This is a genomic window from Collinsella sp. AF02-46-1 (assembly GCF_003465825.1).
GTDB lineage: Bacteria > Actinomycetota > Coriobacteriia > Coriobacteriales > Coriobacteriaceae > Collinsella.
On record NZ_QSBV01000006.1, the window covers coordinates 1 to 57671 of the forward strand.

The following is a 57671-nucleotide window of genomic DNA, read 5'->3' on the forward strand; positions in this document are numbered from 1 at the left end:
ATATGTCTCAGGCCCGCCCCCTCCGCCGCACACTGGGAACGCCACGTTGATGTCTGCTAAACCTTGCTCGCTCAGGCTAATGACTTTGTTGGGGGTCCACTATTTGCTGGAGGGTGAACTTACATTGATGAGGCTCGCCTTCTGCTTGTAGCTTTGCCTCATCGAAATTGAAGATCATGATGGCGCAGTTGGGGAGTTTTGTTGGGAGTTCGAAGTCCTCTGGGGCTGCAGCCTTGATGAATTGGCGGCTGGCGCTGCCATGGCTTACTGCTAGAAGGGTTTCGATACCATCGACGTCCATGATATTGGTGAGGGTGTCTATCATGCGCCCTTGCAGTGCCTGGCTTCCTTCTCCTCCGAATGGGATTAAGTCCTCGCCTGGATCCCAGACGTCGGTGGGTAGCGCGTCGTGCGGGCCCTCTTCGAAGGTGCCGTAGCAGCGCTCGATAATGCCTTCGCAGGGCTCAACGTCAGCGTCTGCGCCGAGAAGCTCGGTTGCGACGAGCTGAGCTGTGTCCATGGCTCGGTCTAGAGGCGAAGAGACCACTTTATCGGGGACGACGCCGTGGCCCTTGAGCCATGCGGCTGCCATTCCCGCTTGTTTGCGGCCCAGGTCGGTCAACGGTGAATCGCAGCGGCCCTGGACCAGCTTTTTGACGTTGAACTCCGTCTGACCGTGGCGGAGTAGGTATAGGCGCTTCATGCTCTCCCCTTCTGCATCAGTTGCTTTATCGGCTCGGCCCTACTCGTGGGTATGGCCGACATAGTCTTCGTCGATCGTGATCTTGGCAATCGACTTGGGATATTCGGATTCGACACGTTTCGCCAACGCGTGCTTTAGGTCCTCGGCGCTCATCGCCAAATCCGAGGGACGTACGCAGTCAAAGATCACGTTGGTATGCGTGGGACCCGGAACACAGCGCAGGTCGTGAATCGAAAGGCGGCTATCGATCTCTTGAGCCATAGCGTTGATGCGCAGACGCATGCTCGCCACTTTGGGGTCGTCGGTCACGATGGGATCGTAATGGAGCGTGACGATCATTCCGTCTTCGTTTCTAAACGACTGCTCGATGTTATCGAGCGTGTCGTGACATTCCAGCGGGCTGGCCTCGGCTGCCATCTCGGCATGCGCGCTTGCGAACTTCCTGCCCGGGCCGTAGTCGTGAACCATCAGGTCGTGGACGCCCAAAACGCCGGGGTAGCTCATGATCTTGTCTCGAATGTGCTTGACCAGCTTAGGATCGGGCGCCTGGCCCAAAAGCGGGCTCACCGTATCCTGGATGAGTTCAAAGCCGCTCCAGCCAATATAGGCGCCAACGGCAAGGCCGACCCATGCATCAAGATTGATGTGCGTCACCTGCGAAACAATTGCGCACGCCAGCACAGCACCCGTGGCTAGGACATCGTTCTTTGAGTCCTGAGCGGTCGCATGCAGCGTCTCGGACTCAATACGATCGCCGAGCTTTTGGTTGAGGGCCGCCATCCACAGCTTAACGACCATCGAAAGCACAAGGACTGCCACCAGGGCAAGCGAGAACTCGACAGGTTCGGGGTGGATGATGCGCTCCACCGAGGACTTTACCAGTTCGAGGCCAATGAGCAGCACGAGCGCCGCCACGACTAGACCAGAGAGGTACTCGTAGCGACCGTGGCCGTAAGGATGCTCGGGGTCGGCGGGCTTACTCGCCAGCTTAAAGCCCAGCACGCTCACGATGTTTGAGCTTGCGTCGGATAAGTTGTTCATAGCGTCCGCCACGATCGAAACCAATCCCGACAGCACGCCAATTGCACCCTTCGCAGCACATAGCGCCACATTGGCGAGAATACACACCACGCCCGTCAACGTGCCCACGCGCGCACGGTCGCCCTGCGCACGCTTAACAATCCACTCGACCATCTATATCCGCCCCCACGGTACTACCTATATATCTATTGCTCAAACGGATTGTAGTGTAGCCACTTTGTCCTCCAGATACAAAAAGGCCGCAGCCCACACGGACCACGGCCTTGGAATGTGGCAAAGGAATCGTCCTTGTGTCGCACAGGTTTATGCGTTTGCCTCGGCCACGCTCTTCGAGGTTTCGGGCAAATCGGCTCCGTCCCCCGTCACCTGCTCCTTCGCCGGCACCACGCCAAAGCAGTAGCTCAGCGCCGCAGACACCGCAAATGCCGTGCCACCGGCAGCGCAGCACCACAGCAGGTTCGAAATGCCGCCCGTGGCAAAGCCAATGACCATAAGGACATTCGTCATGCCGATGGTATAGGCCGTAACGTAGCCCACGGCCGCAACAAGGCCTCCGACGGCGCCGCCAATGGCCATGCATGTCAGACACCTGCCATATTTAAAGCCGCAGCCGTACAGCGCCGGCTCGCTTACGCCGCCAAGCACGCCCGAGATCGAATAGCCCAGCATGAGCGCCTTCTCGTCCTTATCCGCAACGCGGAGCGACGCGCCAAAGGGCATACCCCAAACGGCGAACGTTGCCATCGTCGCGGCGATCAGGATGCACGAATCCGTTCCCACACTCATAAACTGCGCATAGGCGAGCGATAGGACAACGTTGCTGACACCCGCGATCTTAAGAAACTCCCAGCCCGCGGCAAGCCCCATGAGCGTGAGCAGCGACACGATGCCACCGGAATTGCCAAGCATAAACATAAGCTGTCCCAACAGCATGCCCAGATAGCTGCCTGCCGGCGCCGTAACACACAGCGACACCGGAACCATGACAAGCATGGTTGCAAACGGTACAAAAGAAAACGCCACAGCCTGAGGGATAGTGCGCTTAAAGAAACGCTCCACCTGCCATAGCACGGGCACCGAGATGAGAACCGGAATAACAGTCGTCGTGTAATCGTTGACCGGCGCGGGAAGTAGACCATACACGAAAGTCATCGATGCCCCCGTCGTCGATGCGGCATCAACGAGCTTAAGCAGATCGGGCACAATCAATACGCCGCCCAGCATCATGCCCAGCTGCTCCGAGCAACCGAGCTGGCGGGCAGCGGCCCAACCAAGATAGATGGGCAAAAAGTAATAGCCGGCGTTATACAGCCAGCTGTAAAACAGGCGATAGATTTCGGAATCGGCAGGCCATAGACCAAGCATGCCTTCGCCCATAATGACGGCAACGGTGCGGAACAGCGCCGCGCAGACAATAAACGGCAACGCCGACATCATGCTTTTGGACAGATAGTCCACCACGGCCATGGCGTTTGATGAAACCGTCGTTGTAAACGAGGTGTTAGAAACTTGTGACATGGAACGCCTTTCCCAATGTGACATGCGGACTGTCCCTTTGTCACATCGTGCGGTACTGACCGATTGCGCGGTACTTTTCGTAGCGGAGGTTTGTGAGGGTCGCGGCGTCGAGCTGCCCAAGCGTATCGAAGGCATCAAATGCCGAGGACATGACGACACCGGCGATCTCCTCATGCGACAGGCCCCTATCGTCAACAATGCCGTCGATGATGCCGAGCGCCAACAGATCGGGGGCCGTGAGCTTAAGCGCCTCAGCGGCCTCATTCGCGCGCTCGGTATCCTTCCACAGGATCGACGCACAGGCCTCGGGGCTCACGACCGAATAGGCCGAGCTCGAGAGCATCAGGATGCGGTCGGCCACGGACAGCGCCAGCGCGCCACCAGAGCCGCCCTCGCCTGTCACCACCGAGACAATCGGCGTCTTAAGGCCGCTCATCTCCATGAGATTCTGGGCAATCGCCTCGCCCTGGCCGCGCTCCTCGGCACCGATGCCGCAAAACGCGCCCGAAGTATCAACCAGGCACAGAACCGGCCGACCAAATTTCTCGGCTTGGTGCATCAGGCGACGTGCCTTGCGGTAGCCCTCGGGATGTGCCATACCAAAGTTGCGACGCATGCGCTCTTTGGTCGTGGTACCGCGCTCGATGGCGATAACCGTCACGGGTCGCCCGTCTTTCCAGCCGATGCCGCCCACCACGGCAGCATCGTCGCCAAAGTAGCGGTCGCCGTGCAGCTCTACGAATCCGTCGAGACCCAACGAGATCATCTCGCCTGCCGTGGCGCGGTTCGCCGAGCGAGTCTGTTTGACGATTTCGAGCGCGCTTTTTGGTGCGGCCGAGCGCTTAAACAAGTGTCCCAGCTTTTTGTCGCGACGACCCGTATGCACGATCTCATGCGGTGCCCCCAGGCCGGGCGCGTGCCCTTCGTGCAGCGCCAGCAGCTCGCCTACCGTGAGCGCAATCTCACCACGCGGAACAACGGCATCGCAAAAGCCGTGCTCCAGCAAAAACTCGGAACGCTGGAATCCCTTGGGCAGACGCTTGTGCATGTTCTGCTCGATCACGCGCGGGCCGGCAAATGCTGTCAGGGCATCGGGCTCGGCCAGGATAATGTCGCCCTCCATGGCAAAGCTCGCGGTTACGCCTCCGGTCGTGGGGTCGGTGAGCACCGTGATGTACAGGCCGCCCGCCTCGCTGTGGCGCCTAACCGCCGCAGAAATCTTGGCCATCTGCATGAGCGAGGTCACGCCCTCCTGCATGCGGGCGCCGCCCGATACGGTAAAGCCAACGACCGGCAGCCCCAACTCGGCCGCGCGCTCAAAGACACGACAGATCTTCTCGCCCACCACGGAGCCCATTGAGCCCATCATAAAGTTGGCATCCATAAAGAAGAGCGCGGTATCGCAGCCGCAGATTTTGCCCCTGCCGCACACAACGGCATCGCGCTCGCCCGAACGCTCGCTCACGCTCTTAAGCTTGTCGGCATAACCGGGAAACGAGAGGAAGTCCTTCGACGCCAGATTGGCATCCCATTCCTCAAAGGTACCCGCGTCGACCGTCATGCGCATGCGCGCGCGACCGCTCACGCGAAAGTGTTTGCCGCAACGAGGGCAGACCTCGAGGTTGTCGTGCAGGCGCGCCTCATCGATCACACGGCGGCACTCCGGGCATTTGACAAACACGTGGCGCGCGGGGAACTCGGCGCACGACTCGGTTATCGGCCCCTCAAGGACATTGACCGTCTTCGCTTTTCTATTCATCAGCATAGAGATGCCCCATCAGATCGGTGTGATACATGCCCGACAAAAACTCGTCGTTTGCCAGCACGTCGAGCTGAAGCTCGCTATTTTCGCTCACGCCCTCAATCACGAGCTCGCCCAGGGCCGAGCGCATCTTGCGAATGGCACCGTCACGCGTGGGCGCGCACACGATGAGCTTGCCGAGCATGGAGTCGTAGTACGGCGGAACTTTCGCTCCGGTAAACATGGCGGAATCCCAGCGCACGCGCGGACCACCCGGCACACGCAACGCGGTGACCGTTCCACATGACGGTAGAAAGTCCGGCGTTTCGGCATTGATGCGGCACTCCATGGCGTGGTTGCGGACCGGTACGTCCTCCTGCTCAAAGGGCAGAGGCTGGCCGGCAGCCACGCGCAGCTGCCACTTAACCAGGTCGGTATCGGTCACAAACTCCGTAACCGGATGCTCCACCTGCAAGCGCGTGTTCATTTCCATAAAGTAGAAATTGCCGTCATCTGAGTACAAAAACTCGATGGTGCCAGCGCCCTCATAGCCAACGGCACGAGCCAGGTCGCGCGCGGCCTTGTGCATGCGCGCGCGAATATCATCGCGTCCGTCGAGGCACGGCGCGGGGCTCTCCTCGATCAGCTTTTGGTTGCGGCGCTGCACCGAGCACTCGCGCTCGCCGAGCGAAAACACATGGCCCTGCTTATCGGCCATAATCTGTACCTCAACGTGATGCGCCGGCGCAACGAACTTCTCCATGTAGCACTCGCCGTCGCCAAAAACGGCCTCACCCTCGGCACGCGCCTCGCTGAACGCCTTTGCCGCATCTTCCACGCGCTCGACCTTGCGAATACCGCGACCGCCGCCGCCCGCGCGCGCCTTAATAAGCACGGGGCAGCCGATGCGCTCGGCCTCGGCCGTTGCTTCCTCGGGGCTTTTGAGCAAATCGCAGCCCGGCACGATGGGCACGCCCGCAGCAGCGGCCGTTCGGCGTGCGGCGTCCTTGTCGCCCATGCTGTCGATCACCTCGGCCGAAGGACCGACAAACGCCAGACCGAACTTGTCGCAGTCGCGCACGAAGCTCGACTTCTCGGAAAAGAAGCCATAGCCGGGATGAATTGCCTTAGCTCCCGACTTTACGGCACAGGTGAGCACGGCATCGTCGTTGAGGTAGCTCTCGGCAAGACGCGGGCCGCCGATGCAATACGCCTCGTCGGCAAGCTGCACGTGTAGCGCGTCCGCATCGGCCGTGGAATAAACGGCGACGGTCTTGATGCCCATATCGCGGCACGCGCGGATAACACGGACCGCGACTTCGCCGCGGTTGGCGATGAGCACTTTGTCGAACATGGAGCCTTCCTTAACTTTCGTGCATGAGTGCAAAAGACATATCGGCGCGGCAGCAAACCTCACCGTTGACGCTCGCAGTACCCGTCGCAAAGCGGAACGGCCCGCGCGCACGCGTGATGGAGCACACTAGATCCACCGTGTCGCCCGGGCGCACCGGACGCTTAAAGCGCACCTTGTCCAGACTCGTGTAGAACGGCGTCGCGCCGCGCGCCTCCTCATCGCCCATCAGCAGTACGCAGCAGTTCTGGGCGAGCATCTCGCACTGAATCACGCCGGGAACGACCGGGTTTCCCGGAAAATGTCCCTGCAAAAAGTACTCGTCGCCTGTAATCGTGATCTTGCCGTGGGCCTCGTCGCCCACCAGCTCGGCTTCGTCGAGCAAAAGCATCGGCTCGCGATGCGGTAACAGCTTCTTGAGCTCTTCTTTGTTCATGGATATCACCTATCCGATCCTCATGAGGCAGCTGCCAAACTCCACGAGGTCGCCGTCGGCCACGCAGATCTCGAGCACCTCACCGTCTGCCTCGGCCGTCACCTCGTTGAGAACCTTCATGGCCTCGATGATGCAGAGGGTCTCGCCGGCCTTGACCTTGGAGCCCACGCGCACAAATGGCTCGTCGCCCGGCGCAGGGGCAGCATAGAAGACGCCCACCATGGGAGCAGTCACCTCGGTGCCCTTGGGCTCCGGCGCGGCGGCAGGTGTCTGCGTGGCGGGTTCCGGTGCGGCAGGCGCGACTGTGGGAGCTGCAACTTGAGCGGCCATGGCGCTCGGCATAGGCATGGGCACGGCAACCGGCTGCGCCACACTCGCGCGCTCGAGTTCGACCGCGGTGCCATCGGGCTCCTCAACACGTACGCGCGTGAGGCCGCGGTCCTCCATCACATCGGCTATCTCGGCAAGTCTTTTGGAATCCATGCTCTAGCTCCTCGTATATCTACGCAGCGCGATGGCGGCGTTGTGCCCGCCAAAGCCCAGGTTGGTCGAAAGCGCCCAGGTAAGGTCGGCGCGAACCGCTCGATTGGGCGTGTAATCAAGATCGCAGGCGGAATCGGGCGTGTGGTAGTTAATGGTCGGCGGCACCACGCCCTGCTCGAGTGCCATGGCGCAGGCCATGACCTCGATGGCCCCCGTGGCACCGATCATGTGCCCCGTCATCGACTTGGTCGACGAGACATGTGCGGCGCGCGCCGCGTCCTCGCCGAGCGCTCGCTTAATGCCCGCCGTCTCGGACGAATCATTAAGCTTGGTCGAGGTGCCGTGGGCATTGATGTAGAGGCCCTCGGAAGGCTTGACGTCGCCCTCGGCCACCGCCAGCGATATCGCGCGGGCAATGCCGGCAGCCTCGGGATCGGGACTCGTGATGTGATAAGCATCATCGGTGTTGCCGTAGCCCACGACCTCGGCATAAATGTGCGCACCGCGCGCCTGCGCATGTTCCATGCTCTCGAGTACCAGCACGCAAGCGCCCTCGCCCATCACAAAGCCGTCGCGGTCTGCATCGAACGGGCGGCAAGCCGTCGCAGGATCGGGGTTGGTGGTCAATGCGCGGCAGGACGTAAAGCCCGCAACGGCATCGGGGATAATTGCGGCCTCGGCGCCGCCCGCGAGGATCGCGTCGGCATAGCCGTGCTTGATGGCGCGGAACGCCTCACCCACCGCATGGGCAGAAGTCGCGCAGGCAGTCACGACGGGTAGGGTCGGGCCCTTTGCCTTATGGCGAATCGCGATGTTGCCCGAAGCCATGTTGGGAATCATCATCGCGATCATGTAAGGCGATGCGCGACGAGGCCCCCGATCGGCGATCGCGTGGACGTTGTCGACGAGTGTCTGCATGCCGCCCACACCCGAGCCCACGTAGACGCCCAGGCGCTCTCGATCGATGGCGCCTTCGACATCAAAGCCCGCATCGTGCATGGCCTCGTCCGAAGCCGCCATCGCAAACTGAACGCAGGGGTCGAGATGCTTGGCGTCGCGCTTGCCAAAGTACTCGTTGCCGTCAAAGCCCTTGACCTCGGCCGCCACCTTGACAGCAAACGCATCCGTATCGAAGTGCGTGATCGGGCCGATACCGCACGTGCCGGCGCACATAGCCGCCCAGGTGGCAAGCGCGGTGTTGCCGAGCGGCGATACGGCACCGATGCCGGTGATTGCAACTCTCTGTTCCATCATGGTCTCCTCATCCAAGCCGTTCTTCGGCCCTGATTTCTACATCGCCATTCCGCCGTCGACGCGTATGACTTCACCCGTAATGTAGGCAGCCGCATCGCTCGCCAAAAAGCGCACCACGCCGGCCACTTCCTCGGGGCGCGCCATGCGCTTAAGGGGAATCTGCTCCTCGGTTGCCGCGCGAACCTTCTCCGAGAGCTTTGACGTCATATCCGTCTCGACAAACCCCGGGGCGACCGCGTTCACTCGTACGCCGCGGGGTGCAAGCTCGCGCGCTACCGCCTTGGTCAGGCCAATCACGCCCGCCTTGGAGGCAGCGTAATTAGCCTGTCCGGCGTTGCCCATCAGGCCCACAACCGAGCTCATGTTGACGACGCAGCCGCCACGCTGGCGCATAAAGGTCTTAGTGAGCGCGCGCGTCATGTTAAACGTTCCTTTAAGATTGACATCGAGCACGCGATCGAAGGCGTCATCGCCCATGCGCATGAGCAGGCCATCGCGGGTGATGCCAGCGTTGTTGACAAGCGCCCAAATGGACCCAAAGTCGTTGAGGACCGCTTCCACGCACGCGTTGACGGCAGCGGGATCGGCCACGTCGCATTGATATGCGCGCACCGTGGCGCCAGACGCCTCGCAGGCTTCGCACGTCTCGCGCGCCGCATCGACGCTGCCGGCATAGACGACGGCGATATCAAAGCCGTCCTCCGCCAGACCGACAGCGCAGGCGCGGCCGATACCCCGCGAGCCGCCCGTGACCAGTGCCACGCGACGTGAGTCGTTGCGCTCGAGCGCGCCGTTGTTCAAGTTGCCCATGTCATTCCTTTCGGGTTTCAGCCCTATGGACTATGCGAGCTCGTCGGCAATAGCTGCGACCTGCTCGGCCGTTTCGCACGAATACACGCGAACGTCGCTCAGCGTACGCTTGACCAGGCCCGACAGCGTTTTGCCGGGGCCGACCTCAATAAACGTGTCGATGCCTTGATCCTGCAGAGCATGCAGCGCGTCGACCCAGCGCACGGCATGACTCACCTGGTTGGCCAGCACCTCCGATGCCGTCTGCGGGTCGGCCGGATAGGGCGCCGCCGTCATATTTGCCATGACCGGAATCAGCAAAGGGGACGGGGCGTGCCCGGCTTGGATATACGTCGCCAGTCCCTCAGTCGCCTCGGCCATATAGGGGCTATGGAATGCACCCGACACTGCGACCTTCATGGCGCGACCGCCAGCCTCTTTCACTAGAACGTCGAGCTCCTGCAGCGCCTCGGGCGCTCCGGCCACAACCGTCTGCTGGGGGCTGTTGTAGTTGACCGGCCAGCAGTCCTCGCCGGCCTGTTTTGCCAAGCCCTCGACCTGCGCCGCATCGAGTTTGATGACGGCGCGCATGCCGCCGGGGTGACGCTCGGCCGCCGTGGCCATCAATGCCGCGCGCTCACATACGAGCTCAAAACCCGCTCGCGTATCGAATGCCCCCGCAAAGGTGAGTGCAGCGACCTCGCCCAGCGAGAATCCCGCACAGGCGGCAGGCACCACGCCGCGCTCGCGCAGGGCGACGGCGACAGCCAAGTCGTGCACGAACACGCAAGGCTGCGTGTTCTCGGTCTGCGAGAGCTCCTCCTTGGAGGCGCTCCGGCACTGCTCGCTGGTCCCCGGGCGCACCTCGTCGGCAATGGCGAACACCTCGGCAGCCGCCGGCGATGCTTCGATGAGGTCGACGCCCATCGCGGGGTGCTGGGCACCCTGACCGGCAAACAGAAACGCTACGCTACCCATGCGGACGCACCCTTCAGGACATGCTCGGCGCCGCCGACCAGATCGTCGACGATTTCGCGAGCGCTCTGGCGCTCGTTGACCATGCCGGCAATCTGTCCGCACAAATACGAACCCTCTTCGTAATTACCGTCCTTTGCCGCCTTGCGAAGCGCACCCGTGCCCATGGCCCCGAGCTCCTCGGGACTTGCGCCCGCCGCCTCGTTCTTGGCATACGCGTTGGTGAAGGGGCTCTTGAGGGCACGAACCGGATGTCCCGTCGAGCGACCGGTCGCGCGCGTCGACGTGTCGCCTGCCTTGAGCACCAGCTCTTTGTACTGTTCGGATACGGTGCACTCGTTTGCGACCAGAAAGCGTGTTCCCACCTGGACGCCGGCAGCGCCGAGCATAAAGGCGGCCGCCACACCGCGGCCATCGGCGATACCGCCAGCCGCGACCACGGGAATATCGACCGCATCGACAACCTGCGGCACCAGTGCCATCGTCGAGGTCTCGCCAATATGGCCGCCTGATTCGGTGCCTTCGGCAACCACGGCGGTGGCCCCGCGACGCGCCACGAGACGCGCCAGCGCCACCGAGGCAACGACCGGGATGACCTTGATGCCCGCCTCGTTCCACGCCTTCATGTACTTGGTGGGATTGCCGGCGCCGGTCACCACAACGGGCACCCGTTCATCAATCACCACTTGTGCGACCTCGTCGACAAACGGGCTCATGAGCATAACGTTGACGCCAAAGGGCTTATCCGTCTTGGCGCGCAGCTCGTGAATCTGATCGCGCAGCCAGTTGGCATCGGCATTCATGGCCGCGATAATGCCTAAGCCGCCTGCCTCGGACACGGCCGATGCCAGCGAGGCGTCAGCAATCCAGGCCATGCCGCCCTGGAACACAGGCTTTTCGATGCCGAGCAGATCGCAGAGAGGAGACTTGAGCATCACTACTTCTCCAATGCCGCCTCGACCGTATCGACGAACTCGCCGACCGTCTTGGGGTTCTCCTCGGTATCGAGCTCAATGCCAAACTCGTCCTCGACGGCAACGAGGATCTCGACGGTACCCAGGCTGTCGAGGCCAATCTCCTCGAGCGTGGACTCGGGCTTCATCTCGACATCGTCAAGGCCGGCGGTCTCGCGGATAACGTCGCAAACGCGCTCGAAGGTCTTCTGATCTGCCATGGTAGTTCTCCTTTGTTTGTGCCCCAGGGGCGTTTTCATTTCCTATGTGCAGCTACTTCCAGCGAAGTAGATAGCCACCTACATCCAAGCCGGCGCCAAATCCAACGAGGGCGATGGTGTCGCCCGCATTCAGTGCGTTGGTGCGCGCCAGCCGATCAAGCGCAAAGGGAATGCAGGCGCTCGAAATATTGCCGGTTTCACGCAACGTTCGGACCACACAGTCGTCCGGCACACCTAAGCGCTTGACCGCCTGGCTCAGGATTCGTTCGTTAGCCTGATGGAATACAAAATGATCGATGTCTTCGACCGCAATGCTCGCATCGCTCGCAAGCTTATGGACCATGTCGCAGATGGCATTGACGCCGAACTTGAACACACGACGACCGTTCATGGACAGCACGCTTTCGCGGTCCTGCGCTGTCTTATACGGCGAGGAGCCCGCCAATCCGGGGACGCGCAGTGTTTCGGCGTCAGGCGACGTCGAAAGCTCAACGGCGAGGGGATTCTCTCCCCCAGCCTCTATGACCGCAGCACCCGCGCCATCACCAAAGAGCACGCACGTGGCACGGTCGGTCCAGTCGAGCGCGCGCGTCATCTGCTCGGCAGCAACGATAAGCACGCGCCTGGCACGACCGCGGGCGATATAGCCCTCGGCGACATCGAGCGCAAATACGAAGCCGGCACAAGCCGCCGAAACGTCGAAGGCAGGACATGTGGCACCCAGGCGCTCAGCAACGGCGCACGCTTCGGCGGGAACGAGATGATCGCCCGTCGTCGTCGAACAGACGATAAGATCCAGCTGACTCGCATCGACTCCGGACGTCTGGAGCGCTTGCTCGCTCGCTGCCACGGCAAGGTCGTCGAGCGACTCGGTGGTGCACACATGGCGGCTCTTGATGCCCGTGCGGGTAAAAATCCACTCATCCGAGGTATCGAGGAACTCGGACAGCTCGTCATTGGAAACTCTGCGCTTGGGAAGCGCCGAGCCTGTTCCAAGAATCGTGAAACCCATCACTAACCTCCTTTGAGTTGTTGACGTGTTTACATCGACCAAGAGAGGATAGCGCATTCTTCGCTTTGTTGACGTGTTAACATTAAATTGTCCAAATGCGACAAAGGCTTCACATTGTGTCTATCTCTCGACACCATTGCGTCATTCACTTATTCATTAAGGAGGTAGCAGCCGCTATGGATGCCCAATTAACGATAGTCGACGTAACCGGATCGACCAACGATGACCTGCTCGAGGCAGGAAAACAGGGAGCGCCGCACGGCACGGGGCTTGCCGCCCGCGCGCAAACGGCAGGACGCGGCCGACGCGGCCACAAGTGGGATTCAACCGCCGGCAACCTGTTGCTCTCGATTGTCCTACGTCCTCGTGTTAATCCCGCCAAGTACTCTGGCCTTGCCGCCGTCAGCGGCCTAGCGGTGCTCGAGGCGCTCGAGGCGCAAGGTCTTGCTAACGAGATCGGCCTCAAATGGCCCAACGACCTCGTCGCACGAGGACATAAGCTCGGCGGCATCTTGGTCGAGGCGGCTCGTGACAACGAGGGCAAGCCCTTTGCCGTCTGCGGCATTGGCGTCAATGTGAACTATGTGCCCTCGGAGGTTCCCGATGGCGGCCTGCCGGCAATCGGTCTGTCAGACCTCAACGAGAATGTTCCCACCGTCGATGTCCTACTCAAGGAGGTCTATCACACCGTCGTAAACGCTGTGGACGCGTGGGCAGATCTGCTCAACGCCATGGAAGAAGACGCTGGTCCGATCGCGCCCGTCCACGATGATTATGTCGCTCATCTCAATTGGATTGGGGAGCAAGTTATCGCCCGTTCCCCTGCCGGTGACGAGCTGGCACGTGGCATCTTTCAAACGGTCGATACCTTTGGTCGCGCGTGCATCGAGACGGAAGACGGCTTGCGATCCTTCCATTTTGAGGAGGCATCGCTGCGTTCCATGGGTAAATAAGGCGCCACAGCCACCCGCTCGACAGCATTACCCGGTCCCCCAAGGCCATCATGCAAAACAAAAGAGCCCCGCTACCGTAATGGCAGCGGGGCTCTGTAAGCTATGAGCGATATCGCTTAGAGCTTGATGTCGATGTCGACGCCAGCGGGGAGGTCGAGACGCATGAGCGAATCAACGGTGCCCGAGGTGGGGTCGAGGATGTCGATGAGGCGCTTGTGGGTGCGCATCTCGAACTGCTCACGGGAGTCCTTGTTCACGTGCGGCGAGCGGATAACCGTGTACAGGTTACGCTCGGTGGGCAGGGGGACAGGACCGGAAACGCGAGCACCGGTCTTCTGAGCGGTCTCGACGATGAGCTTCGCGGACTGATCGACGACCTCGTGATCATAGCCCTTGAGGCGAATGCGGATCTTCTGGGTAGCCAACTTAAACCTCCAAAGAGTGCGAGAGATGCTCTCGCGGATTACGTAACAGGGAGCTCGAACTTAGGCGTTCTTGCTCATGACCTCGTCCACGATGGACTTGGGCGCGGGCTCATAAGAGTCGAACTGCATCGTGTAGGATGCACGGCCCTGGGTCTGGGAGCGAAGGTCGGTAGCGTAACCGAACATCTCGCCCAGCGGCACCTTGGCACGGATGAGCTTGCTGTTCTTGCGATCCTCCATGCCCTCGATCTTGCCGCGGCGACCGGAGAGGTTGCCCATAACGTCGCCCATGTACTGCTCGGGGGTCTCGACCTCGACAGCCATGATCGGCTCGAGCAGCTGCGGATCGGACTTCTTGAGAGCGTCCTTGATAGCCATGGAACCGGCGATCTTGAAGGCGGCCTCGGAGGAGTCGACCTCGTGGTAAGAACCGTCGAACAGGGTGACCTTAACGTCGAGGACCGGGAAGCCGGCGATAACACCGGTGTTCAGGGCCTCCTGGATGCCCTTGTCGATGGACGGGATGTACTCCTTGGGCACGACGCCGCCGACGATAGCGTTGACGAACTCGTAGCCGAAGCCCTCCTCCATCTTCTCGAGCTTGATGACGGCGTGGCCGTACTGACCGCGACCGCCGGACTGACGGACGAACTTGCCCTCAGCCTTCTCGACGTCGTGACCGGCGGTCTCGCGGTAGGCAACCTGGGGCTTACCGACGTTAGCGTCAACCTTGAACTCGCGGAGCAGACGGTCGACGATGATCTCGAGGTGCAGCTCGCCCATGCCGGCGATGATGGTCTGGCCGGTCTCGTGGTTGGTGGACACCTGGAAGGTCGGGTCCTCCTCGGCGAGCTTGGTCAGAGCCAGGGACATCTTGTCCTGCTCGGCCTTGGTCTTGGGCTCGATGGCAACGTCAATAACGGGCTTAGCGAACTCAATCTTCTCGAGGACGATCTCCTTGCCCTCGGCGCACAGGGTGTCACCGGTGGTGGAGTTCTTGAAGCCGACGCAAGCGACGATGTCGCCGGCGGCAGCGTCGTCACGGTCGATACGCTCGGCGGCATTCATCTCGAGGATGCGGCCGAGGCGCTCGCGCTGACCGTTGGAAGCGTTGACAACGTAGGAGCCGGACTCGGCGCGGCCGGAGTAAACGCGGACGTAGGTGAGCTTACCGACGAACGGGTCGGTCATGATCTTGAAGACCAGGCCGGAGAAGGGCTCGTCGAAGGAAGGATGACGCTGGATCTCCTCGCCGGTGTCCGGATCGGTACCGGTGACGGCCTCAACGTCGAGCGGGCTGGGCAGGTAGTCGACGACAGCGTCGAGCAGCTCCTGAACGCCCTTGTTCTTGTAGGCGGAGCCCACGAAGACGAGGTTGAGCTCGTTGGCCAGAACGCCCTTGCGCAGAGCAGCCTTGAGCTCCTCGACGGTGAAGTCCTCCTCCATGAGGATCTTCTCCATGAGCTCGTCATCAAAGCTGGCAGCAGCGTCGAGGAGCTCCTCGCGCTTGGTGGCAGCGATGTCGGCAAACTCAGCCGGGATCTCGTCCATCGGCTCGGGGTAGGTCATGCCCTTCTCGTCGGCCTTGAAGTCCCATGCAGTCATGGTAACGAGGTCGATGACGCCCCAGAAGTTGTCCTCGGCGCCCATCGGGACCTGAGCGGCCACGGCGTTGGCGTCGAGACGATCCTTCATGGTCTCGATAGCGTTGAAGAAGTCAGCGCCCACGCGGTCATACTTGTTGATGAAGGCGATGCGGGGAACGTTGAAGGTAGAAGCCTGACGCCAAACGGTCTCAGACTGGGGCTGGACGCCGGCAACGGCGTCGAAGACGGCGACAGCGCCATCGAGGACGCGCAGGCAGCGCTCGACCTCGGCGGTGAAGTCAACGTGGCCCGGGGTGTCGATGATCTGGATGCGGTAGTCCTTACCGTCCTTGTTCCAGAAGCACGTAGTGGCAGCGGAGGTAATGGTTACGCCGCGCTCCTGCTCCTGAACCATCCAGTCCATGGTGGCAGCGCCCTCATGGACCTCACCGATCTTGTGGGTCTTACCGGTGTAGTAAAGAATACGCTCGGTCGTGGTGGTCTTACCGGCATCGATGTGAGCCATGATGCCGATGTTACGGGTATCGGAAAGCTTGTACTTAGGCTTAGCCATGTTAGTTCCTTACCTTAAACTTACCAACGATAGTGAGAGAACGCGCGGTTGGCCTCGGCCATCTTGAAGACGTCCTCACGCTTCTTGACGGAAGCGCCAAGACCGTTGGAGGCGTCGAGGATCTCGTTAGCGAGACGCTCGGCCATGGTCTTCTCCTTGCGAGCGCGGGAGAAGTTGACGATCCAGCGGATGCCCAGAGCGGTGGAACGACGGGAGTTGACCTCCATCGGGACCTGATAGGTAGCGCCACCGACACGCTTGGGCTTAACCTCGAGCGTGGGCTTGACGTTGTCCATAGCCTTCTTGAAGGTAGCGAGAGCGTCGCTACCCTCGGACTTCTCGGCAACGATCTCGAAAGCGGTGTAAACGATGCGCTCAGCGGTGGCCTTCTTGCCGTCAAGAAGGACCTTGTTGATGAGCTGAGTCACCAGGCGGTTGTTGTAAACGGCGTCAGGCTGAACCTCACGACGATTAGCTGCTGCACGACGCGGCATGTGAAATCTCCTTAAGTGTCAACCGTGCGGCGCTTAGGCGGCACACGGCGAAAGTATCAAAACGTTATCTGGCTTATTTGGCCTTGGGGCGCTTAGCACCGTACTTGGAGCGGGCCTGCATACGGTTCTGGACCGGAGCAGCGTCGTAGGCGCCACGGATGACGTGATAACGGACACCAGGGAGGTCACGGACACGACCGCCGCGGACGAGCACGATGGAGTGCTCCTGCAGGTTGTGGCCCTCACCCGGGATGTAAGCAGTAACTTCGATGCCGTTGACAAGGCGAACACGGGCAACCTTACGAAGAGCCGAGTTCGGCTTCTTGGGGCTCGTGGTGAAGACGCGGGTGCACACGCCGCGCTTCTGGGAGTTGTGCTGCAGAGCAGCGTTCTTGGACTTCTTGGGCACGGAACGACGGCCCTGGCGAACCAGCTGGTTAATAGTAGGCAAAGCGTACTCCTTCTCGAATGATTCCAGCTTTCTGTAAAGTGCAACGGCTTGAATCGAGGGGTCAGCATCCCCCTACGAAACACGCAGTTCGATAGGATACGTGCCGTTAGCTGTGCCGTCAACAGACCACGCCGCCGGGCGTATCCCAAAATAGCTATATTTCCGCAAAGCCTCCATAAAAGGAATCTCCTCCTGCGCATAAGGGCGGATTCCCGGGCCGGGCGGCCCTGGCTTAAGTTTGCTGCTCTACAGTCCTGGCTCGCACGGAGAGCACATTAAGTGCTCTCCGGCTCGTGCGGAACTCGCGACAAACTTAACCCCGCGCCGCCCGGGCCGGGGATCCGACGCGCTCGTCGGGGCAACGTTACCTGCCAAAACGGGACAGGTTTGTTTTGGCAGGTTTTATCTGGGAAAAGGCCGCTTCCCCTAGTGGGAAGCGGCCTCAAGCCTTACGAGTAGACGATGGTAAAGGGTTCTTCCGTTTGAGTCTCCCCTGTTGATGTGCACCTCGTTCCCTCAAGGGTTACCGATACAACCTGATCGACATTGATGAGCCTTGTCGGAACCCAGATGTTCTCTCCGCTATTGCGTGCCATCGAAACATAGAAGTTGTACGCCCCTGCGTCGTCATCTTCGATAATCTGCTCCGATCCATCCTTGTAGCTGACGGTCAGTTTATGATCAACTGCTTCATAGCCCAGATCATCGATGTGCGTCTGGATGGAAAACGGGCTGATCTCGAGAGGCGAGTCGTCGGAGCGGAGCTCCTTTGTATCGACGTGCGCTCCGACGTTAAACTCTGGCGTCGATACCTCGATCACCTTCGCATCCTCACCTTTGCCCTCCGTCCAACTGATATTCCAGGTGACCGCATGTCGTAAATCTCGATCGCGATTCCAAGATGCAAAGTACATCGTGCCGTTAATGACCGTGTCGCTTGATGTGTCTTTATCAATGGTGCAGCGTGTATCAGCCCATTCCTCGCCGAAGTTCATGCTGGGTGTACTGACGCCCCCTTCTTCTTCACCATAGAGAACAAGTTCGCCAAGCTCTGCCGCCGGCTTGTAGTAGTTAACGCCATTCGGATTGGACAATGTAAACGTCACAGCACCGCAACCGTTCTCGTCGATTGCCATCTCATGAATGTCGAGCGTATAGCCGTTGCCCTCGACGGACAGATTGACCTTCTGGACTGCACCCTCCAGGCTTTGGGGCGCGATACCATCACCAAACTCTCTGGTGTAGGTATATTTCGTCCCCGACGAGCCGCCATTTGTCCAGGTAACGGACTCTCCGTTGCCATGGTTTCCCCAGGCAGAGGCAAAATAACTGGAATTGACAACAGCGTAGGCGACCCCTCCGGTCGCCAGCACTCCGGCAAGGCATCCGATTACGGCAACATAGAGAGGCTTCGCGTGGCCCTTTCGATGAAGCGGCTCACCCGCAGCAGCATCAATAACACGGTCGGCAAGATCGCTATCGGCTTGGATGGACTCGAAGGCCTGCTTGATTTGATTGGATTTCACGGCCGCCCTCCTCTAGGATGAATTTGAGCTTCGATCTACCGCGAGCTAAACGCGTTCTAACGGTCGCGGCTGGCACATGCAATAACTCGGCAATCTCTGAAGTCGAGAAGCCCAGATAGTAATAGAGCACGATGGGGATACGGAATCGTTCCGGAAGCCGCATGACGTCCGACAGGACGGCCTTAGTCTCGTCCTGCGCCGCCAAGAGCGAATCGGTCAGATTCTCGATATCCTCCACGCGCCTCCACGGTTTTCGAAAGAGAGACTTGCATTCATTGATCGTGACCCGGATAAGCCAGCGGCGAAGATGTTCCCAACTTTCAAAGTGTCCATCGCTTTTAAGCAACTTAAGAAAGACATCTTGGGCAATATCGTCGGCATCGGCGCGATCGCGCAGGTACGTCAAGGCGATCCGAAACACGACATCACGGTGGTCTTCAACCGCCTGTCTAAAAGCTTGTTCTTCCATAATCACCTCCCGGTGACGCTGATGGTTCTTGATGAGGTCCTCACCATAGATACGCTTTGGCCGAACGAAATGTTTCAAATCCAAGCAGGAAAAACCTACCAAAATAAACCTGTCCCTTATTGGCAAAAGGAATCCCCTTCTGTGCGCGGGGGCGGATTCCCGGAACGGGCGGCCCGCTGTTTAAGTTTGCTGCTCTACAGTCCTGCACAAGACGGAAAGCACATTAAGTGCTTTCCTTTGCGTGCGGAACTCGCGACAAACTTTAACAGCGGGCCGCCCGTTCCGGGAATCCGACGTGCTCGTCGGGGCAACGTTCCTCACCAAAAAAGACCCGCTCCCCTGTTGGGAAGCGGGTCTTTGGAAGGGCGGTTAACGTACTAGGAAATTATTCCTCGTCGTTGTCCTTGGCCTCTTCGGCGTCGTCGGTGTCCACGAGCTGGTTGAGCAGCTCGTCGAGGGAAGCCATGTCCTCGTTGATCGCGCCGTTGGCGGGAGCCTTCTTGTCGTCGATCGGGGCGCCCAGGAGCTCCTCGTCGGCGTCGGCGTGATGCGTCGGAGCGGAGGTACCCAGCAGGATGTCGTCCGGACCGTCGGGGCTAAAGACCATCTGCAGCAGCTGCGAGAGGTCTTCCTCGTCGGCAACGTCGTCGTTGTTCTCGAGGATGTAGAGCAGGTCGTGGGCCTCGAGGCCGTCACGGAGCTCCTCGATCGCCTTGGCGCCGATGCCATCGATGCGCAGCAGATCCTCCTCGGACTTGCCAACCAGGTCGCCGACCGTCTCGATGCCAACCTCGCTGAACTTGTTGGTCCAGCGCTGCGACACGCCCAGGTCGTCGAACAGGTACAGACGAGCCTTCTCGGCGGAGATGGTGTGGCCGTTGCGGGTGAACGAACCGTCAGCACCACCGAACTCGTCGTAGCCGGCCCAGTCGAGCTGCTGCGGGAGCTGCTCGTCCAGGTCCTTGAGCTCCACAGGAGCCCACTCGGGCAGCGACTTGGCGTTGGGCGAAGCCGGGCCGTCGATGTCCACGTAGCCGTCGGCCGTGCGATACGTCAGCTTGGCGTTGGCGTACGGCTTGAGGCCGGTACCAGCCGGGATCTTCTTACCGACGATGACGTTGGACTTAAGGTCGAGCAGGTGGTCGACCTTGCCCTCGATGGCAGCCTCGGTAAGGACGCCAGCGGTACGGATGAACGAAGCGCTCGACAGCCAGGAGTCGATGTTGGACGCGACCTTGAGCGTACCCAGGATGACGGGCTCGGCCACAGGAGCCTGACCGCCCAGACGGGCAACGCGCTCGACCTCGTCGGCAAACTCGTAGCGGTCGACGTACTGACCAAGCAGGTACTTGGAGTCGCCGGGGTTGGTGATCTGAACGCGACGCAGCATCTGGCGTGCGAGCACCTCGATGTGCTTGTCGTTCAGGTCGACGCCCTGGCTGGTGTAGACGTCCTTGACGCTCTCGACGAAGGTGTGCATCGTCGACTCGATGTCGGTCAGCTTGCGCAGGTTGCGGAAGTTGACGAAGCCCTTGGTGATCTGGTCGCCAGCGCGAACCTCGCAGCCGTCCTCGATCTCGGGCATGAAGCGCACCGAAGCGGGGACGCGACGCTCGTCGAGGACACGGGTGTGATCCTCGGAGTCGGTGAGCGTCAGCACGTACTCGGACTTCTCGGGCTTAATCGAGAGGTGACCAGAGTACGGAGCCAGCTCGGCCTCGCGACCCAGGATCTTCTCGTTGACGTTGCCGACGATATCGAACATACGGCTGACCGTAGGCAGACCCTGCGTAATATCGTCGACGCCAGCGACGCCGCCGGAGTGAATGGTACGCATCGTAAGCTGCGTACCGGGCTCGCCGATGGACTGGGCGGCAATAATGCCGACCGCGGTACCGATGGCGACCGGACGACGGGTGGAAAGATCCCAGCCGTAGCACTTCTGGCACACGCCGTACTTGGAGCGGCAGGTGAGCAGCGCGCGAAGCTTTACCTTCTTAAGGCCGGCATCGACCATCTTCTGGATGTCAGCGACCTTCTCGATGTAGTCGTCCTGCTCAAAGAGCACGGTGCCATCGGGAGCCACGACGTCCTCAATGAAGCAACGGCCGACGAGGTCGGTGTTGAGGTCGGTGGTGCCGGGGATGATGAGGTTGTAGGTGACGCCCTCGTGCGTACCGCAGTCCTCCTCGCGGACGATGACGTCCTGGGCCACGTCGACCAGACGACGGGTCAGGTAACCAGAGTCCGAGGTGTGGGATGCGGTATCGACCAGGCCCTTACGGGCGCCGTAGGTCGAAATGAAGTACTCGAGCGGCAGCAGGCCCTCGCGGAAGTTCGCCTTAATGGGAAGGTCGATCGTCTCGCCGGACATGTCTGCCATCAGGCCACGCATGCCGCCGAGCTGACGCAGCTGGGTCTTAGAACCACGGGCGCCGGAGTCGGCCATCATGTAGAGCGGGTTCTCCTCGTCGAACAAGTCGAGCATGAGCGCTGCAACCTTATCGGTACAAGCGGTCCACTCGTTAACGACTTCGATGTGGCGCTCCGTCTCGTTGATGAAGCCCTCCTCGAAGTACTCGTTGATCTGGTCGACGTTGGCCTGGGCGCGATCGAGCAGCTCCTGCTTCTCGGCAGGGATGAGAGCGTCCCACACCGAGATGGTGAGGCCGGCGCGGGTAGCGTAGTGGAAGCCGGAGTACTTGATGGCGTCGAGGATCGGGCCGACCTTGGCCTCGGGATAGCGATCGCAGCAGTCCGCAACCAGCTTGGCCACGTCGCCCTTGACCATCTTGTAGTTCATGAACTCGTAGTCTTCGGGCAGGCACTGGCGGTTGAAGATGATGCGGCCGATAGAGGTCTCGAAGCGCGCGGTCTTGTTGCCGGTGACGTCGTAGTCGACAAACTCGTTCTTGCCGTTCTTGACGCGGAAGATACGGGTGCCGTCCTCGTTGATGACATTGGCGTCGGCAGCGGACACGCGGACCTGAATCTTGGCCTGCATGTCGACCTCGGAGCGGCAGTCATAGGCGTGCAGCGCGTCGTCGAAGCTGGCGAACACGTGGTTCTCGCCCGGCAGACCGTCGCGGACCTGGGTCAGGTAGTACACACCGATGATCATGTCCTGCGAGGGGATGTTAACCGGCTTGCCGGATGCCGGCGAGCGCAGGTTGTTCGCAGAGAGCATAAGCACGCGAGCCTCGGCCTGAGCCTGGCTGGACAGCGGCACGTGGACGGACATCTGGTCGCCGTCGAAGTCGGCGTTGAAGGGCGAGCAGACCAGCGGATGCAGGTGGATAGCCTTGCCCTCGACCAGCACCGGCTCAAAGGCCTGGATGGACAGACGGTGCAGGGTCGGTGCACGGTTGAGCAGCACGACGCGGCCGTCGATGACCTCTTCGAGGATATCCCACACAAAGGTGGCACCGCGGTCGATAGCGCGCTTGGCGCCCTTGATGTTCTCGACCTTGCCAAGCTCGACCAGGCGCTTCATGACGAAGGGCTTGAAGAGCTCCAGCGCCATGGTCTTGGGCAGACCGCACTGGTGCAGCAGCAGCTTGGGGTCGGTAACGATTACCGAACGGCCGGAGTAGTCGACACGCTTGCCCAGCAGGTTCTGACGGAAACGGCCCTGCTTGCCCTTGAGGGCCTCGGCGAGCGACTTGAGCGGGCGACCGCCACGGCCAGAGACCGGGCGACCACGACGGCCGTTGTCGAACAGGGCGTCCACGGACTCCTGGAGCATGCGCTTCTCGTTGTTCACGATGATCGCAGGGGCGTCCAGGTCGAGCAGGCGCTTGAGTCGGTTGTTACGGTTGATCACGCGACGATACAGATCGTTGAGGTCGGACGCGGCGAAGCGGCCGCCGTCGAGCTGGACCATCGGGCGCAGATCGGGCGGAATGACCGGGATGACGTCCAGGATCATGTTCGCGGGGCTGTTGCCGCCCTTCAGGAAGGCGTCAACGACCTCGAGGCGCTTGACGGCCTTCTCGCGCTTCTGCTTCTGGGAGTCCTCGTCGGCGATGATGGCCTTGAGCTTCTCGGCCTCGGAGGGAAGGTCGATGGCAGCGAGCAGGTCGCGGACGGCCTCGGCACCCATACCACCCTTGAAGTACATGGAGTAGTAACGGGTCATCTCACGGAACAGCGGCTCATCGGAGATGAGGTCGCGCTCGGTGAGCTTCATGAAGGCGTTGAAGGCGTCCGTGCGGAGCTGCTTCTCGTCCTTGCACTCTTCCTCGATGTCGACGATGCCAGAAGCGATCTCCTCGGGGGTCAGCGGCTCCTCGTCGGAGAACTCGTCAAAGTTCTCGGGGTTGCCCTGCTCCTTGAGGGACTCGATCTGGCGGGCGCACTCGGCATCGATCTCTTCCAGATCGGCGGCGAGCTCCTCGCGCAGGTCGTCAGCGTCGGCCTCGCGAGCCTCGTAGTCGACCTCGGTGATGATGTAGCTGGCAAAGTACAGAACCTTCTCGAGGTCCTTGGACTTGATGTCGAGCATACGGCTCATCGGGAAGCTCGTGGGGCTCTTGAAGTACCAGATGTGGGACACGGGAGCGGCGAGCTCGATGTGGCCCATGCGGTCGCGACGCACCTTGGCCGAGGTGACCTCGACGCCGCAGCGCTCGCAGACGATGCCCTTAAAGCGGATGCCCTTGTACTTGCCGCAGGAGCACTCCCAGTCCTTGGCGGGACCGAAGATCTTCTCGCAGAACAGGCCGTCCTTCTCGGGCTTGAGGGTACGGTAATTGATGGTCTCCGGCTTCTTGACCTCACCGTGCGACCAGGAACGGATCTGGTCGGCGGAGGCAAGGGAGATCTTTACCGAGTCAAAATCAGTAGCTTCGAAATCTGCCACAGTCAACTACTCCTTATCAGTGGTCGTGGCGGCGACAGCCTCGGGTGCCTCGGCGGTCTCGGCATCCTCGGCCTCGACGTCGGTGTCAACGCCGGCGAGCGCAGCCAGGTCGTCGAGAGCAGAGGTCTCCTCGGCGGTCACAGGGGCGGAGGCGTCCTCGTCGGCATCGTGCATGGGCTCGATGTCCAGCGCGAGGGAGCGGATCTCCTTGACGAGAACCTTGAAGGACTCGGGGATACCCGGGACAGGAACGTTCTCGCCCTTGACGATGGACTCGTAGGTCTTGACGCGGCCCACGGTATCGTCGGACTTGACGGTCAGGATCTCCTGCAGGACGTTGGAAGCACCGTATGCGTACAGTGCCCAAACTTCCATCTCGCCGAAGCGCTGGCCGCCGAACTGGGCCTTGCCGCCCAGAGGCTGCTGGGTAACCAGGCTGTAAGGGCCGGTCGAACGGGCGTGGATCTTGTCGTCGACCATGTGGCCGAGCTTGAGGATGTAGGACGTACCCACGGTAATGGGCTCGCGGAACTCCTCGCCGGTGCGGCCGTCGAACAGACGAGTCTTGCCGCGCTCGTCAAGCTGGGTGACGAACTCGGGGCGCATGTGATCGCCAAAGGCAGCGGTGGCCTTGTTGAGCATGTTCTTGTTGGCGCGACGGATGACCTCGGCGATCTCGTCCTCCTTGGCGCCGTCGAAGACGGGCGTGGCGGTGAAGAACGGACCGGGGACGTACTTGTCGGAGTCGGCCTGCTCGGTATCCCAACCGCAGGCAGCAGCCCAGCCAAGGTGGCACTCGAGCAGCTGGCCGACGTTCATACGCGAAGGAACGCCCAGCGGGTTGAGGATAACGTCGATCGGGGTACCGTCAGCCATGTAGGGCATGTCCTCGACCGGCAGAACGTTACAGATAACACCCTTGTTGCCGTGGCGGCCGGCGATCTTATCGCCCTGCTGGATCTTACGACGCTGGGCGACGTAGACGCGCACCTGCTCGTTGACGCCGGGGGCCAGGTCGTCGCCGTTCTCGCGGCTAAAGCGGACGACGTCGATGACGCGGCCGTAAGCGCCGTGAGGCATCTTAAGGGAGGTGTCGCGGACATCGTGGGCCTTGGCACCGAAGATGGCGCGCAGCAGGCGCTCCTCGGCGGTCAGAGCGCTCTCGCCCTTAGGCGTGACCTTACCGACCAGGATGTCGCCAGGGCCGACCTCGGCGCCGATGCGGATGATGCCGTCCTCGTCGAGGTTGGCAAGCATGTCCTCGGAGAGGTTCGGGATCTCGCGGGTGATCTCCTCGGGGCCGAGCTTGGTGTCGCGGGCGTCGATCTCGTGACGGGTGATGTTGATGGTCGTCAGCAGGTCCTCGGCCACCAGGCGCTCGGACACGACGATACCGTCCTCGTAGTTAAAGCCTTCCCACGGCATGTAGGCCACGGTGAGGTTCTGGCCCAGTGCGAGCTCGCCGTGATCGGTCGAAGGACCGTCAGCCAGAGGCTCGCCCTGCTCAACGGTGTCACCGACGCGCACGAGCGGACGGTGGTTGATGCAGGTGGACTGGTTGGAGCGCTGGTACTTGGCCAGGTGATACTCGTCCATGCCGCCGGCATGCTTGACGATGATCTTGGCGGCGTCGGCAAAGATGACCTCGCCGGCATTCTTGGCCAGGGTGACCTCGCCGGAGTCCAGAGCGGCGCGACGCTCCATGCCGGTACCGACATAGGGAGCGGCGGGGTGAACCAGCGGCACGGCCTGACGCTGCATGTTAGCGCCCATCAGCGTACGCTTGGCGTCGTCGTGCTCAAGGAACGGGATCAGCGTGGCTGCGACGGAGAGCATCTGGCGCGGCGAGACGTCCATGTAGTCGACGTCCTCGACAGGCACGTCGGCGGGAGCGCCGAAGGAGCCGTCGAAGTCGCGGGTACGGGCGATCACGGTGTGCGGACGGACGATCTTGCCCTCGGCATCGGTCGTGATGAACTCGTTGGTCTTGGGATCGAGCGGCGTGTTGGCCGGCGCGATGACGTGCTTCTCTTCCTCGTCAGCGGTCATCCAGTCGATCTGGTCGGTGGCAACGCCGTTCTCGACGCGACGGAACGGGGCCTCGATGAAGCCGTACTCGTTGACGCGGGCGTAGAGGGCGAGCGAGCCGATCAGGCCGATGTTGGGGCCTTCGGGGGTCTCGATCGGGCACATGCGGCTGTAGTGCGAGTTGTGAACGTCGCGGACGGCCGTCGGCACGTTGGTGCGGCGGCTGGAGCCCGACTTGTGGCCGGCAAGACCGCCAGGGCCGAGTGCGGACAGACGGCGCTTGTGGGTCAGACCGGTCAGGGGGTTCGCCTGGTCCATGAACTGCGAGAGCTGCGAGGAACCGAAGAACTCCTTGATGGAGGCCACGATCGGACGGATGTTGATAAGCGACTGCGGGGTGATCTCGTCGATGTCCTGGGAGCTCATGCGCTCACGGACGACGCGCTCCATACGGCTCATGCCGATACGGAACTGGTTGGCGACGAGCTCGCCGACGGTGCGGATGCGGCGGTTGCCAAAGTGGTCGATGTCGTCGACCTTGAAGCCCTGCTCGCCGGCAGCGAGGGACAGCAGGTAGCGCAGCGTCGCGACGATATCCTCGTCGGTGAGCACCGTGACCTCTTCCTCGGTGGTGAGGTTGAGCTTCTTGTTGACCTTGTAGCGACCGACGCGGGCCAGATCGTAGCGCTGCGGGTTGAAGAGCAGACCCTCGAGCAGGCTGCGGGAAGCGTCCACGGTGGGAGGCTCGCCCGGGCGCAGACGACGGTAGATCTCGATGAGAGCATCCTCGCGGGTAAGGGCGGTGTCGCGCTCCAGGGTGCGCTTGATCACATCGGAGTTGCCGAGCAGCTCGATGATGTCGTCGTTGGTGACGGCGATGCCAAGGGCGCGCAGGAACATCGTGGCGCTCTGCTTGCGCTTACGGTCGATGGAGACCATGAGCTGGTCGCGCTTGTCGACCTCAAACTCAAGCCAGGCACCGCGGGACGGGATAATCTGGGCCTTGTAGATCTGCTTGCCCGAATCCATCTCGGAGCTGTAGTACACGCCCGGGGAGCGGACGAGCTGCGAGACGACGATACGCTCGGTACCGTTGATGATGAAGGTACCCTGATCGGTCATCATGGGGAAGTCGCCCATGAAGACGAGCTGCTCCTTGATCTCGCCGGTCTCCTTGTTGGTGAGACGGACGTCGGTCAGAAGCGGAGCCTGATAGGTCATATCCTTCTCGCGGCACTCCTCGACGGTGTGCGCGGGGTCGCCGAACTGATGCTCGCCGAAGGTAACCTCGAGAACATGGTTCTGGCTCTGGATGGGGCTGGATTCCTTGAACGCCTCACGAAGGCCCTCGTCCTTAAAACGCTCAAAGGATTCCCTTTGAACAGAGATAAGGTTGGGGAGCTCCATGGCCTCCGGGATTTTCCCGAAGCTGACGCGCTTGCGCTCAGTGGCAGTGTATGCGTAGGTCACCAGGTTTTTCCTCCTTCACGGAAATGCTCGGTGGGTTGGCGAGGCATAGCTTCGCCAGTTATCGCAACCTAATAGTTTATCAGGTACCGACCGTTGAGCAAGAAAAGCCTTGACGCGATTGAGTTTTTGGAGTAGCAAAGTTTTTCGACAGAAAAGATGCAGGTAGATAGGTATGTATCGAACACCTGTTCATATATTTTATGTGAACGAGACCGCTGGTGCGAGCCGCTGAACGGCGAAATGACGGCGAGGGTTGGTCAGGCGGAAAGTGCGTCCCGTTTTGAGGCCTCAAACTGGGTCGCAGTTTCCGGTTGAGCACTGTTTGGGAAAGCATATCCCGTTCTGAGCCGAAATTCCGGGTCGCAGTTTCCGCTAGGGGTTCCAACCGGAAAGCGCGTCCCAGAATTCGACCAAATTGTGGGTCGCACTTTCCGGAGCCAAGCTGTAGCTCGAATAAAAAAACGGGTGCAGACCGAAGTCCGCACCCGTAAATGTCGATGCCCGAAGGCTTACTTGCGCATCAATCCGCCGCGCTCGTCGATGGCGTCCCAGAAGGCATCGGCAAAGCGGGGGTCGTTTGCAGCCATGAGGGCGTTAGTGGCCATCCAACCAGAGGGAGTGCCAGTGTCGTAGCCCGACAGCGGGTCGATGACGACGGCGTACATGGCCTCGCGGTCGAGCGAACGGGCCATGGCGTCGGTGAGCTGGATCTCGCCGCCCTTGCCGGCCTGCTGATCTGCCAGCAAGTCCATGACCAGCGGGCTCAGCAGGTAGCGACCGACGATGTACAGGTTGGACGGAGCAGCCTCGGGAGCGGGCTTCTCAACCAGACCGCCGATACGCCAGACAGCGCCCGGCTCGGCATCGGCAACGTCCTCGGCGCCCTCGAGCGAACCGACGCGCTCGCCGGCGATAACACCGTAGCGGCTGACTTCCTCGGGCGAGCAAGCAGCGACGGCGATAACCGAAGCGCCACCGTGCTCCTTGGAAACGGCGAGCATCTTGTCGCAGATGTCGCGGTTAGGCACAACGTAGTCGCCCAGAAGAACCAGGAAGTTCTCCCCTGCCACGGCGTCGGCAGCAGAGCGAATGGCATGGCCGAGGCCCTTGGGCTCGTACTGATAACGGAAGTCGACCGGCATACCGCCAGCGTGGGCGACGGCATCGGCATAGGCGTTCTTGCCGCGCTCGCGCAGCAGGTTCTCGAGCGAACGGTCGGGCTGGAAGTAGTTCAGCAGCTCGGGCTTGCCGGGCGAGGTAACGATGATGGCGTCGTCGACCTCCTCGGGGTCGAGTGCCTCCTCGACGACATACTGGATGACCGGCTTGTCGAGCACCGGCAGCATCTCTTTGGGCGTGCACTTGGTGCCAGGCAGAAAACGCGTGCCAAGACCGGCGGCGGGGATGATTGCCTTCATGTTATTCAAAGATCCTTTCGCAGGCGCAAAAGCGCCCCGTGCGTGCGGCGCACAGCCGCAGACCAAATTGCGATACCCAAGCATCTTACCGCTGGAACTATATGTCGCTACAAGGCAGAGACAATTCTTCAGCAGGTCAACGCAAATTATTGCTCGAATGGTGCAATTTTATTGCCCAACGGCAGGGCACCCGATGCGACGCAAATCACAGAACATGGCAGTTTGAGCAACCGATGTCGGGGAACCGAAAAACAAAAAAGACGGGGCTCGCAATGCGAACCCCGTCTGCAAAGGAATCTGGCGAGAAAGCCTGATTACTTGAGGGTGACAGCAGCGCCAGCAGCCTCGAGCTTCTCCTTGGCAGCCTCGGCGTCCTCCTTCTTGGCACCCTCGAGAACAGCCTTGGGAGCGCCCTCGACGACCTCCTTGGCCTCCTTCAGGCCAAGGTTGGTGAGCTCACGGACGGCCTTGATGACCTGGATCTTGTTGTCGCCGAAGCCCTCGAGCACGACGTCAAACTCGGTCTTCTCCTCGGCCTCAGCAGCGCCAGCAGCGGGAGCGGCGACAACAGCGGCAGGAGCAGCGGCGGAAACGCCGAAGGTGTCCTCGATAGCCTTAACGAGCTCGGAAGCCTCGAGAAGGGTCATTTCCTTAAGAGCATCGATGATCTCATCGGTGGTAAGCTTAGCCATTTCTAAGTCCTTTCGGTTTCCGTGCGGATGCACGGAGATCAGTTAAAACACGGCGCGAATGCGCCAGGGGTGCGGCGTTGCCGCCGCGGGTGAAAACAGCAACTAGGCTGCCTTCTGCTCGGAGACCTGCTGGATCGAACGAGCGAGACCAGAGGAAACGCCGTTGACGCAGACAGCGATGTCGCGAGCGAAACCGGAGATGAGACCGGCGATCTGGCCGAGAAGCTGATCCTTGGTGGGCAGCTCGGCGATAGCCTTAACATCATCAGCGGAAACGGCCTTGCCGTCGGAGATACCGCCCTTGATCTCAAGGACGCCCTTGGACTTAGCGGAGAAGTCCTTAAGGGCCTTAGCGGCCTCGACCGGCTCGGACTCGTAGAACACATAAGCGACGGGGCCGGCGAGGATCTCGTCGAGCTCGGGCTGCTCCTGGTTCTTGAGAGCGATCTTGACCAGGTTGTTCTTGTAGACCTTCATCTCGGCGCCGCACTCGCGAAGCTGATGACGCAGCTCCTGAGCCTGCTTAACCGTCAGACCGTTGTAGTTGACGACGAACAGACCGGCGTTCTCGGCGATACGGGACTCGATCTCTGCAACCTTGTCGATTTTGTACTGCTGGGGCATGAATTACACCTCCTCGAATTCTTTCCGGGCACGGTCCGCCACAAGGACGTGACGGGGGCATGTCCAAAAAGAAAGCCCCCGCGCTGCATGAGCGACGGGGGCGAGAAGACATATCTACTCGACCACCTCGGCTGGCGGGATATCCCATTAAGCTCGCGGGCGATGCCCGTTTGCACCGGCTGTCTCTGGCAGCGGATTCGTGCATGAACCGAAAGTATTATGGCGGGGACCCCGGCGTCGGTCAACGGGCGCGAGGATTCGTACACAAACCCTGCATACGCTCCGGTCCGAGGGGCCGGGTTGAGATTTTCGCTCGGTCAAGTCCTGGCTCGCACGAAGAGCACATTAAGTGCTCTTCGGCTCGTGCGGAATCTACGAAAATCTCAACCCGGCCCCTCGGACCGGAGCTGCGGTAACTTTGCTGCGAATCCTCGTGTCCGTTGAGCGACGTGCCCCACTCATAATGCTTGGGTCGGTGGGCTGATGTGTTGCATCCCTGAGGGCTAAAAGGTTGAAATGAAGGTGGACAGGCGGTGGAGGCCTTCGTCTAGGTCTTTGTCGGAGACGCAGTAGCTTAGGCGGATATGACCTTCGGTGCCGAAGCAGTCGCCCGGGACTAGGGCTACGTTTGCCTCTTCGATGGCTTTGATGCAGAAGGCTTCGCTGGTTAGGCCAAACTTTTTGATGCTCGGGAAGGCGTAGAAGGCGCCTGCCGGTTCCACTACGTCGAGGCCCATGGCGTCTAAGGCTGCGAGTACGCGTTCGCGGCGGGCTCGGTAGACTTTGAGCATGGGGGTTGGGTCGACAGTCAGGGCTCGGGCTGCGGCGTCCATCTCGAAGGAGACGGCGCTCGATACTAGGTATTGGTGAGCTTTTGCGATCTCGGCGATGACGGGTGCCGCTGCCGCGAGCCAACCCAGGCGCCAGCCGGTCATGGCCCAGGGCTTGGAGAAGCTCTCGATGACGACCGTCTGCTCGCGCAGCTCCGGGCGTCGCTGGGCGAAGCGCTCGTAGCCGTCCACATAGACGAGGCGGTTGTATACGTCGTCGCAGACTACGTAGATGCCCGCCTGGTCTGCCACGCGCGCCACGGCGTCGAGCGACGCCGTATTGAGGATGCAACCCGTAGGATTGTTGGGCGAGCAGATGACGATGGCCTTGGTCGCCGGCGTAACGCAAGCGCGCAGCGCTTCCTCATCGATCTGGAATTGCGCAGGCTCCGTATCCAAAAAGACCGCCTTGGCGTGGTTGGCCACGACGATGCTTTCGTACAGGCCAAAGGCCGGCGTGGGGATAATGACCTCGTCGCCGGGGTTGAGCATAGCCATGAATGTTGCCGACAGGGCCTCGGTCGCGCCATCAGTCAGGATGACCTCGTCGGCCGAAAACGCAAGGCCCGCGTCCCCCATGTAGGCAGATAACGCCTCGCGCAGGGCGGGGCGACCGTTGTTCGGCGGATAGTGCGTGTCACCGCGGTCCAGTGCGGCGGTCACCTCGGCGCTAATCACATCGGGCGTGGGAAAATCGGGCTCGCCGAGCGCGAGCGCGATGCACCCCGGATGCTGGGCGGCGAGCGCGTTGATCCGGCGGATACCGGAGGGCTTGAGCGTGGCAAGCGAGGTATTCATGGGCAGACGCATGGCGTTCCTTTCGTAAGGGTTGCACTAGGATAGCGCGGCGAGGCGCCGTCAGACGGTGTAACCTAAACGGAAACGAGCCGGAAAGGAGATGGCATGGAGACGACCGCGCGCGGCGATGTACCAAAAACGCTGCAAACCATTGCGTATATCAGCATTCCCAATAGCGCCGATCTTGAGTTTTTGCTTTGGGACCTGCAGGATGCCATCGCCGCCTATGCACAGCTTTCCGGCACTACACTCCCCCTCCCAGTCGACTTGAAGGCAAATGACGCCGGCAGCGTTGCCGATGGCATCGTGCTGGCCATTGAAGATGTGGCTGACGATGAGACGTTGACAGCTATCGAGCAGACGCTTGAGCGCTTTGGCGGTACGGGAACGCGCGTCTATGCCGCGATTCGAGCCGCACAAGAGGGCACTGAGCAGGCGCGTGGGGCCGCCGTTCGCCTGCACAAGGCATGTGAGCGCCATGACCAATTGTGGTGTGGCGGCGTTGCCATCTGCGCCGGCAGCGGCATTGCGGCGCTTCGTCGCTCCCCGCGCATGGGACTCTTGCGGCGACCGTTTTCGGAGGCCATGGACAAGCTCGTGGGCGCCGTGCGCATGGGCTGCTCCGTCGAGCATGCACAGCGACTTGGCGGCGGCAATGCCGCCAACGTCGACGCCGACGGCATGGTTTGCGCCGAGCCAGCCGTGCCCGCGCCGATCTGGCGAGGCGTTCTGAAACGTCTGGGCGCCCACGCTCAAACAAAAATCTAAATTAAATAACAGCCCAGTCAACGGCTTCGTGCCAACGCTCGACAAGACGCTCCAGTCGCCAGGCGGCATTGGCAGGACTTGTCGAGGGTAGGACGACGGCGGGCAACCCCGTCCGATCTTGCAAGTAGCGTTTGTAGAGTCGCCCTGCCGTACCGCCGTTACAGACAACGACCTCGATCGGCGCGGCATCGGTAATGCGCTCGATATGTGCCGGCACAACGTTGCGAATGCTCGCGTCGCTCGAGCCCTTAATGTCGCAACTCTCGATCACATCCCACAGGCCCACGCCGCCGTTCAGCAGCATAGATCGCTTGGCAGCAATGGAGGCATCGAGCGTCGCGGGCTCACCGCTTGCCAAAGGATCGCCCTCGTTGGGCGGCACAGGCACACCGAGGCACGCAGCCATCACACGCCAAAAGCGATTCTGAGGGTTGCCGTAATAAAAGGCATTTGCACGCGAGAGCACCGAGGGAAACGACCCCAGCACCAAAACGCGCGAGCGCTGGTCGAACACAGGCTCAAACCCATGCTCAATATGTTGATAGTCCTCGTCAGACACGGCCATGGGCTAGGCTCTCAACAGATAGCGCACCTCGTAGGGTGCAAGCTCAAGGGTACCCGTCAGCTCGACCGTGGGCGCATCGTCGGCAAGCAGGTCGACAAAGGACCCGTTGAGCTCGCCGGCGCCAAAGGTGTAAGGCTCGCCCACGGCGTTCACCGCCACGAGCACCGTCGCGTCATCACAGGCGCGCTCGAACAGCAGCTGCTTGTTCTGGATCACCACGTTGCGATAGGCACCGTAGTTGAGAGCACAGGCCGCCGCGTCATCGGCCGAGCGAAGGTGCGCAAGCTGCGTGATGAACGCCGTCAGCTCGTTGGGCGCAGGCTCATCGAGCGCAGGTCGCAGCGCCCAGTCACCATCGGGGCCGCCCTTTTCGCCGGCAATCCCCCACTCGCTGCCATAGTAGACGCACGGAATGCCCGGCATGCCAAAGAGCATGCCATAGACGGGACGCAGGCACGACTTGTCGGTGAGGATGCTTGCCAGGCGCGGCACGTCGTGGTTGTCGACAAACGACAGCAGGTGCTTGCCGCGGTAGATGCACCACGGATCGCCGCCAAACTGGCGATGCAGCGAATGCGCGATCTCGAACATATTGACCGAGTTAAAGCTGGAGTACAGGCCCTTGTAGCACTCGTAGTTGGTGCAGGAGTCGAGCATCTCGTCGTTGACGATCTGGTTGTAGTCACCGTGAAGCGTCTCGCCGATCAGCACAAAGTCGGGCTTGAGCTCACGGGTAAAGGCGTGCAGGCGACGCATAAAGTCGCGGTCGAGCATATAGGCAACGTCCAGGCGCAGGCCGTCGACGCCAAAGACCTCGGCCCAGCGGCGCACGGACTCGAGCAGGTAATCGACCACGGCGGGGTTTTGCAGGTTGAGCTTCACGAGCTCAAAATGGCCTTCCCAGCCCTCGTACCAAAAGCCGTCGCCATAGCAGGAATCGCCGTCAAAGCTGATGTGGAACCAATCCTTGTACGGCGAGTCCCACTTACGCTCCTGCACATCGCGGAAGGCCCAAAAGCCACGGCCCACATGGTTGAAGACGGCATCGAGCACCACGCGGATGCCATGGGCGTGCAGCGTCTCGCATACGGCGGCAAAATCGGCATCCCCGCCCAGGCGGCGGTCGATATGGCGCAGGCTGCGCGTATCGTAGCCGTGGCTATCAGACTCGAGCGGCGGGTTAATCAGCACAGCGCCAATACCGAGTTTTTGCAGGTAGTCGGCCCATTGGGCGATCTTCATGATGGGCGCATCGGGGTTGGGCGCAGCGTTGGCAGCCTGGGCGAGCTCATCCTCGGCAACGGGCGCGGCGTTTTCGCGCGGAGCTCCGCAAAAGCCCAGCGGATAGATCTGATAGAACGTCGTCTCGTATGCCCACATAGCAACCTCCCGGCAAGCTCAACACAACGACATCCATTGTATGCCCAGCAGGGTAGCTATTTTGGGACGGGGCTCTTTTAGCTACCCCAGCCCCTTTCTAAGTTGCGGTGAAATACGGACTGTTTGCCGGGTTTATTGGGCTCAGCAGTCCGTATTTCACCGCAACTGATGAGGAGACGTGATTAGGCGACAGGCTTTGCGCGGTGTATGGCCGGGAATAGCACCGTGATAGCGAGAATGACACCCACGACGGCAATCGCCCCGCCCGCACAACCGATCCAGGCGATGCCGGGACCCGACACCACGGCGCCGCCGACCGCGGTGCCCGTGCCGATACCGAGGTTAAACAGGCCCGAGAAGATCGACATGGCGACGGCCGACGAGTCTGCCGGCGTGTACTTGATGAGCTCGGCCTGGAACGCCACGTTAAAGGCCGTGGAGCAGCAGCCCCATAGCGCGCAGACGGCAAGCACTGCTACGAGCGACGATGCGACCGGACCCATAAGCAGCAGAGCCACCGGCACGCCGGAGAGCGTGATAGCCAAGAACGGGAAGCGATGCCCATCGAACAGGCGGCCAAACAGCCAGCTTCCGAGCAGACCAGAACAGCCAAACGCCGTCAGCGTCATGGTGATGGCACCCGCATCGACGTGCGCGACCTGCGCCAGGAAGGGCTCGATATAGCTGTAGCTTGCGTAATAGCCGGTCGCCATAAAGACCGTGACCGCGTAGAGCGCGATCAGGAACGGGTTCTTGAGCAGCTCGGGCAGCTGCTTAACGGTAAAGCGCTCACCCGCCGGCATGGCCGGGAACACCGCTGCCTGGTACACCACCGCGGCGGCAGAGAAGACCCCGACCACGGCAAACGTCATGCGCCAGCCCACGGCCAGGCCGATGGCACGACCGAGGGGCAGGCCGAAAATCTGCGCGATAGACGAGCCCGTGGCGATCATGCTGATGGCGAGCGCCCCGTGGCGGGCGTCAACCAGGCGCGAGGCCATAATCGAGGCGACCGACCAGAACACGGCATGTGCGCAAGCGACCACCAGGCGCGCACAGACCAGGATGGGATATGTCGGTGCCACAGCGGACAGGAACTGACCCAGAGAAAACACGGCGAGCACGCCGAGCAGCATCCACTTGAACTCAAAGCGCGAGGCAAACACCATGAGTGGCAGCGACAGCAGCATGACGCCCCAAGCATAGACCGAGATCATGATGCCTGCCTGGGCCTCGGTGAGCGAGAACGATGCGGCGATATCAGTCAGAAGGCCGATGGGCATAAACTCCGACGTGTTGAACACGAACGCGCAGCAGGCGAGCCCGATAAGCGGGAGCCACTGACTGAGTGCGATACCACCTTGCTTTGTTTGAGCCATATAGGAAAACCTCTCCGATCATCTAGAGCGGTGGGCGATTATAGCAATGAGAAGTCTATAAAATGAGCAACAAAAGAATTCTTGGAAAACGATCGTTAACAGATGGCGCGCCAATTCTGCTTAGAAAGCAAGGTACGCAGAAACTCAATGTCGAAAACGCGGCTTCATCTTCGGGCTATCGCGCCTGCTCGGATACGCACAAGGACACCCCCATGAGCACGTCAATTTCGAGCCAACTCGCAACCGCACAATGAACTAGCAAAAGCAGCATATAAGCAAACGCCCCATAATAAAGTCCCTCATGTACAAGCGCCGTCACTGAAAGTGCCGACGGCAGCGCCGCACTCGAAACTACCCATCCAACAAGAACCTGGATAGCGCAACTTGCAACCAGGTTCCATGCCACCAGCAGCGTTGCGGGACGCGCGATTTCCCTGCAGGAGGAACGAAGCACCGTGACCGAACGCATGATGTAGCGTGGTGCAAACCGAATGCCTCGTAGTCCCCTCTGCTCCACGTCCGCATCTTCAATTAACACGAATACGAACGACGCGGAAAGAAGCGTCACGATTACTGCCACCACAAGCGAGCACAACACCCCGAGCTGGCTGCTCGCAAGCGAGGCAAAGACTACAATTGCCGATAAAATCAAGTGAACCAAATAAATTAGCAGCGCCCCAGAAATCTGGAGGGGAACCGTCGAGGCCAAGAGATAAACCGGAGGGGTTCGAGCAGGTTGCACCGTCTCTTTGGACCGGTCGACGGCAAATAATGAAAAAGCCACATTCGATAGAAGCAGGTTTAAAAAGGCCGCGACCACAGTGCAAATAAGCGTAATGGACGGATTGATATAGGCGAGCTCAGTTGCAACGTTTGATACACCAATTTGAAGCGCGCTCATAACAAACAAGGGGATATATAACGCCATCGTGCAGCCACTCCGGCATCCCTTCGCCCGATCGCCCGATTCCAGAAAGACATTGAAGTTCTCTCGCAAGTTCACTCTATACCCGTTTTCTTACTAGGCAGGGCGAACGAGCGCCAATATAAACGCCGGTCCGCCCATCCATGATTTCTAGTTTTAACGTCCAGACTAGTCTGTCCAGCCGTCGATGTAGTCGCGGTTAAGCTCAAAGTACTGCGCGGCGATGTCTTTCGCCAAGGAGTACGAATTAACGAGCGGGTGCATCGCGAGGCTCTCGACAATGTCGCGCTTCGATCGGTTAACGATGCCACGCGCCACGGTGCGCTCGTAGTACTTGACGCGACGAATCAATTCGAGGTTTCCCGCGGGCACAGAATCGGCTTCGACGCGATGCGGTACACAGCCATCGGTGGAGATATCGCACGTTGACTCGATGACATCTGTATCGAGAAGGCCGGGGATGGCGCCATTGTTGGGGGTGCACAGGATCATCTGCTGCGTCTTGCCAGAGCGAGCAATATCCATGAAACGGAGCGCAACACCTGCGTATCCGCCAGCATCTTTGCCGTACACGTCAAACGTCCACGGCTTGTCGCGGTGAATACCTGTCTCGGCCGCCATGTAGTTGTTTTCGCGCATTCCATACCACTTCTCAAAGCACGCGAGGCCCTTTTCGAAGTCGTTCTCAATATCGATAGATGCAAGCTCGCTCGTCATTTCTCGATTAATTTCTTCGATTAGTTCGCCGCGCGTCTGGGGCGAAGAGAGAACGTTGGCAACGGCGCGCTCGCGATAGTAGAAATAGTATAGGTACTCATTTGGCACGCATCCGCGATTTAGAACGAGATCCTTCTCGAAGAACCTAAGATCCGTATGAGCATATGCCCCGTCGTCGTGGATCAAGTCGGGCATGATGTCCTCGCCGTCAACCGTCACATTGCGGAAGAACGAGAGGTGGTTGAGTCCATAGCACTCGCCCTGAACCGATGCGGGATCAACGCCTTTATACTCGGCAAACTGATGCAACATGCCCGAGGGGGCATCGCAAATGCCATAAGTAAAATCGTAGCCCATATCGCGTAAGGCCTGAGATACGACGCCAGCGGGATTAGTAAAGTTAAACACCTTGACGCCCGGCTTTGCGTACTTCTTGATTAACTCGCAATACGAAGCAAGCGCAGGGACGGAGCGCATGGCAAAAGACACGCCGGCTGCGCCAGTCGTCTCTTGGCCAAGAACCCCATGTGAGAGAGCAATGCGCTCATCGCGAACGCGCATATGGTCCCCACCGACGCGAATCGTCGTGATCACGTAATCGGCGTCCTTAACGGCCTCGACTGCATCGCCCGTCAATGAAAAATTAAGCGTGGGGCAAAGCATGCCCGAGACATGGGCGGCAAGGCCACCGTAGATGCGCAGCTTCTCGGGATCATTGTCCATAAACACAAGTTCATCGATTCCAAGCGATGACGCCTGCTGGGCTATGCTCTTTGCCAAAAACATGGAGCGGACGCCACCGCCGCCTATGACCGTAAGTTTCATATCGAAACCCCCAATTAGCACATTCAATATTGCATGGTTCGCCTGTGTATGGATATTGTATCCAGCATGGAGGGCCGCTTCCCGCCCCGGCTGCAAGGCGGGAAAGGAATTCCCCAAGGAGTTATTATTTACGCAACGGAAGCGGCCACACACGTCCGGCGGGAAGGGAGCACCGATGGTTGATAAAAAGCAGATTTCCAAGCTCTACTCAGCCGCAAAGCTATCCGAAACCGAGCAAAGCGTACTCGAATACCTGCTCAACAATATCGACACCCTCGATGATATTGGCATAAAACCCGTCGCCATGGCATGCTTTACCAGCATGACGACAGTCATCAGGCTTTCGAAAAAGCTCGGCTACCGTGGCTACCGCGAAATGATGTACGATCTCAAGCACCTTCAGCATGTCTCCCGCGAAATGAATCAATCACTCAAAGACAGTAGCGTCCACTTCGTATGCCACACCGGAGATGTAGACGTATTCATCGCCGCACTGCATCGCAACAGAATGATCGGAGTAAACGGAGAGGGCTTCTCACGCATCGTTGCGCAGTACATGGCGACCAAGCTCGTTGGACTTGGCTTTTTGGCCGTCATACAGGACTTCCTAGAAACCGATCAGTTTGTCGAATCCAACCGAAATACGCTCAGCTGCATGATGCTCATATCCAAATCGGGCCAGACAGAAGCCATCCTGGAAACCGCAAGGGCATGCCACGACGCGGGCATTACGACCCTCGCGTTTACCGGCAACGAAGACAGCGAGCTCGCCAAGACGGCAGACGCGATCTTTACGATACATGACGATCACCCAATGGATCTTAAGAACGTTAAGCCTAACTGCTTTACCGGAAGTTGTATTCTCGCATTCGAAGAACTATTGAGTATCTGCCTTGACAATCTAAAACAAGAAGGCTTGGCTCCCTAAATCATGCGATAGGAAGCCAAGCCCTGGAATTGCGCTATGCAATTGAAAGCCACTTGCGCGTTTTACTCGTCACCGAGAACTTCGTGCACCTCAGAAGCGACTTCGCCGACACGAGGACCGTAAATGACCTGGATTGCCTTGTCGCTCAGGCGGATAACGCCCATAGCTTCAAGATTCTTGGTGAACACCTCGTCGTCTGCAACCTTAGAACCATCCTTGACAATCACGCGAAGACGTGAGATGCAGTTGTCAAGATCATCAATGTTGTCGGCTCCACCAAGCGCTTCGACAATGCCAACAGCAAGCGCGCTGTCCTTGGTCGCACGGCCCTGGACTGCCTTCTCGGGAGTGCTATCAGACTCGCCCTTTGCCTCAGCGGCCTTTGCCTCGAACTCGGCTCTGCTGTTGATCAACTCAATATCGTCACCATCGTCTCGACCGGGCGTCTTGATATCGAACTTAGTAATAAAGAACCGGAAGAGGAAGAAAGCTGCCAGGAAAAAGGCGGGGAGCAGAATAAGGTACGGAAGCAGATTAAGCTTCTCGGGGCGGAATAAGAATGGGATCAGGTCCTTGATATTTCCCTGGTACACCGAAACGCCCATTGCCTCCGAGAGAACTTCACCCAGTCCGGAAAGCGGAGCGTAAACGCCAAAGTAGAGCCAGGGGGCGGCAAACAGGAACGTAAAGAGAATAGGCTCCGTAACGCCAAAGAAAACAGTCGAAATCACTGTGGGGATTAAAAGACCAGCAACCTTCTTGCGGTTCTGGGGCTTGGCACAAGACCACATAGCAAGGGCGATGCCCGGGAACAACGCGTAATCGTTAATGCCATAGCCAGCCATGAAGGCCCTAACCAAGAGCTTGTCGCTACTGGGAGAAGCGAGCTGTGCAAGCTGAATAGCGCTATTGCCCACCACGCGCGTTCCGTCGACGACCATGGAGCCGCCAAGCTCAGTCCAATACATGGGCGTCTCGAGCAGCGGATGCAAGCCAAACGGCACAAGGCTCTCGAGCACCCAGCGATAGACAAACGTACCGACCAGACCGGAGCCTTTCACGAACGTCGCAATACCCGAGAAGCATCCACCGATGACGGGCCAAACGAAGTACATGATGCCGCCCAGGACGCCACCGGCGACCAGCGATACAATGGGAACCGTTCGACTGCCCGCAAAAAACGCCAGCGCCGTTGGAAGCTTGGTCTTGTAAAAACGGCCGGTGATCCAGGCGACCAGGCAGCCCACGATAATGCCGCCAAAGACACCAGAGCTGTAGCCAAAAAAGCCGAGCGAGGTAGTGTAGAGTGCGGACTGCTCACTCGCCTGAATGGACGTAAGGCCGACCTTCTGAAGAGCTTCCACCGTTGTATTGTCGGCAGCCAAGCCAGCTGCTCCAAGCAGAATCTCAACCGTCTTGAGCATGGTGAGATAGCAGACAAGGGCAGAAAAGGCAGCCCAGCCCTTCTCTTTGCGAGACAAGGAGAAGGCGCAGCCGACGGCAAACAAAACACCGAGGTTTCCAATGATTACCTCGCCGAGACCCTTAAATACCGAGAAGAACGTAAAGAGCGGCGAAGCGGCATACCAGTCCCAATTAACGCCAAGGGACACAAGGGTCAGTTCGGTCGTAAAAACGCTACCGATACCCAAAAAGAGACCGGAAATGGCAATGAGCGTAATCGGAACGAGCATTGCCTTTCCGAACGATTGGAATTTTTCTTTCATCAATTCCCTCCTCAATGAGCCTCTACAAACGACTATTGCACCCCACGTCCCCACACAGGCGAAACGGAAGACATGTTCGGCAATAGACACAAAGTGATTGTAGAAAGGGGCACACAAAATGCGCATCGGCATCGCGTAATGCGGTTAAATCGACCGACGATTGCAAGTATTTACGAATCCGTAAACGGCAGCAAATAGGCAGCGAACGGCAACCTGCAGCGTAGGACAGTCCCCGCAGGCCGACAATTACCGGTATTTTGGCTCATATTTATTGAATTGTTGCTCGCCCAAAAGCGCGGAGCATCAACGCGCCCCTAAGCCAACCCCAGCAATATGCCCGCCGAATGCACGACAAACGCCACGATCCAGGCGACCGTCACCTGAAACGCGAATACGGCCACGGCATAGCGCGCGCCCAACTCGCTCTTGACGGCGCCGATGGACGCCACGCAAGGCGGGTACAGCAGCGTAAAGACCAAGAACACGTAGGCGGTAAACGGCGAAAACATGGCTGACAGTGCCGCGGGAGAGGTTGCGCCCAAAAGCACCGTGAGCGTCGAGATGACGCTCTCCTTGGCAATAAGTCCCGTGACGAGTGCCGTCGAGGCGCGCCAGTCGCCAAAACCGAGCGGGGCCAACACCGGTGCGATGATGCTACCTAGACCGGCAAGCAGGCTTTGCGACTGGTCGGCGACCACGTTAAAGCGGATATCGAACGTCTGCAGGAACCAGATGACCACCGTAGCGGCAAAGATAATGGTAAAGGCCTTGGTAATAAAGTCCTTGGCCTTATCCCATGCCAGCATCACCGTCGTCTTGACGCTCGGCAGGCGGTAATTGGGGAGCTCCATGATAAACGGCACCGGGTCGCCCTTAAATGCCGTACGGTTGAGCACCAGAGCCGCAATGCAACCAACCGCAATACCAATCAGATAGAGCGAGACCATGGCGGGAACCGTCGCCTGTGGGAAAAACGCCCCGCACAGCAAGCCGTAAACCGGCAGCTTGGCCGAGCAGCTCATGAACGGTGTGAGCATGACCGTCATCTTGCGGTCGTGCTCGGATGGGAGCGTACGGGTCGACATGATAGCCGGCACGGTGCAGCCAAAACCGACGAGCATGGGCACAAAGCTGCGGCCCGACAGGCCAAAGCGACGCAGCACCTTATCCATGACAAAGGCCACGCGTGCCATGTATCCGGAGTCTTCCAGAATGGAGAGGAACAAGAAGAGCACGACGATAATCGGCAGGAAGGTCAGCACGCTACCCACGCCCGTAAGCACGCCGTCGACAGCCAGCGAGCGCACCACGTCGTTGGTTCCGAACGCCTTGAGGCCCGCATCGGCCGAGGCGATGATGGCAGCGATACCGTCCTCCATGAGTCCCTGCAACGCCGCGCCGATCACGCCAAACGTCAGCCAAAATACGAGGCCCATGATCACCAGGAACGCCGGAATGGCCGTGTAGCGACCCGTCAGGATGCGGTCGATCTTGACGGAGCGCACGTGCTCGCGGCTCTCGTGCGGCTTGACAACACAACGCCCGCACATGTCGCCGATAAAGGTAAAGCGCATGTCGGCCAGTGCGGACAGGCGGTCGGTGCCGGCTTCGCCCTCCATCTGGGTAATGATGTGCTCGATGGCGTCGAGCTCGTTACGGTCCAGATGAAGTGCCTCGGTCACCAGCTCATCGCTCTCAACCAACTTGGTCGCCGCAAAGCGCACCGGGATGTGGGCCGTCGCGGCATGGTCCTCGATAAGGTTGGCGATGCCGTGAATGCAGCGATGCAGCGCGCCGCCGTCTGGACCATCGGGCGCGCAGAAGTCCAGGCGACCGGGGCGCTCGCGGAACCGCGCCACGTGCAGAGCATGTTCCACCAGCTCGCCGATACCCTCGTTGCGGGCAGCGCTAATGGGGACAACGGGCACGCCCAACAGGCTCTCGAGCAGGTTGACGTCCACGGCGCCGCCGTTGGCCGTCACCTCGTCCATCATGTTGAGCGCGATAACCATAGGGCGATCGAGCTCCATAAGCTGCAGCGTCAGGTACAGGTTACGCTCGATGTTGGTGGCGTCGATGATATCGATGATGGCGTCGGGGTGCTCATCCAGGATAAACTGGCGGCTTACGATCTCCTCGCCCGTGTACGGCGACAGAGAGTAAATGCCGGGCAGGTCGGTAACGCTTGCCTCGGGGTGGTTGCGGATGGCGCCATCTTTGCGGTCGACCGTCACGCCAGGAAAGTTACCGACATGCTGGTTGGAGCCCGTCAGCTGGTTGAACAGCGTGGTCTTGCCGCAGTTTTGGTTGCCGGCGAGGGCGAAATGCAGCGGCGCACCCTCGGGCACGGCCGTCTTGGCCGCGCGGGGCGAATACGTGCCCTCGCCCAGTGCCGGGTGCTCCGTCGTGCCGATTGCGGCGTTAGCGCGCGGACCCGTATCGGTGTCGTGGATACCCACGAGCTCGATGCGAGCGGCATCGTCCTTGCGCAGCGTCAACTCGTAGCCACGCAGGCGAATCTCGAGTGGATCGCCCATAGGGGCGTACTTCATCATGGTGACTTCGGTGCCCGGTGTTAGGCCCATGTCCAAAATATGCTGTCGGAGTGCCTGATCGTCCGATGCCACCGATGCGACAACGGCGTCCTTTCCAATCTCGAGCGTATCGAGCTTCACGCGCTCATCCTTTCGTTAGACGCGGCTAACCGTTTACCGGGGCTAACCAACTCGTAACGCCAAATGATAGCGCTCTGAACTATTTTATAAAGTCAAATACCGATGTTTACCTGCGCAAACTTTATGCCGTGCGCCCCGAAAGCTCTTTGCGCATACCGCTCAGCGAGATCGAAACGGAACCCGACCGCGCGGTAGCGGTGAGTCGATCACCCTCGACCGACCCCGTGCATGTAAAGGGCACCTTGCCCATCAAGACGTGGGAGATAGTACCCGAGAGCTCAAAGAAATCGCACTCAGCGCGGGCACCCGAGAGAGCGATATTGAGACCCCTGACGTTTAGCACTGCCCTGAACGCGCCGTTCACCCCATGCGAAAACGTCACCTCGCCGCGTCTACTCCCCACCGGCGTCTGGGCCGAAACCACATACGTACCCTCAAGCATGGCTCCTCCTCTAAGCAGACTTTTTGAAATGGCCATCTAGTCTACTTTGCTGCGAGACGGCTTGCCCAGAAACCGTGAACACGCAACGACGTTCAATCAACAGATTGGTGCAAGGGGGACAAGCGTGCAAGGGGGACAGGTTACATTTGGCACCACTTGCGCCAACGGACGGGATGCGGAGCGACTGTGCAGGTGGATTCCGGATCGCCGCTTCCTCCGTCCCCCAGCGAATCAAAACAAGTTGCGGTGGAATAGTTCCTGTTTGATGCTTTAACCAGCAAAAACAGGAACTATTTCGCCGCAACAGCAAAAGCCCGCGCTGGCAACAAATGTCACCTGCGCGGGCTTGGTGGGCGCTCACAAAGGCACGTTACAGAGGCCCACGTCAGTTATGGATTACCGAACGGCACCGGCACGCGACGCCTCCGTCGGCTTACCAAGCGATGAAGCTTGCCGCAGTCTTAGACTATCGGCGCAATGCCGGCAAAGTGCAGATACAGCGAGATGACCGCCACGACAATGACCACCGCTGCGATCAGCTTGTCGTGCAGGTGCGGAAGTACCGGCTTACCGCGACCTCGCTCGCCCAGCATATAAACGGGAATGGCCGGAGCAAAAAGGATCGTCGTGATCATGACGCCCTGGAGGCCCGTCGACCACACAAGGAACAATGTGTAAATGAAGCCGAGCGTGCCGAAGAATCGCGCCTTGCCGACGCTTGGCGCATGCGGTCCGTCCAGATGCTCCTTCTTCCAACCAATCACCATGTAATAGGCAGCCGAGCAGACATACGGAACCAGAATCGTGTTGACTGCGCAGCTATAGAAGAACTGGTAGGTGCTCGCCGCCACATACGACACGATCAAGAAGAGCTGCGTAATGCCAGAGCTCACGAGAACCGTTACCACCGGGGCGTCGTGCTTGTTCGTCTTGGCAAACGCCAGAGGGAAGGATCCCTGGCGCGCCGCCTCGAACGGCGTCTCGGACGCAATGATGACATAGCCCAGCAGTGCGCCGACCAACGAAAGGATAACGCCAAGGTTTACGATGGCAGCACCAACCGGACCGATTGCGCACTCGAGAATTCCCGCCATGGAGGGCGTTGCAAGCTGTGCCATCTCCTCGCGCGGCATAATGCCGAGCGACAGCATCGAGATGATCAGATACAGCGTGAATACAGCCGCAAATCCGAGCGCCGTCGAACGGCCGACGTCACGCACGTACTTAGCACGGCCCGAGATAACGACAGCGCCCTCGATGCCCGTGAAGACCCAGACAAGGGCAATCATGGTCGAGACAACCTGCTCGCCAAAGCCAGGACCAGCCGGCTCTCCCCAGAAGTTGTCCATAAAGATATCGACGTTGAACTTACCCAGGAGCACGATACTCAGCACAAAGAGCCCCAACGGCACCAGCTTCGCCAACGTGACGATTGTGTTAATGCCCGCAGCCTCCTTAACGCCACGAAGCACAAGGGCGGTAAGGAACCACAAAAACACGCTGGCGCAGACGATAGAAAGCAGGTTGTTACCCGCGCCAAACGCGGGGAAGAAATAGCCCAGCGCGCTAAACAGCAAGAGCGCAAAGCTCACGTTGGAAAGACATGCGCTGATCCAGTAGCCCCAAGCGGAGTTGAATCCAATGTAATCGCCAAAACCGGCCGCAGCGTATGCATAGATGCCGCCGGTCAGGTCGGGACGGGCCTGAGACAAACCGTTGAACACCATCATCAGCGCAAAGACGCCAATAAAGCAAATTCCCCACGAGACGATAACCGCACCGGTATTTGCCCCGCCTGCTGCCATATCGCCGGCAAGCGAAAAGATGCCGCCACAAATACTGGCGGTAATAACCATCATGGTCAGACGAAAGAGATCGAGGCCATTAGGGTCGATAATCTCTTCATTTTGAGCTTTAGAGGCCATTGTATGTGCACCCCCTTCATCATGTGATCGAACGAAAGATGGCCCGGACGTCCCGAATCGGGTGCCGGGCCATCGGTCAAGCGATCATCAGACTGTTACAGCTATCGCGTTAGAAGCGCAGCGACAGGCAAGAAAGGCCGCCGTCGACCTTGCGATACTCGGAGGTGTCAACGACGAGTGTCTTGTAGCCCAGATCCTGCACGGCCTTGAGCACAGTCGGATAGCCCTCGGCAACGATGACCGTACCGTTGACCCAGATGCAGTTTGCGCCGTACGCCTCGTCCTCGGGCACGACGATCTTGTTGTACTGGGCAAAGTCGGGCTTATCGATGAACTCACCAGAGACGAGCATGTTGTTGTCCTCGATGTAGTTGACGCCCGTCTTGAGGTGCAGGACCTCCTCCAGCGGAACCTCAGAACCCTCGAGGCCCCAGCCCTCGAGAATCTCGCAGAACTGGCGAATGCCCTCTTCGTTGGTACGAGCGGAGCGACCGACGTAGAAATGGTCACCGACCATCATGACGTCGCCGCCGTCAAGCGTGCCCGGAGAAACGATGTGCTTGACATGCTCGTCGTCAAAGAAGCGACGGACGGCCGGCTCAATCTCGTCCTTCTCGCCGTTGCGGCTATCGGCGCCGGGGTTGGTAATGATGGCGCCGCAGCGAGTGATAACGGCCGGATCTTCGACGAAGCAGCTGTCGGGAAACTGCTCGAGTGCCGGCAGCACCGACACGTCAACGCCGCACTGCTCGAGTGCGTGCTCGTAATCGTAATGCTCCTCGATAGCGCGCTCGTAGATGGGCTGGCCAAGCTCGGGAGCGCTCGTGATGCCATTGCTCAGGGACTTGCCGGGACGACGGATGATGACGTGGCTGAACTTGGTCATGATGATCCTCCTTGGATCTCATAGTACTGAGCGGACTTCCTTGCGTCCGCCTTCCTTCCGATGGCTTTATCTTAGGGTGTCTTTGCTGTTTTGTATATTGTATACAGTCCCGAACGGTAGATAATCCTCGGTAAGCGTATTCCTGCTTATCGGCGCAAAGTAGCACGATTTAGCTGGTCGTTCTATAATTCGACTGAGCTATTCAAGCGAAACGTATTTAATTTTAGAAATATACCGTTAAGGAACACAAGCTCATGGAAACGCTCAGAAGGCCCCTGAAGGACCACGTATACGACTATATTTCGAGCCGTATTGACGCCGGCGAGTTGTCCGCCGGCGACCGGCTGAGCGAGCAAGCGATCTGCGATGCCATGGGCGTGTCGCGCACGCCGGTCCGCGAGGCGCTCATCCAGCTGGCAAGCGATGGCTACCTGGACAATCTCCCCCGCCGCGGATTCCGCGTCCGTGGGTTCGATCAGCAAAACGCCGTTGAAGTCTTTGAGATTATGGGGCCGCTCGACGGGCAGGCCGCATATCTCGCCTGTCCGAATCTAACTGACGACGATATTACGCAGCTGAAATTTCTCGTCGGCTCCATGGACCTCGCGATCCAAGGCGGTCTCATCCGTAAGTATGACGACATTCAGCGAGACTTTCACCTTACGTACTTCAACCGCTGTGGCAACGACCGTCTGCGCGATATGATCTCGCAGCTCGAGCGTTGCTTTATCAAGCGCGATTACGAGACTGTTGACCAGGAGACGGCGTGTAAGCTGCTCAATAAAGCCAACAACGAACATGCTCATATTCTTGAGTTGTTCGAAGCACGAGATGCGACGGGCGTGCGCGACTACGTTCGCGATGTCCATTGGAACACGGAAAACGCCCAGTTCACCGTCTGGTAGAAATACAACAAGGAAAGCTATCAGACGCCCATCTCACGAGAGTGGATAATCCCCCTTTTTTGTCGAAAAGCAGACCAAAAAATGGGAGATTATCCGCTCTCGTGCTGCGCGGTCTAGAAACCGTGGCGCTCCAGGAAGCGGAAGGCTAGGCGAATCCAAGGGCGGACCGCCACCTGCTTGTCCTCGTTATCGACCGCGGTATTGGCGTTGCCGAGCGAAAGGCCGTGGCCACCCTGGTCAAAGACGTGCATCTCGCATGCAACACCCTCCTCGGCCATGCGCCGCGCAAACGGGTAGACCTGCGCGACCGGCGCCGTCTTATCGTCCGAAACGCCCCACACAAAGGTCGGGGGCATCTGGCGCGAAACGTGCGTGGTAGGGCAAATGTCGGTCAGGTGCTCATCGGTCGCCTCGCCGCCCGTCACCATCGACAGATAGTCGTTGAGCAAATCGCGCCCTGTCTTGCCACCCGTCTTGGGCACGCGCAGGTCGATGCGCGGGTCGCGCGTCTGCATATCGCGCACATAGGCAAGGTCGAGCAACGGATAGCCCAGCACCACGGCGTCGGGACGAATATCCTCCGGACGGGCCCCGGCAAGTGCCGCGAAGGGGCCGGTCTTCCACTGCGTTGCCAGCGAGGCGCAAATCATGCCGCCAGCAGAAAAGCCCACGACGCACACGCGCTTGGGATCGACATGCCACTCGTCGGCATTCGCACGCACCGTGGCGACCATCTTGGCAAGATCTGCCTGGGGGTGCGGAAAGCTCACGTCGCCCGTGGCGCTCGTCACATAGTTGAGCACAAAGGCCTGGTAGCCGCGGTCCAAAAACGCAAACGCCACCGGGTCCTGCTCGTGCGGAGCGATATGCGTAAACCCGCCTCCGCCGCAGATGATCACCGCGGGGCGGCGGCCATTGGGCTTGTCGGGCAGCGGCTCGGCACCCAGATACGTAAACGTCGCCGGATAATCCTCGGTCGGCTCCTCGCCCCACAGCGCATGGTTCTCAATAATCATAGGTGCTCCCTCCGTGCGATTCGTGCGCACTCGTTTTTCGCACCTTAGCGTACCCCACTTGAGCCCGCGGCGCAGAAACACCCCCGCAATAAGTTGGCCTTCAACTGATATATCACAAAATCGCTGTTCAGAGGCATCGTTAAGCAGCGTAAAATAGGAGCGCTGACCGTGCTGGGAAACACGTACGAAACGTTTCCGGCAAACCACACGCGTGCAACATGCACGCCTGATACGTTGGAGGCATCTATGGGTCTGCTCGATTCGCTCAAGTCCACGTTCACTTCGTCGGGCGAGGCGTCCGTTCCGCCCGCAGCAAGCTTCGCCACCCGCGAAGGCGTCATCTACGCTCCCGTCAACGGCGTGCTCGTCAATCTGAGTGAGGTTCCCGACGAGACCATCGCCTCGGGCATGCTCGGCCAGGGCTACGGCATCGAGCCCATTACCGACACCATTTACGCCCCCGCCAACGGTCGCATCGGCGCCACCACCGTCACCAACCACTCCATCGGCATGATTACCGAGGACGGTCTTCGCGTGTTCATCCATGTTGGCCTGGGCACCGTGGAAATGAACGGCAAGGGTTTTGCCCGCTTTGTCGAGATGGGCGACACGGTCAAGGCCGGCCAGCCGCTCATCAGCTTCGATCGCGAGGCCATCAAGGCCGCCGGTCACGAGGACATCGTGACCGTCATCATCTCTGAGCTCGACCGCCTCAAGAGCATCGACCACGTCGGCGAGTCTGGCACGCTTATCGGCGGCAATCCGCTCGTCAAGCTTGGCGATCCGCTGCTGGTTGCCAAGACCAAGTAGCCAGGCCCCGCGCCACACAGCCAAAAGGCACCTCGTCAAGCGCCCGCGACCATTTGGCCGCGGGCGCTTTTCGTTTGAAAAACCATCCCGCCAATGCCTTATCTGTATAGCCCAAATGAGCCGAGCTGCTAGAATATCGAACTGTATGGATAACTATCATTCAACCGTTATGGGAGGATACGTGAACCGCACCAAAATCGCGCAGCTCTATGCCGATGCCGAGTCGCTCGGCGGCCAGACCGTCACCGTCGCCGGCTGGGTCAAGTCCATCCGCGACATGAAGAACTTTGGCTTTGTTACGCTCAACGACGGCAGCTGCTTCCGCGACCTGCAGGTCGTCATGAACCGCGAGGCACTCGACAACTACGACGAGATCGCCCATCAAAACGTCTCGGCCGCACTCATTTGCACCGGCACCGTCAAGCTGACCCCCGATGCGCCCCAGCCCTTCGAGCTTTCTGCCACCTCCATCGAGGTCGAGGGCGTCAGCGCCCCGGATTACCCGCTGCAGAAGAAGCGCGCAACCGTCGAGTTCCTGCGCACCCAGCAGCACCTGCGCCCGCGCACCAACCTGTTCCGCGCCGTGTTCCGCATCCGTTCTGTCGCGGCTGCCGCCATCCACCGCTTCTTCCAGGAGCAGGGCTTTGTCTACGTCAACACCCCCATCATCACCACGAGTGACTGCGAGGGCGCCGGCGAGATGTTCCGCGTGACCACGCTCGACCCCAAAAATCCGCCCCTCACCGAGTCCGGCGAGGTTGACTGGAGCCAGGACTTCTTTGGAAAGCACGCGAGCCTTACCGTATCCGGCCAGCTCAATGCCGAGAACTTTGCCATGGCCTTTGGCGACGTGTACACCTTTGGCCCCACCTTCCGCGCCGAAAACTCCAACACCACGCGCCACGCCGCCGAGTTTTGGATGATCGAGCCCGAGATGGCCTTTGCCGACCTTAACGACTACATGGATAACGCCGAGGCCATGCTCAAGTACGTCCTTAAGGACGTTATGGCCACCTGCCCCGACGAGCTCAACATGCTCAACAAGTTTGTGGACAAGGGCTTGATCGAGCGCCTGGACCACGTGGCAAACTCCGACTTTGCCCGCGTTACCTACACCGAGGCCGTCGAGATCCTGGAGCAGGCAGTCGCTGCTGGCCACCAGTTTGATTACCCCGTCAGCTGGGGCATCGACCTGCAGACCGAGCACGAGCGCTTCCTGACCGAGGAGCACTTTAAGCGCCCGACCTTCGTGACCGACTACCCGGCTGAGATCAAGGCGTTCTACATGCGCATGAACGAGGACGGCAAGACCGTCGCCGCCGCCGACTGCCTGGTTCCCGGTATCGGCGAGATTATCGGCGGCTCCCAGCGCGAGGAGCGCCTGGATCTGCTCGAGGCCCGCATCAAGGACCTGGGCATGAATCCCGAGCAGTACAAGTACTACCTTGACCTGCGCCGCTACGGTTCCTGCAAGCACGCCGGCTACGGTCTGGGCTTCGAGCGCTTGGTCATGTATCTGACCGGCGTGGGCAACATCCGCGACGTCCTGCCGCACCCGCGCACCGTGGGCAACGCCGACTTCTAATCGTCGGACGCTAGCTCGCGTCGCCACACGCCAACGCTCATCGCATAAGCGTCTCTCGACATCGGTCGAGAGACGCTTTTTTCAACAACATCCGTCAAGCTTTTGGCAAGTTTTTGGTCAGTTGACCAGGGCTGTTGAAAACTCGACCCGCCGCTTGCCGACGGCTACCGACCGCCCGGAGTGTCCTGCACCCCTGGGAAAGCCCCGCGCCCTAGGCTCCATACCGTCGCCACCCAAAACGGAAAGGACGTGGACGCCATGACCGAAACCGCTGTTGAAACTTACGAGACCACGACGAGGGGCGCCGCCTCGATGGCAGCCTATCGCGCCGTTCGCATCCTGCAATTATTAAGCGAAAACACCGGCGAGGACAAGGCCATGCTTTCCGATGAGTTGATCCGGCGTCTCGCCCATCCCGACGACCCCGCCCGCATGCCCATCTCGGCGGCGCGGCGCAGCATCTACACCGCCATCTCCGCACTTCGCCATGCCGGATACGAAATTGAATACAAGCGCGGCGTGGGGTATCGGCTCTTGACCCGTCCGCTCACCGACGAAGAGATCATCCGGCTCCACGGCATGGTCATGCGCAACCGCTCTACGCCCATCGCCATTCGAAAAAGCATGGCGCAGCACCTGGTCGCCATGGCGAGTGCCGACGTTCGCGGCTACCTCGATGCACCCGAGCCTGCTCCAAGCGCAGGCGACAAATCCACCAAGGCCATACGCACGCCCGTCAAGCGCATCGATGCCTGCGAGCTCATCGAGCAGGCCATCGACCACGGAACCACGGTGAGTTTTGATATTTCGAGTGTCACGGCACGCGGAGAGGTCGAAGTGGCGCGGATGACACTCCGGCCCTTTGCCATCAAGCAACGAGACGGCATCTCGTATTTGCTGGGAACGGTCTATGACGCGCGAGGCGCCGACGACACGCTGCGTACCGTTGAGATCGGCCGCATGAGAAACGTCACCACACGTCTCCTCGACGGCAAGAAGCTCTTCGCCGTCCTGGACGAGGACGATGCCTCCTCCGCCGCATAAGACCCTCCGCCGCCCATTCGACTACCCGTACCGCCCATCCGATTCTGTATTAAAAAACCCGCCAGGCTGTTGTAAAAATGGACATCAGCGCTACTATAGTTCCACTTGCACTTTGTCCCAGTGCAGTGTTTCCAGCCATTTTTATACTGGGGGTAATGATATGAAGGACATCACCATCAGCCGCAGGAGCCTTCTGGTCTCCGCCGGTCTGCTCGCGCTCGCCCCGCTCGCCGGATGCGGCGGCAACTCTGGTTCCGGCTCTGCTGCCGCCGGTTCCGACTACACCATCGGCGTTCTGCAACTCACCGAGCACTCCGCACTCGATGCCGCCAACGACGGCTTTGTCAAGGCCATCAAGGAGAGCGGCCTTAAGGTCAAGATCGACCAGAAGAACGCCCAGAACGACCAGTCCACGTGTAAGTCCATTGCCGACAAGTTTGTGGGCGACAACGTCAACCTGATTTATGCCATCGCCACGCCCGCCGCGCAGGCTGCCGCCGGCGCCACGGCCGATATCCCCATCGTGGGCTGTGCCATCACCGACTACGCCGCCTCCGGCCTGGTCCAGGACAACGACAAGCCCGGCACCAACGTCACGGGCGCTTCCGACCTCACCCCAGTCGCCGAGCAGCTCGAGATGATGCAGAAGGTCCTGCCCGACGTTAAAAAGGTCGGCCTGCTCTACTGCACCGCCGAGTCCAACTCCGACGTCCAGATCAAAGCCGCCAAGAAGGAGCTCAACAAGCTGGGCCTCGAGTACACCGATTTCACCGTCTCGAGCTCCAACGAGATTCAGTCCGTCGTCGAGTCCTCCGTGGGCAAGGTCGACGCGCTGTACTCCCCCACTGACAACACCATCGCCGCGGGCGCTTCGCAGGTCGGCCAGATCTGCAAGGAGAATAAGCTCCCCTTCGTGACCGGCGAGGAGGGTATGTGCATGGCCGGCGGCCTGTTCACCCTCTCCATCAACTATAAGGACCTGGGCTACGCCGCGGGCGAGATGGCCGTTAAGATCCTGAAGGGCGAGGCCAAGCCCGAGGATATGCCGATCAAGCACCTCTCGAGCAAGGACCTGGTCGTCGTCAAGAACGACGAGATGGCCGAGGCTCTGGGTATCGACCTTTCCGCTCTGGACGAGTAGCGCCATGCGCGGTAACGCGTCTAGGGCCCGCACGCGCGCCACAGCCGCGTTATTCAATATCTGAGTCCTTGGGGCGAACGCTAAAGACCGGCGTTCGCCCTGCTTGTTTCGGATGAGACAAAACATCCGTCCGCAGCTCTTTTATGCATTGGTACCGCTATTATGGAAAATCACGTGTCCACCCTATCCTAGGAGGTATGAAGCATGCTCATTGCATTGCAGGGCGCCGTTTCGCAGGGCGTCCTCTGGGGCATTATGGTGCTTGGCGTGTTTATCACGTTCCGCCTGCTCGACATCCCCGATATGACCTGCGACGGCAGCTTTGCCCTCGGCGGCTGTGTCTGCGCCGTACTCATCGTCAACAATAACGTCGACCCCTTGCTCGCCGTGCTGGCCGGCATGTGCGCCGGCGCCATCGCGGGCGCCGTCACGGGCATCTTGACCACCGTCTTTGAGATTCCCGCAATCCTCGCCGGAATCCTTACGCAGATCAGTCTGTGGTCCATCAACCTGCGCATCATGGGCAAGTCCAACACGCCCATCCTTGCCAAGGGCACTATCTTCTCATCCGTCAGCAACATGACGGGCCTGCCGCAGTCCACTGTTGCCATTATCCTAGGCATTGTGCTGGCCGTGGCCATCGTCGCCATCCTGTACTGGTTCTTTGGCACCGAGATCGGCTCGGCGCTGCGTGCCACCGGCAACAACGAGTACATGATCCGCGCCCTAGGCGTCAACACCAACTCCACCAAAATGATCGCCCTCGTGCTCTCCAACGCCCTCATTGGCCTTTCGGGTGCGCTCATCTGCCAGAGCCAGAAGTATGCCGACATTGGCATGGGTACCGGCGCCATCGTTATCGGTCTTGCCGCCATCGTCATCGGCGAGGTGCTCGGCCGCCTGCTGCCCGGCGGTCTCACGCAGTTCTCCGTCCGTCTGGCCTCCGCCGTCTTTGGCTCCGTGGTGTACTTCCTCATCCGCGCCATCGTGCTGCAACTGGGCATGGACGCCAACGACATGAAGCTGCTCTCCGCCGTGATCGTCGCCGTGGCCCTGTGCGTTCCCGTGGTTTGGGAGCGCTATAAGCTCCGCAGCTCCTACACGAAGGGAGATGAGGCAGATGCTTAAGCTCTCGCACGTCAAGAAGACCTTTAACAAGGGCACCGTCACCGAGAAGCGCGCGCTCACCGGCGTCGACCTTACCCTCAACGACGGCGACTTTGTAACTGTGATCGGCGGCAACGGCGCCGGCAAATCCACGCTGCTCAACATGATTGCCGGCGTATATCCGCTCGATTCGGGCGTTATCGAGCTCGACGGCACCGACATCTCGCGCCTGAGCGAGTCGCAGCGCGCCAAGTACCTGGGCCGCGTGTTCCAGGATCCCATGCGCGGCACCGCAGCCGACATGCAGATTGCCGAGAACTTGGCCCTCGCCAAGCGTCGCGGCCAGCGTCGCGGCCTTTCGTGGGGCGTCACCAAGGCCGAGAAGGACGAGTACGTTGAGTTGCTCAAGCGCCTGGACCTTGGCCTGGACACGCGCCTCAACGCCAAGGTCGGCCTGCTTTCGGGTGGCCAGCGCCAGGCACTCACGCTGCTCATGGCCACGCTCACCAAGCCGCGCTTGCTGCTGCTCGACGAGCACACCGCGGCACTCGACCCCAAGACCGCCTCTAAGGTGCTCAATCTGACCGAGGAGATTGTCGACGAGAACCACCTGACCACGCTCATGGTCACGCACAACATGAATGACGCCATCCGTCTGGGCAATCGCCTGATCATGATGCACGAGGGCCACGTTATCTACGACGTGGCGGGCGACGAGAAGAAGTCGCTCACCGTCGCCGACCTGCTGCAGAAGTTCGAGGAGGTCTCGGGCGGCGAGCTCGCCAACGACCGCATGCTGCTGAGCTAAAACCTGCCAATAAGGGACAGGTTTATTTTGGCAGGTTTTATCTGCGCAAACGTCAAAACCGCCGCAAAGGAACAGACGCCCTTGCGGCGGTTTTCGCTAACCCCCATATCGAGCACAGAAGCCCGTACGATGTGATCGGACGGGCTTCTTGATGGGTATCATGGTTGGACGATCATTAGGAGGTTTCTCTACATGGAATTGTTTGAGCCGATTCTTCATTTCTTTGCACAACGATGGGTCCACAACATCATCTGGGCAGGTATCTTGGCCATCGGCACCGCCGTTGCCGCCAAGGTCGCGTCCAAGACCCTGTACCACCTGCTCAACCGCGACGATAACCCACTCCCTTCATCAAGCATCTTCATCAACATCGCGCGCGCCGTCATTTGGATGATCGGCGGCAGCTTTATCCTCGACAACTGCTTTGGCATTAACGCAAACGCCCTCGTCGCCGCTCTTGGCGTCGGCGGCATCGCCATCTCGCTCGGCTTTCAGGACACGCTGTCAAACCTTATCGGTGGCATGCAGGTGACCTTTATGGGCATCATCAAACCCGGCGACAATATCGAGGTCGGCGGCGTGACGGGCGTGGTCCAAGATATCACCTGGCGCCATACGACCATCGAGGACGCCTGCGGGCAGACCATCATCGTCCCCAACTCAAATATCTCCAAGAACACGCTCGTGCACCTCATGCCCTTTGGGCGCGTTGCCGTGCCCGTTGCCGTAAAGGACACGTCCAAGTGGGCCTCGTTGGACGCGCTGGCAGATGAGCTTACCGACGCCACCAAGGCCGCGGTGCTTCCCATCTCTGGCTTTGACAAGGAGCCGTACGTGCTCTTTAGCGAGATCGGCGACTTTGGCGTCAAGGGCAAAATCATCTTTATCGTCAGCGACGACAGCACCACTTTCACGGCAGCCGACGCTTGCATCCGCGCCATCGCCCCCATCATCGCCTAAAACAACCGCAAAGGGGACAGGCACCATTGTGGTGGTTTCGCATCGTGGTACCATGGTTCATATCGTTGTTTAAACGACTAAGGGAGTAGACACCATGGAAGAGGCCTATCGTCAAGCACGCAAGCGCGGCGAGCAAGGACGCCGTCGCGCCATCAGCCAAAGCGAGCACCCGTACCTCACGGACCTCGACAGCTTGGTTGCCCAGCTCCCCTTAGGTCAGCGAGAGAGCGTCGGCCTGCGGGATATTCCGCTCGAAATGGTCGTCGGCACGGTTACTAAGGGCCGTCAGTCTGCCTTTTCGTGCAACTTTATGCCCCTGCTGCCGTTTAACACCGAGTTCGCCCGCAAGTGGTCCAACCTCTACGACATTCAGGTGACCGAGGGCTATCGCGACCCCATCATCGTCACCGAGTTCATGCATCGGTTTTACGTCCAAGAGGGCAACAAGCGCGTCAGTGTCCTCAAATTCCTGGACGCCCCGACGGTTTCGGCCAAGGTCACCCGCCTCTATCCCGGAAAATGGGATTCCGTCGAAAGCCGCCTGTACGGTGAGTTCTGCGCGTTTTGGCGCGTCTGCCCCCTATACGAGATCGAGTTCTCGCGTGAGGGAAGCTACGAAACGCTCGCCAAGATGCTCGGTCAGAACCTTATCGAAAAATGGCCGCAGAAAAAGGTCGACTACCTGCGCCATACCTTCCTACTCTTTAAGCGCGCCTACCTGCGCGCGGGCGGCGACCACCTGGACATTACGCCCGCCGACGCCATGCTCGTCTACCTCAATGTGTACAACCAGGACCGTCTGCTGGATACGCCGACGGATATCGTCGTAAACCGCCTGTGCAAGATCTGGCGCGAGCTGGTCATTGCCGGCAAAAATGACGAGGACAAGGTCGATCTTGTCGAAGCGCCGAGCGTCGATGAGGAAGAGGCGCTCGCCAAGTCCACCTCCGGCGTGCTCAACTTCTTTATGGGCAAGACCGTCTACTCGGCGGCCAACCCCCTGCGCATCGCCTTTATCCATGAGTTCCCCTGTGCGACGTCGAGCTGGGACAGCCTGCACGACCAAGGGCGTCAGTATCTCGATGAGCACTTTGGCGGTATCGTGCGCACCGAGGCGTTCGAGGACTGTCACAATCCGGACGTGTTCTACGCCGCCGTGGAAACGGCTGTCAAACATGGAGCTAACGTCATCTTCTCGACCTCGCACCGCCTGATGGAATACACGCTCAGAGCTGCCGTTGAGTATCCCCAGGTGCGGTTCCTTAACTGCTCTATCGGCCTTCCCCACCAAAGCGTCCGTTCGTACTTTGGCAAGATGTACGAGGCCAAGTTCCTCCTGGGCGCCCTTGCCGCCAGTATGGCGGACAACCACCGTATCGGCTACCACGCGTCGGTCTTCGCCTCGGGCGCGCTTAGCGAGATCAACGCCTTTGCGATTGGCGCCTCGCTGCTCGACCCCCGCGCGCAAATTATCCTG

48 protein-coding genes (1 of these 48 running past the window's edge) are annotated in these 57671 nt (G+C 59.9%); 12 read left to right on the forward strand and 36 right to left on the reverse strand.

Annotated features, from left to right (window positions below; genetic code table 11):
• Positions 1 to 76 precede the first annotated feature (76 nt).
• From DWV20_RS03410 to DWV20_RS03470, 13 genes are all read right to left on the reverse strand, one after another.
• Positions 77 to 703, reverse strand: coding sequence for a histidine phosphatase family protein (locus DWV20_RS03410; RefSeq protein ID WP_118256396.1), 627 nt, complete (start codon positions 701 to 703; stop codon positions 77 to 79).
• A gap of 39 nt (positions 704 to 742) precedes the next feature.
• Entirely contained in the window at positions 743 to 1897 is a 1155-nt protein-coding gene (locus DWV20_RS03415; RefSeq protein WP_118256397.1) for a cation diffusion facilitator family transporter, read from the reverse strand.
• A 150-nt stretch (positions 1898 to 2047) separates the two neighbouring features.
• Positions 2048 to 3262, reverse strand: a complete 1215-nt coding sequence (locus tag DWV20_RS03420) for a PTS fructose transporter subunit IIB (protein WP_118256398.1) — start codon at positions 3260 to 3262, stop codon at positions 2048 to 2050.
• A 40-nt stretch (positions 3263 to 3302) separates the two neighbouring features.
• Positions 3303 to 5027, reverse strand: coding sequence for an acetyl-CoA carboxylase, carboxyltransferase subunit beta (accD, locus tag DWV20_RS03425; protein ID WP_118256399.1), 1725 nt, complete (start codon positions 5025 to 5027; stop codon positions 3303 to 3305).
• Positions 5014 to 6357 carry an acetyl/propionyl/methylcrotonyl-CoA carboxylase subunit alpha gene (locus DWV20_RS03430; protein WP_118256400.1) on the reverse strand — a complete coding sequence of 448 codons (1344 nt, stop codon included), beginning with the start codon at positions 6355 to 6357 and terminating at the stop codon, positions 5014 to 5016. Before DWV20_RS03430 ends, accD begins: the two co-directional genes overlap by 14 nt.
• A 10-nt stretch (positions 6358 to 6367) precedes the next feature.
• A complete protein-coding gene (gene fabZ / locus DWV20_RS03435) occupies positions 6368 to 6790 on the reverse strand; it encodes a 3-hydroxyacyl-ACP dehydratase FabZ (RefSeq protein ID WP_099432064.1) in 423 nt (140 codons plus the stop codon).
• Positions 6791 to 6799: 9 nt separating this feature from the next.
• Entirely contained in the window at positions 6800 to 7273 is a 474-nt protein-coding gene (accB, locus tag DWV20_RS03440; protein WP_117629227.1) for an acetyl-CoA carboxylase biotin carboxyl carrier protein, read from the reverse strand.
• 3 nt (positions 7274 to 7276) lie between these two features.
• A complete protein-coding gene (fabF, locus tag DWV20_RS03445) occupies positions 7277 to 8524 on the reverse strand; it encodes a beta-ketoacyl-ACP synthase II (RefSeq protein ID WP_118256401.1) in 1248 nt (415 codons plus the stop codon).
• A gap of 39 nt (positions 8525 to 8563) precedes the next feature.
• On the reverse strand, positions 8564 to 9337 hold the full coding sequence (fabG, locus tag DWV20_RS03450; protein WP_118256402.1) for a 3-oxoacyl-[acyl-carrier-protein] reductase: 774 nt from the start codon (positions 9335 to 9337) through the stop codon (positions 8564 to 8566).
• Positions 9338 to 9367: 30 nt separating this feature from the next.
• Entirely contained in the window at positions 9368 to 10294 is a 927-nt protein-coding gene (locus DWV20_RS03455; protein WP_118256403.1) for an ACP S-malonyltransferase, read from the reverse strand.
• A complete protein-coding gene (gene fabK, locus DWV20_RS03460; RefSeq protein ID WP_117862226.1) occupies positions 10282 to 11226 on the reverse strand; it encodes an enoyl-[acyl-carrier-protein] reductase FabK in 945 nt (314 codons plus the stop codon). The genes DWV20_RS03455 and fabK overlap by 13 nt, the downstream gene beginning before the upstream one ends.
• Positions 11227 to 11228: 2 nt before the next feature.
• Complete coding sequence (locus tag DWV20_RS03465; protein ID WP_055285196.1) at positions 11229 to 11465, reverse strand: acyl carrier protein; 237 nt, start codon at positions 11463 to 11465, stop codon at positions 11229 to 11231.
• Between the two features lie 52 nt (positions 11466 to 11517).
• On the reverse strand, positions 11518 to 12477 hold the full coding sequence (locus tag DWV20_RS03470) for a 3-oxoacyl-ACP synthase III family protein (protein WP_118256404.1): 960 nt from the start codon (positions 12475 to 12477) through the stop codon (positions 11518 to 11520).
• Positions 12478 to 12653: 176 nt separating this feature from the next.
• Between DWV20_RS03470 and DWV20_RS03475 the strand changes: the two genes are divergently transcribed.
• Complete coding sequence (locus DWV20_RS03475) at positions 12654 to 13430, forward strand: biotin--[acetyl-CoA-carboxylase] ligase (protein WP_158566306.1); 777 nt, start codon at positions 12654 to 12656, stop codon at positions 13428 to 13430.
• A 116-nt stretch (positions 13431 to 13546) separates the two neighbouring features.
• Here the strand turns inward: DWV20_RS03475 and rpsJ are convergent, their stop codons facing one another.
• The 12 genes from rpsJ to DWV20_RS03535 all read right to left on the reverse strand — a co-directional run bounded on the left by rpsJ (position 13547) and on the right by DWV20_RS03535 (position 31688).
• Positions 13547 to 13855, reverse strand: coding sequence for a 30S ribosomal protein S10 (gene rpsJ, locus DWV20_RS03480; protein WP_022094184.1), 309 nt, complete (start codon positions 13853 to 13855; stop codon positions 13547 to 13549).
• Between the two features lie 60 nt (positions 13856 to 13915).
• Positions 13916 to 16015 carry an elongation factor G gene (gene fusA / locus DWV20_RS03485; RefSeq protein WP_022094183.1) on the reverse strand — a complete coding sequence of 700 codons (2100 nt, stop codon included), beginning with the start codon at positions 16013 to 16015 and terminating at the stop codon, positions 13916 to 13918.
• A 20-nt stretch (positions 16016 to 16035) separates the two neighbouring features.
• Positions 16036 to 16509, reverse strand: coding sequence for a 30S ribosomal protein S7 (gene rpsG, locus DWV20_RS03490; RefSeq protein ID WP_118256406.1), 474 nt, complete (start codon positions 16507 to 16509; stop codon positions 16036 to 16038).
• A gap of 73 nt (positions 16510 to 16582) precedes the next feature.
• Positions 16583 to 16960 carry a 30S ribosomal protein S12 gene (rpsL, locus tag DWV20_RS03495; protein WP_006235012.1) on the reverse strand — a complete coding sequence of 126 codons (378 nt, stop codon included), beginning with the start codon at positions 16958 to 16960 and terminating at the stop codon, positions 16583 to 16585.
• Positions 16961 to 17409: 449 nt separating this feature from the next.
• Positions 17410 to 18486 (reverse strand): DUF4179 domain-containing protein, encoded by a 1077-nt coding sequence (locus tag DWV20_RS03500; RefSeq protein ID WP_118256407.1) that lies wholly within the window; start codon positions 18484 to 18486, stop codon positions 17410 to 17412.
• Positions 18437 to 18955, reverse strand: coding sequence for an RNA polymerase sigma factor (locus DWV20_RS03505; RefSeq protein WP_233539765.1), 519 nt, complete (start codon positions 18953 to 18955; stop codon positions 18437 to 18439). The genes DWV20_RS03500 and DWV20_RS03505 overlap by 50 nt, the downstream gene beginning before the upstream one ends.
• A 385-nt stretch (positions 18956 to 19340) precedes the next feature.
• Positions 19341 to 23816, reverse strand: a complete 4476-nt coding sequence (locus tag DWV20_RS03510; protein ID WP_199581779.1) for a DNA-directed RNA polymerase subunit beta' — start codon at positions 23814 to 23816, stop codon at positions 19341 to 19343.
• Positions 23817 to 23822: 6 nt separating this feature from the next.
• Positions 23823 to 27251, reverse strand: coding sequence for a DNA-directed RNA polymerase subunit beta (locus DWV20_RS03515; RefSeq protein ID WP_233503781.1), 3429 nt, complete (start codon positions 27249 to 27251; stop codon positions 23823 to 23825).
• Between the two features lie 572 nt (positions 27252 to 27823).
• Positions 27824 to 28732, reverse strand: coding sequence for a UTP--glucose-1-phosphate uridylyltransferase (locus DWV20_RS03520; RefSeq protein WP_117806112.1), 909 nt, complete (start codon positions 28730 to 28732; stop codon positions 27824 to 27826).
• A 314-nt stretch (positions 28733 to 29046) separates the two neighbouring features.
• Entirely contained in the window at positions 29047 to 29424 is a 378-nt protein-coding gene (rplL, locus tag DWV20_RS03525) for a 50S ribosomal protein L7/L12 (RefSeq protein WP_006235005.1), read from the reverse strand.
• Between the two features lie 102 nt (positions 29425 to 29526).
• Positions 29527 to 30048 (reverse strand): 50S ribosomal protein L10, encoded by a 522-nt coding sequence (gene rplJ, locus DWV20_RS03530; protein ID WP_006235004.1) that lies wholly within the window; start codon positions 30046 to 30048, stop codon positions 29527 to 29529.
• Between the two features lie 503 nt (positions 30049 to 30551).
• On the reverse strand, positions 30552 to 31688 hold the full coding sequence (locus DWV20_RS03535) for a pyridoxal phosphate-dependent aminotransferase (protein ID WP_118236994.1): 1137 nt from the start codon (positions 31686 to 31688) through the stop codon (positions 30552 to 30554).
• Positions 31689 to 31781: 93 nt separating this feature from the next.
• Here DWV20_RS03535 and DWV20_RS03540 point away from each other — a divergent pair, with 93 nt between their 5' ends.
• Positions 31782 to 32444, forward strand: a complete 663-nt coding sequence (locus DWV20_RS03540) for a hypothetical protein (protein ID WP_118236996.1) — start codon at positions 31782 to 31784, stop codon at positions 32442 to 32444.
• Position 32445: 1 nt separating this feature from the next.
• On the opposite strand, the gene DWV20_RS03545 is transcribed toward DWV20_RS03540, so the two are convergent.
• The 5 genes from DWV20_RS03545 to DWV20_RS03565 all read right to left on the reverse strand — a co-directional run bounded on the left by DWV20_RS03545 (position 32446) and on the right by DWV20_RS03565 (position 38235).
• Positions 32446 to 33009 (reverse strand): uracil-DNA glycosylase family protein, encoded by a 564-nt coding sequence (locus DWV20_RS03545; RefSeq protein ID WP_117563776.1) that lies wholly within the window; start codon positions 33007 to 33009, stop codon positions 32446 to 32448.
• 3 nt (positions 33010 to 33012) lie between these two features.
• Positions 33013 to 34389 carry an alpha-amylase family glycosyl hydrolase gene (locus DWV20_RS03550; protein WP_117563777.1) on the reverse strand — a complete coding sequence of 459 codons (1377 nt, stop codon included), beginning with the start codon at positions 34387 to 34389 and terminating at the stop codon, positions 33013 to 33015.
• A 182-nt stretch (positions 34390 to 34571) separates the two neighbouring features.
• Positions 34572 to 35768, reverse strand: a complete 1197-nt coding sequence (locus DWV20_RS03555) for an MFS transporter (RefSeq protein ID WP_118256409.1) — start codon at positions 35766 to 35768, stop codon at positions 34572 to 34574.
• A 175-nt stretch (positions 35769 to 35943) separates the two neighbouring features.
• Positions 35944 to 36696: a hypothetical protein gene (locus DWV20_RS03560; RefSeq protein ID WP_117583083.1), complete on the reverse strand. Its 753-nt coding sequence runs from the start codon at positions 36694 to 36696 to the stop codon at positions 35944 to 35946.
• A 165-nt stretch (positions 36697 to 36861) separates the two neighbouring features.
• Positions 36862 to 38235 (reverse strand): 6-phospho-beta-glucosidase, encoded by a 1374-nt coding sequence (locus tag DWV20_RS03565; protein ID WP_117583084.1) that lies wholly within the window; start codon positions 38233 to 38235, stop codon positions 36862 to 36864.
• A 175-nt stretch (positions 38236 to 38410) separates the two neighbouring features.
• Here DWV20_RS03565 and DWV20_RS03570 point away from each other — a divergent pair, with 175 nt between their 5' ends.
• Positions 38411 to 39163, forward strand: coding sequence for a MurR/RpiR family transcriptional regulator (locus DWV20_RS03570; RefSeq protein ID WP_158550125.1), 753 nt, complete (start codon positions 38411 to 38413; stop codon positions 39161 to 39163).
• A 62-nt stretch (positions 39164 to 39225) separates the two neighbouring features.
• On the opposite strand, the gene DWV20_RS03575 is transcribed toward DWV20_RS03570, so the two are convergent.
• From DWV20_RS03575 to DWV20_RS03595, 5 genes are all read right to left on the reverse strand, one after another.
• A complete protein-coding gene (locus tag DWV20_RS03575) occupies positions 39226 to 40890 on the reverse strand; it encodes a PTS transporter subunit EIIC (protein WP_158551292.1) in 1665 nt (554 codons plus the stop codon).
• 314 nt (positions 40891 to 41204) lie between these two features.
• Positions 41205 to 43565, reverse strand: a complete 2361-nt coding sequence (feoB, locus tag DWV20_RS03580) for a ferrous iron transport protein B (RefSeq protein WP_118256410.1) — start codon at positions 43563 to 43565, stop codon at positions 41205 to 41207.
• Between the two features lie 121 nt (positions 43566 to 43686).
• Positions 43687 to 44007: a hypothetical protein gene (locus DWV20_RS03585; protein ID WP_118237004.1), complete on the reverse strand. Its 321-nt coding sequence runs from the start codon at positions 44005 to 44007 to the stop codon at positions 43687 to 43689.
• 461 nt (positions 44008 to 44468) lie between these two features.
• Complete coding sequence (locus DWV20_RS03590; protein WP_117756912.1) at positions 44469 to 45932, reverse strand: basic amino acid/polyamine antiporter; 1464 nt, start codon at positions 45930 to 45932, stop codon at positions 44469 to 44471.
• Between the two features lie 109 nt (positions 45933 to 46041).
• On the reverse strand, positions 46042 to 46818 hold the full coding sequence (locus DWV20_RS03595) for a dimethylarginine dimethylaminohydrolase family protein (protein ID WP_118256411.1): 777 nt from the start codon (positions 46816 to 46818) through the stop codon (positions 46042 to 46044).
• Positions 46819 to 47072: 254 nt separating this feature from the next.
• Between DWV20_RS03595 and DWV20_RS03600 the strand changes: the two genes are divergently transcribed.
• Positions 47073 to 47723, forward strand: a complete 651-nt coding sequence (locus DWV20_RS03600) for a GntR family transcriptional regulator (RefSeq protein ID WP_117775869.1) — start codon at positions 47073 to 47075, stop codon at positions 47721 to 47723.
• A gap of 113 nt (positions 47724 to 47836) precedes the next feature.
• On the opposite strand, the gene DWV20_RS03605 is transcribed toward DWV20_RS03600, so the two are convergent.
• Positions 47837 to 48739, reverse strand: a complete 903-nt coding sequence (locus tag DWV20_RS03605) for an alpha/beta hydrolase (protein WP_118256412.1) — start codon at positions 48737 to 48739, stop codon at positions 47837 to 47839.
• 246 nt (positions 48740 to 48985) lie between these two features.
• Here DWV20_RS03605 and DWV20_RS03610 point away from each other — a divergent pair, with 246 nt between their 5' ends.
• From DWV20_RS03610 to DWV20_RS03645, 8 genes are all read left to right on the forward strand, one after another.
• Positions 48986 to 49549, forward strand: coding sequence for a PTS glucose transporter subunit IIA (locus DWV20_RS03610; RefSeq protein WP_118256413.1), 564 nt, complete (start codon positions 48986 to 48988; stop codon positions 49547 to 49549).
• 181 nt (positions 49550 to 49730) lie between these two features.
• Complete coding sequence (asnS, locus tag DWV20_RS03615; RefSeq protein WP_117563868.1) at positions 49731 to 51134, forward strand: asparagine--tRNA ligase; 1404 nt, start codon at positions 49731 to 49733, stop codon at positions 51132 to 51134.
• A gap of 258 nt (positions 51135 to 51392) precedes the next feature.
• Complete coding sequence (locus DWV20_RS03620) at positions 51393 to 52178, forward strand: hypothetical protein (protein WP_117799699.1); 786 nt, start codon at positions 51393 to 51395, stop codon at positions 52176 to 52178.
• 160 nt (positions 52179 to 52338) lie between these two features.
• Positions 52339 to 53319: an ABC transporter substrate-binding protein gene (locus DWV20_RS03625; RefSeq protein ID WP_117799698.1), complete on the forward strand. Its 981-nt coding sequence runs from the start codon at positions 52339 to 52341 to the stop codon at positions 53317 to 53319.
• A 204-nt stretch (positions 53320 to 53523) separates the two neighbouring features.
• On the forward strand, positions 53524 to 54447 hold the full coding sequence (locus tag DWV20_RS03630; protein WP_117655043.1) for an ABC transporter permease: 924 nt from the start codon (positions 53524 to 53526) through the stop codon (positions 54445 to 54447).
• Positions 54440 to 55234, forward strand: a complete 795-nt coding sequence (locus DWV20_RS03635; RefSeq protein ID WP_022093887.1) for an ABC transporter ATP-binding protein — start codon at positions 54440 to 54442, stop codon at positions 55232 to 55234. Before DWV20_RS03630 ends, DWV20_RS03635 begins: the two co-directional genes overlap by 8 nt.
• Positions 55235 to 55426: 192 nt before the next feature.
• Positions 55427 to 56194, forward strand: coding sequence for a mechanosensitive ion channel family protein (locus tag DWV20_RS03640; protein ID WP_089572515.1), 768 nt, complete (start codon positions 55427 to 55429; stop codon positions 56192 to 56194).
• A gap of 94 nt (positions 56195 to 56288) precedes the next feature.
• Positions 56289 to 57671, forward strand: the 5' portion of a protein-coding gene (locus DWV20_RS03645) for a BMP family ABC transporter substrate-binding protein (RefSeq protein ID WP_117817094.1). The gene runs 534 nt beyond the window's last position; only the first 1383 of its 1917 coding nucleotides appear in the window; its start codon is at positions 56289 to 56291; the stop codon falls past the right edge of the window.

What these genes read in the sequence shown, in the direction of transcription:
- DWV20_RS03410 (WP_118256396.1), bottom strand. Translation starts at nt 703, where the DNA reads ATGAAGCGCCTATACCTACTCCGCCACGGTCAGACGGAGTTCAACGTC.
- DWV20_RS03415 (WP_118256397.1), bottom strand. Translation starts at nt 1,897, where the DNA reads ATGGTCGAGTGGATTGTTAAGCGTGCGCAGGGCGACCGTGCGCGCGTG.
- DWV20_RS03420 (WP_118256398.1), bottom strand. Translation starts at nt 3,262, where the DNA reads ATGTCACAAGTTTCTAACACCTCGTTTACAACGACGGTTTCATCAAAC.
- accD (WP_118256399.1), bottom strand. Translation starts at nt 5,027, where the DNA reads ATGCTGATGAATAGAAAAGCGAAGACGGTCAATGTCCTTGAGGGGCCG.
- DWV20_RS03430 (WP_118256400.1), bottom strand. Translation starts at nt 6,357, where the DNA reads ATGTTCGACAAAGTGCTCATCGCCAACCGCGGCGAAGTCGCGGTCCGT.
- fabZ (WP_099432064.1), bottom strand. Translation starts at nt 6,790, where the DNA reads ATGAACAAAGAAGAGCTCAAGAAGCTGTTACCGCATCGCGAGCCGATG.
- accB (WP_117629227.1), bottom strand. Translation starts at nt 7,273, where the DNA reads ATGGATTCCAAAAGACTTGCCGAGATAGCCGATGTGATGGAGGACCGC.
- fabF (WP_118256401.1), bottom strand. Translation starts at nt 8,524, where the DNA reads ATGGAACAGAGAGTTGCAATCACCGGCATCGGTGCCGTATCGCCGCTC.
- fabG (WP_118256402.1), bottom strand. Translation starts at nt 9,337, where the DNA reads ATGGGCAACTTGAACAACGGCGCGCTCGAGCGCAACGACTCACGTCGC.
- DWV20_RS03455 (WP_118256403.1), bottom strand. Translation starts at nt 10,294, where the DNA reads ATGGGTAGCGTAGCGTTTCTGTTTGCCGGTCAGGGTGCCCAGCACCCC.
- fabK (WP_117862226.1), bottom strand. Translation starts at nt 11,226, where the DNA reads ATGCTCAAGTCTCCTCTCTGCGATCTGCTCGGCATCGAAAAGCCTGTG.
- DWV20_RS03465 (WP_055285196.1), bottom strand. Translation starts at nt 11,465, where the DNA reads ATGGCAGATCAGAAGACCTTCGAGCGCGTTTGCGACGTTATCCGCGAG.
- DWV20_RS03470 (WP_118256404.1), bottom strand. Translation starts at nt 12,477, where the DNA reads ATGGGTTTCACGATTCTTGGAACAGGCTCGGCGCTTCCCAAGCGCAGA.
- DWV20_RS03475 (WP_158566306.1), top strand. Translation starts at nt 12,654, where the DNA reads ATGGATGCCCAATTAACGATAGTCGACGTAACCGGATCGACCAACGAT.
- fusA (WP_022094183.1), bottom strand. Translation starts at nt 16,015, where the DNA reads ATGGCTAAGCCTAAGTACAAGCTTTCCGATACCCGTAACATCGGCATC.
- rpsG (WP_118256406.1), bottom strand. Translation starts at nt 16,509, where the DNA reads ATGCCGCGTCGTGCAGCAGCTAATCGTCGTGAGGTTCAGCCTGACGCC.
- DWV20_RS03505 (WP_233539765.1), bottom strand. Translation starts at nt 18,955, where the DNA reads ATGGAAGAACAAGCTTTTAGACAGGCGGTTGAAGACCACCGTGATGTC.
- DWV20_RS03515 (WP_233503781.1), bottom strand. Translation starts at nt 27,251, where the DNA reads ATGGAGCTCCCCAACCTTATCTCTGTTCAAAGGGAATCCTTTGAGCGT.
- DWV20_RS03520 (WP_117806112.1), bottom strand. Translation starts at nt 28,732, where the DNA reads ATGAAGGCAATCATCCCCGCCGCCGGTCTTGGCACGCGTTTTCTGCCT.
- rplL (WP_006235005.1), bottom strand. Translation starts at nt 29,424, where the DNA reads ATGGCTAAGCTTACCACCGATGAGATCATCGATGCTCTTAAGGAAATG.
- rplJ (WP_006235004.1), bottom strand. Translation starts at nt 30,048, where the DNA reads ATGCCCCAGCAGTACAAAATCGACAAGGTTGCAGAGATCGAGTCCCGT.
- DWV20_RS03535 (WP_118236994.1), bottom strand. Translation starts at nt 31,688, where the DNA reads ATGCGTCTGCCCATGAATACCTCGCTTGCCACGCTCAAGCCCTCCGGT.
- DWV20_RS03540 (WP_118236996.1), top strand. Translation starts at nt 31,782, where the DNA reads ATGGAGACGACCGCGCGCGGCGATGTACCAAAAACGCTGCAAACCATT.
- DWV20_RS03545 (WP_117563776.1), bottom strand. Translation starts at nt 33,009, where the DNA reads ATGGCCGTGTCTGACGAGGACTATCAACATATTGAGCATGGGTTTGAG.
- DWV20_RS03550 (WP_117563777.1), bottom strand. Translation starts at nt 34,389, where the DNA reads ATGTGGGCATACGAGACGACGTTCTATCAGATCTATCCGCTGGGCTTT.
- DWV20_RS03555 (WP_118256409.1), bottom strand. Translation starts at nt 35,768, where the DNA reads ATGGCTCAAACAAAGCAAGGTGGTATCGCACTCAGTCAGTGGCTCCCG.
- DWV20_RS03560 (WP_117583083.1), bottom strand. Translation starts at nt 36,696, where the DNA reads ATGGCGTTATATATCCCCTTGTTTGTTATGAGCGCGCTTCAAATTGGT.
- DWV20_RS03565 (WP_117583084.1), bottom strand. Translation starts at nt 38,235, where the DNA reads ATGAAACTTACGGTCATAGGCGGCGGTGGCGTCCGCTCCATGTTTTTG.
- DWV20_RS03570 (WP_158550125.1), top strand. Translation starts at nt 38,411, where the DNA reads ATGGTTGATAAAAAGCAGATTTCCAAGCTCTACTCAGCCGCAAAGCTA.
- DWV20_RS03575 (WP_158551292.1), bottom strand. Translation starts at nt 40,890, where the DNA reads ATGAAAGAAAAATTCCAATCGTTCGGAAAGGCAATGCTCGTTCCGATT.
- DWV20_RS03585 (WP_118237004.1), bottom strand. Translation starts at nt 44,007, where the DNA reads ATGCTTGAGGGTACGTATGTGGTTTCGGCCCAGACGCCGGTGGGGAGT.
- DWV20_RS03590 (WP_117756912.1), bottom strand. Translation starts at nt 45,932, where the DNA reads ATGGCCTCTAAAGCTCAAAATGAAGAGATTATCGACCCTAATGGCCTC.
- DWV20_RS03595 (WP_118256411.1), bottom strand. Translation starts at nt 46,818, where the DNA reads ATGACCAAGTTCAGCCACGTCATCATCCGTCGTCCCGGCAAGTCCCTG.
- DWV20_RS03600 (WP_117775869.1), top strand. Translation starts at nt 47,073, where the DNA reads ATGGAAACGCTCAGAAGGCCCCTGAAGGACCACGTATACGACTATATT.
- DWV20_RS03605 (WP_118256412.1), bottom strand. Translation starts at nt 48,739, where the DNA reads ATGATTATTGAGAACCATGCGCTGTGGGGCGAGGAGCCGACCGAGGAT.
- DWV20_RS03610 (WP_118256413.1), top strand. Translation starts at nt 48,986, where the DNA reads ATGGGTCTGCTCGATTCGCTCAAGTCCACGTTCACTTCGTCGGGCGAG.
- DWV20_RS03620 (WP_117799699.1), top strand. Translation starts at nt 51,393, where the DNA reads ATGACCGAAACCGCTGTTGAAACTTACGAGACCACGACGAGGGGCGCC.
- DWV20_RS03625 (WP_117799698.1), top strand. Translation starts at nt 52,339, where the DNA reads ATGAAGGACATCACCATCAGCCGCAGGAGCCTTCTGGTCTCCGCCGGT.
- DWV20_RS03630 (WP_117655043.1), top strand. Translation starts at nt 53,524, where the DNA reads ATGCTCATTGCATTGCAGGGCGCCGTTTCGCAGGGCGTCCTCTGGGGC.
- DWV20_RS03635 (WP_022093887.1), top strand. Translation starts at nt 54,440, where the DNA reads ATGCTTAAGCTCTCGCACGTCAAGAAGACCTTTAACAAGGGCACCGTC.
- DWV20_RS03640 (WP_089572515.1), top strand. Translation starts at nt 55,427, where the DNA reads ATGGAATTGTTTGAGCCGATTCTTCATTTCTTTGCACAACGATGGGTC.